Here is a 55,991-nt window from a genome sequence, read left to right as displayed (position 1 = left end):
ATGCATGTCGTGATCACCGGTGCCAATCGCGGTATCGGCCGCGCCCTTGCCACGCGCTACGACACCCGCGGTGACGCGGTTACCGGAACCGCACGCGATGGCAGTGCACAGGTCCGTCTGGACGTGTCGGACCCGGCCCAACAGGCAGCAATGGCCGAACAGCTGAAAGACCAGCCCGTTGATCTTCTGATCTGCAATGCCGGGGTCTATCTGGACAAGGGGCACACGATCAACGACTACCCCGCCGATATGTGGGCGCAAAGCTTTGCCACCAACGTGACCGGCGTTTTCCTGACCGTTCAGGCCTTGTTGCCCAATCTGCGCGCCGCAGGCGGCAAGGTCGCGATCATCTCGTCGCAGATGGCGTCCCATACGCGGGCACCGGGGGGCAGCTATATCTACCGTGCCTCCAAGGCGGCGGCGTTGAACCTGGGGCGGAATCTGGCGACGGATCTGAAAGCCGACGGGATCGCCGTGGGTATCTATCATCCGGGCTGGGTGCAAACCGACATGGGCGGCGCGGCCGCCGATATTGATGTCGATCAGGCCGTCTTGGGCCTGATGGAACGCTTTGAAGCCCTGTCAATCAGCTCTACCGGCTGTTTTGAAACCTATGACGGGCAGGCGCACGCTCACTGACCGGTCAGCGCCGCTTTGGGAATTTCATAGACCTCACCGGGTTCAATATAGACCACAAGCACGTCACCCAGCGTTTCATAAGTCATCTTCGAGGTCGAGCTGCTGGACTCCGGCGCACCATCCTTGAAATAGATGTTGCGCACCTTGCCACCCCCCAAAGCCACGGCCAGCGTCGTTGTGCCGTCATCATGGCGGCGCAGTTCTGCATTGCAGCTTTGCATCGGGTCACCGGCATTTGCGGCGCAGGGCACCTTGCCCAGTGCATTCTTTCCGTCCGTGCCGGCCACACTGGCAACCTGCGCCAATGCAGGCGACGACAACAAAGTAACGGCAAGGGCTAGGCGAAACATGGGGAACCTCTTGATTTGGTTGTTACTCGCAGGCTGACACCGCACCTGCGCAATGTAAAGCGGCCCTGTGCCACAGGCGGGTCCTGTTTGCGCTCTTGCTCTTGGGGTGCCCCTCGCTTATGAGGCTCGGGACCTCTAATCCAAGGCGCGGAGACTTTTGCCCCCATGCCCGTACTCGTTATGAAATTCGGCGGCACTTCGGTCGCCAACCTGGACCGCATCCGCCGTGCTGCCAAGCGCATCGGTGTCGAAGTTGCCAAGGGCTATGACGTGATCGTCATCGTCTCGGCCATGTCGGGCAAAACCAACGAGCTGGTGGGCTGGGTGAACGAGACCTCGCCGCTGTTTGATGCACGTGAATACGATGCTGTGGTATCTTCGGGCGAAAACGTCACCGCTGGCCTGATGGCGCTGACATTGCAGGAAATGGATGTTCCTGCGCGCAGCTGGCAGGGCTGGCAAGTGCCGCTGCTGACAACCAGCGCGCACAGCCAGGCGCGGATCGAAGACATCCCGACCACGAACATCAACCAGAAATTCGGCGAAGGCATGAAAGTGGCCGTTGTGGCCGGGTTTCAGGGGCTCAGCCCCGAAGGCCGCATCACTACGCTGGGCCGGGGTGGCTCTGACACCACTGCCGTGGCTTTTGCCGCCGCGTTTGGTGCGGAACGCTGCGACATCTATACCGACGTGGACGGCGTCTATACTACCGATCCGCGCATCTGCGAAAAGGCGCGCAAGCTGGACAGGATCTCGTTCGAGGAAATGCTCGAACTGGCGTCGCTGGGCGCCAAGGTGCTGCAGACCCGCTCGGTCGAGCTGGCGATGCGCTACAAGGTAAAACTGCGCGTTCTTTCAAGTTTCGAAGAACAATCCGACGAGGCCGGTACGCTGGTCGTTGACGAGGAGGATATCATGGAATCCAATGTTGTGGCCGGTGTGGCCTATTCCCGTGACGAGGCCAAGATGACCGTCGTTTCGGTGGCGGACCGTCCCGGTATCGCCTCGACCATCTTCACCGCGCTCAGCGATGAGGGCGTCAATGTCGACATGATCGTGCAGAACATCTCGGACGAGGGGCGCACGGACATGACCTTCTCGTGCCCCACCGATCAGGTGGTTCGTGCCGAAAAAGCGCTGCTGGCGATCAAGGACAAGGGCGAGCTCAACTATGCCGAACTGGTCGCCGATACCGGTGTCTGCAAGGTCTCGGTGGTGGGAATCGGTATGCGCTCGCAATCGGGTGTCGCGGCCAAAATGTTCAAGATACTCTCGGATGAGGGGATCAACATCAAGGTCATCACAACCTCCGAGATCAAAATTTCCGTTCTTATCGACAGGAAATACATGGAACTTGCCGTTCAGGCACTGCATGATGCCTTTGAACTGGACAAGGCGGCCTGAGCTGATCGGCCAAGGGTTTCGCCTGACACACTGAATTGGTTGGGCCATGGCGGACGGCACGGAAACAGAATCCCGCAAGCTGCTGGGGCGGTTGCGCGAGGCGATGGCCAGCGAAGCCGCTGGACAGGAGCGTCTTGATCAGATCACTCATCTGATCGCCGACAGCATGCGCAGCGAAGTGTGCTCAATCTATCTGTTCCGCGATGATGAGACCCTGGAACTCTGTGCGACCCAGGGGCTTGCGCCTGAATCGGTACACCAGACCCGGATGCGCATGGGCGAGGGGCTGGTGGGCAGGGTCGCCAAGACCGGCAAGGTGGTCAACACCCCGGATGCGCCGTCTGAAAAAGGGTTCCGGTATATGCCGGAAACCGGGGAAGAGCGGTTTTCGTCCTTTCTCGGCGTGCCGGTGCAGCGCCTTGGGGAAAAGCTGGGTGTTCTGGTTGTCCAGTCCCGCAAAGCGCGCGAATTTTCCGCCGACGAAATCTATGCGCTGGAAGTGGTGGCCATGGTCCTGGCCGAAATGACCGAACTGGGCGCCTTTGTCGGCGAAGGCGCGGCACTGTCGCCACGGCACCAGCAATCGGTCCTGCTGCGCGGCGGCCCGGCGCAGGAAGGCTCCGCCGAAGGCCATGTCTGGCTGCATGAACCCCGTGTGGTTGTCACCAATCCGATTGCCGAAGACCCGCACCGGGAACGCGAACGTCTGAACGAGGCGGTGGAAGAGCTGCGCGTCGGTGTCGACAAGATGCTCGAGATTTCCCGGGATGGTGACACCGAACAGCTCAAGGTGCTGGAAGCCTACCGGATGTTTGCCAATTCCAAAGGCTGGATGCGCCGGATGGAAGAGGACATTGCCCTGGGGCTCAGTGCCGAGGCCGCGGTCGAGAAAGAACAATCTCAGGCGCGCGCCCGGATGGGGCAGGTGTCCGATCCCTATCTGCGCGAACGGCTGGCGGATCTTGACGATCTCAGCAACCGTTTGTTGCGCATTCTGACCGGGCAGGGAAAAACCGACAGCGCCGATCTGCCGCCCGATCCGATTCTGGTCGCGCGCAATATCGGCCCCGGCGACCTGCTGGAATACGGGCGGGCGCTGAAGGGGATCATCCTCGAAGAAGGTTCAGTCGGCAGTCACGCCACCATTGTGGCCCGTGCGCTGGCAATCCCTCTGGTGGTCCATGTGGGCCGGATCACGACCGAAGCGCTGAACGGCGACCATGTGCTGGTGGACGGTGATCAGGGCGTTGTTCATCTGCGCCCCGAAGACAGCGTGGTCAGCGCCTTCCGCGACAAGATCGCGATGCAGGCCAAGGCACAGGAACGCTATGCCTCGATCCGCGAAACCCCCTGTGTCACACGCGACGGAACGCGCATCAATCTGGTGATGAACGCGGGCCTGATGGCCGATCTCCCGTCGCTGGGAACGTCGGGTGCCGAAGGTGTTGGCCTGTTCCGAACCGAGCTGCAATTCCTGATCCGCAATCAGATGCCCAAACGGTCCGAGCTGGTCACCCAGTATCAGCGGGTACTGGATGCGGCGGGCGACAAAAGGGTGGTATTCCGCACACTCGATATCGGGTCGGACAAGGTGCTGCCCTATATGAAACACGTGGCCGAACCCAACCCGGCCCTGGGTTGGCGCGCCATTCGAGTCGGTCTGGACAAACGCGGCGTGATGCGGATGCAGTTGCAGGCCCTTCTGCGCGCCGCCAATGGTCGCCCGCTGACCATCATGTTCCCCTTTGTCGCGCAGGCCGAGGAATATCGCGAAGCCCGCTGGGAGGTGAACAAAACTATCGAACGCGAAAAGCGACTGGGCCATGTTCTGCCCGAAACGCTTGAAGTCGGCGCGATGCTGGAAACTCCATCGCTGGCCTTTGCGCCGCAAAAGTTCTTTGACGAGGTCGATTTCATCTCGATCGGCGGGAATGACCTCAAGCAGTTCTTTTTTGCGGCTGACCGCGAAAATGAACTGGTCCGCCGCCGCTATGACACGTTGAACGTCAGTTTCCTGAGCCTGATGGAACGCATTGTCGAACGCTGCGGTCTTTCGGACACCCCGCTCAGTTTCTGTGGCGAGGATGCGGGCCGCCCGGTTGAAGCGCTGTGCCTTGCGGCCATGGGTATTCGCACCCTGTCGATGCGCCCGGCGTCGATTGGTCCGGTCAAAAGCCTGTTGCTGCGGTGTGACCTGATGGAGGTGCGCAAAATCATCGCGGACGCACGCCATCGTGGCGAACAATCTGTACGCCCGGCCGTGATGGAATGGCTGCGCAGTCAGGTATAGCCCGCAAAACCTCGCTTTTTGGGAAACTATGCTTGATTTTTTCGCGCGGGCTTTTTATCACGCAGGCAATGTTAGCGGTAACAGTATGCCGTAGAGCCGTTTCATGCCGTGCTGAACTGATATCGGCAAACTCGAGAAGGAGCCTGTGATGGTTTCACGCGTAATTCCGGTAGAGCCGTTCGATCTTGTGTTGTTCGGCGCGACCGGGGATCTGGCGCAACGTAAGATCCTGCCGGGCCTGTACCATCGGTTCGAGGTCGGCCAGATGCCTGATGGGGCGCGGATCATCGGCACGGCACGCTCGGATATCGACAGCGACGGGTTTCGCGATCAGGTTCGTGCATCGATGCAGGAATTCGCGCCAAAGTTCAAAAAGGGCACGCTGGACCGGTTCCTGTCCCATGTTGAATACGTGCCGGTGGATGCACTGGGCGATGCCGGATGGTCCGATCTGTCCAAGATGCTGCGCCCCGACGTGGTGCGGGCCTTTTACCTGTCAGTAGGCCCCAGCCTGTTTTCGGGCATTGCACAGCGCCTGCATGACGCAGGTCTGGCCACGCCGGACAGCCGCATCGTTGTCGAAAAGCCTTTCGGCCATGACCTGGCCTCGGCCAAAGCGCTGAACGAAGGCTTGCGGGCGTGTTTCAAGGAACACCAGATTTACCGGATCGACCATTATCTGGGCAAGGAAACCGTGCAGAACCTGATGGCGCTGCGCTTTGCGAATTCCCTGTTCGAGCCGCTTTGGAATTCGACCCATGTCGACCATGTGCAGATCACCGTGGCGGAAACCGTCGGGGTCGAAGGGCGCGGGGCCTATTACGATCAATCCGGCGCGATGCGGGACATGATCCAGAACCATCTGGTGCAATTGTTGTGCCTGACCGCGATGGAACCTCCGTCAAAGTTCTCTCCCAACGCGGTGCGCGACGAGAAGGTCAAGGTGATCGAGGCGCTGGAACCGGTCGAACCCAGGGATATCGCCCGTGGTCAGTATCGCACGGGCAAGGGCGGTGACGGATACCTTGATCACGTTGGCAAGCCGGCCAGCCGCACCGAAAGCTTTATTGCGCTCAAGGTCCATATCGGCAACTGGCGCTGGGCCGGGGTACCGTTCTACCTGCGCACAGGCAAACGCCTGCGCGCACGTGCCTCTGAAATCGCGGTGTTCTTCCGCGACCCGCCACACACGATCTTTCCCAATGTCGGCCCGTTGCATGGCAACGTGCTGGTGATCCGCCTGCAACCTGACGAAGGCATCACCCTGCGCACAACGATAAAGGAACCGGGGCAGGGCGGGTTCCGCCTGTCAGATGTCGCTCTGGACATGAGCTTTGCCGACGCGCTGGGTGATGACTCGCAATCCCCGGACGCATATGAACGCCTGATCATGGATGTCATCCGGGGCGATCAGACCCTGTTCATGCGCGGGGACGAGGCCGAGGCCGCCTGGGCCTGGGTCGATCCCATCATTCACGGCTGGGAACAGCGCGGGGACAAACCCGCCAAGTACGATCAGGGCAGTTCAGGCCCCGAAGAAGCACTGATGCTGATGCATCGCGATGGGCGTCGCTGGCGTCAGATCGGAGGGTAATCATGGTTCACTCTGTCATTTCCGACGTCACCAAACGGATCATCGACCGCAGCGCCGGTCTGCGCGCCCCCCATATCGACCGGATGGAACAGGCCAGATCCAAGGGCCCCGCCCGTGCGCACCTGTCCTGTAGCGGTCAGGCCCATGCCTATGCGGGTGCGGGTGAAGACCAGCAATCCATGGCCACCGGCACGGCGGGCAATCTGGGCATCGTCACCGCCTATAACGACATGCTGTCTGCCCATCAGCCCTTTGAACGGTACCCCGCCCTGATCCGCGATGCGATCCGCGCTGCCGGAGGCACCGCACAGGTCGCGGGTGGCGTGCCAGCCATGTGCGACGGTGTCACCCAGGGCGAAGCAGGGATGGAGTTGTCGCTGTTTTCACGCGACGTGATCGCATTGGCAACTGGCGTAGCACTCAGCCACAACACTTATGACGCGGCAGTCTTCCTCGGCGTCTGCGACAAGATTGTCCCCGGTCTGATCATCGGCGCGCAGGCGTTCGGGCATCTGCCTGCCGTGTTCCTGCCCGCAGGACCAATGACCAGCGGTCTGCCCAATGACGAAAAGGCCAAGGTCCGTCAGAAATTCGCTGCCGGAGAGGTCGGGCGCGACGAACTGATGGCCGCCGAAATGGCCGCCTATCACGGCCCCGGCACCTGCACTTTCTACGGCACCGCCAATACCAACCAGATGCTGATGGAGTTCATGGGCCTGCACCTGCCGGGCTCCAGCTTCGTCAATCCCAACACGCCCTTGCGCGACGCGCTGACACAAGAGGGCGCGCGCCGCGCCCTGTCGCTCAGCGCGCTGGGAAACAGCTATACCCCGGTTTATCAGGTGCTCGACGAACGGGCCTTTGTGAACGGTATCGTCGGCCTGATGGCGACCGGAGGCTCGACCAATCTGCTGATCCACCTGATCGCCATGGCGCGCGCCGGGGGTATCGTGCTGGATTGGCAGGATTTTTCCGATATCTCCGCCGTTGTTCCACTGGTCGCGCGGGTCTATCCCAACGGTCTGGCCGACGTGAACCACTTCCACGCCGCAGGCGGGCTTGGGTTCACCATCGGCACGTTGCTCGAAGAAGGTTTGCTGCACCCCGATACGCTGACCGTCGCCGGGCAGGGCCTGCACAATTACACGCGCGAGCCCAAGCTGATCAATGGTGAGCTGACCTGGCAAGACGGTGCAGGCCACAGCCTGAATGACAAGATCGTCCGCCCCGCCCGCGACCCGTTCCAGCCCACCGGCGGCCTGTCGCGCCTGACCGGCAATCTGGGCACCGGGGTCATGAAAGTATCAGCCGTCGCGCCAGAACATCAGGTGGTCGAGGCTCCTGTCCGCGTTTTCCACGACCAGGACGCGGTCAAGGCAGCCTTCAAGGCTGGCGAGTTCACCGGTGACGTCATCGTCGTCGTGCGCTTCCAGGGCCCCAAGGCCAACGGGATGCCGGAACTGCACTCGCTGACGCCCATGCTGTCGATCCTGCAGGGCCGGGGGCAGAAAGTGGCGCTGGTCACCGATGGCCGCATGTCTGGCGCGTCCGGCAAGGTACCCGCCGCCATCCATGTCGTCCCCGAAGCGCTCGACCGCGGCCCCATTGCATACCTTCAGGACGGTGACATCCTGCGCGTTGACGCGGTCAGGGGTGATCTGGAAATCCTCACCGCAGGCGTTCTGGACCGCGCGCCTGTCACCACCGACCTGTCCGCCAATCAACACGGTGCAGGGCGCGATCTTTTTGGTGCGTTCCGCCAGAATGTCGGCTCGGCCGACACCGGTGCCAGCATTTTCGGAGTTTAATCCCATGTCCAAATCCCAACGCACCCGTGAAATCTGCGCACTTGCCCCGATCGTTCCGGTTCTGGTTGTCGATGACGTCGCGCAGGCCCACCCGCTGGCCGAGGCATTGGTCGCCGGCGGTCTGCCAGCGCTCGAGGTCACCTTGCGCACGCCCGCCGCGCTCGACGCGATCCGCGCGATGGCCAAGGTGCCCGGCGGCGTGGTCGGCGCAGGTACGCTGGTCACACCCGAAGACGTCCGCGCCGCCAAAGAGGCGGGCGCGCAGTTCGGCGTCTCTCCGGGCGCAACCGACGCGCTCATCGCGGCGTGCGAGACCGAGGGTCTGCCGCTGTTGCCCGGCGCGGCCACGGCCAGCGAAGCGATGGCATTGCTGGAAAAAGGCTATGACATGCTGAAATTCTTCCCGGCCGAGGCCTCGGGCGGCGCGCCCGCACTCAAGGCAATCGGTGCGCCCCTGCCGCAGATCAGCTTTTGCCCGACAGGCGGGGTGTCGCCGTCCAACGCCCGTGACTACCTGTCCCTGTCCAATGTGGTCTGCGCCGGTGGCAGCTGGGTCGCGCCCAAGCAGATGGTCGAAAGCGGCGACTGGGCCGGGATCGAAACACTTGCGCGCGAGGCATCGAAGCTGGCGGATTGACGCCGCGAAGCCCCTCGGTAATGTGGGCGTCAACTCAGACAGGTTGACCCCATGACACAGACATCTGCCCTCTCCCAGGGGCGAACTTATTTGGCAATCCCGGGCCCTTCGGTGATGCCGGACGCGGTCCTGCAGGCGATGCATCGCCCGTCGCCCAATATCTACGATGGCGCGCTCATCGACATGATGCCCGACCTGACCCGTGATCTGCGCCGGGTTGCTCGCACAGGCCATGACGTCGCCATCTATATCGCCAACGGTCACGGCACGTGGGAGGCCGCGTTGTCCAACGTGATCGCCCCCGGCGAAACCGTTCTGGCTCCTGCCTCGGGCCGGTTCACCCATGGCTGGGCCGAGATGGCCGAAGGCATCGGAGCAAAGGTGCAGCTGATCGATTTCGGCACCTCATCCGCCTGGGATCTCGACCGAATTGCCGACGCATTGCGCGCGGATAAAAGCCATCAGATCAAGGCCGTTCTCGCGGTTCATGTGGACACATCAAGCTCGATCCGCAACGATATCCCGGCACTGCGCAAACTGCTCGACGATCTGGACCACCCGGCGCTGTTGATGGCCGATTGCATTGCCTCGCTGGGATGCGACCGGTTCGAGATGGATGAATGGGGCGTCGATGTCACGGTCACCGCCTGCCAGAAAGGCCTGATGACCCCCGCAGGCACAGGCTTTGTCTTTTTCAACGACAAAGCACAGGCCAAGCGGGCCGCCATGCCGCGTGTGTCGCGATACTGGGACTGGCAGCTACGCGCCAATCCCGACCTGTTCTACCAGTATTTCGACGGTACCGCGCCGACACATCACCTTTATGGTTTGCGCGCCGCGCTCGACCTGATCCATGCGGAAGGGATCGAACAGGTCTGGGCCCGCCATGAGCGTCTGGCGACCGCCATCTGGGCGGCCTGCGAAACATGGGCCGAAGGCGGCGCGCTGCATCTGAACGTTGCCGACCGCGACCACCGCAGCCATGCCGTTACAGCCCTGCGCCTGACCGGAGGGCGCGGCACGGCCCTACGCGCGTTCACCGAACATCAACTGGGCCTGACATTGGGCATTGGCCTTGGGATGGAGGATTACGACAGCTGTTTCCGCCTCGGGCATATGGGCCATGTCAACGGGCAAATGGTGATGGCGATGCTGGGCGGTATGGAAACGGCCATGGCCGCGCTTGATATCCCCCGTGGCAAAGGCGCGCTCGAGGCCGCCGCCGCCGTCCTGGCCGCCTGATACACGTCAGACGAACAGCGCTGATCCGCTCCTTCATCTGGCCAAAAATATCCTCGGGGGGAATCGCGCATTGCGCGATGGGGGGCAGACAGCCCCCCTTTGCCCCGATGGCAAGACAGACCAGTGCTAGGCAGTATGTGACCGCGCCTCCGCTAGCGCCTTGGGCAAGGCGGCCGCAAAAGCATCCAGATCTGCTGTTTCACCACAGCTTACCCGGATGCACCTGTTCTGGGGCGCTGCAAACGGCATCCGAACAAACAGACCCCGCGCAACCAAAGCCTCCAGTACCGCTCTGGCGAACTCGCCATCCCGCCCGCAATCAATCGTCACGAAATTGGTGGCCGAGGGCAGGGGCTCCAACCCGTTCTCGCGGGCAATCGTTCCTATCCGCTCACGCGCCTCTGCGATCTGTGCCTGAATGTGCTCCAGCCACGCACCATCCTGCAACGCGGCCAGCGCCCCGGCCTGCGCCGCGCGGTTCATGCCGAAATGGTTGCGCACCTTGTTGAAGGCTGCAATCAGGTCGGGCGCTCCAATGGCATAGCCAACCCGTGCGCCCGCCATGCCATAGACCTTGGAAAATGTCCGCATCCGGATCAAGCGGGGGTCGTCTGCGCTGACGGGTGCCGCTGTCCCATCTGGCGCGCATTCCACATAAGCCTCGTCCAGAATCAGCAGGCAACCGTCGGGCAGGTCATCCATCGCCGCCACGATATCCGCGCCGGAATGCCAGCTGCCCATCGGATTGTCCGGATTGGCCAGATAGACCAGTTTCGCACCCACCTCGGCCGCCTTCGCAAACAGGGCCGCCGGGTCTTCGTGATCCCCGGCATAAGGGACCTTGTGCAGAACGCCACCGAACCCGGCCACATGATAATTAAAGGTGGGATACGCCCCGTCCGAGGTCACAACCGCATTCCCGGGCTCTACAACCAGACGCACAAGATAACCCAGAAGCCCGTCAATCCCTTCGCCTACGACGATATTTTCGGGCGTTACCCCGTGATACTCGGCCAAAGCATGGCGCAGATCGTGATTCTCGGGATCGCCATACATCCAGATATCAGACGCGGCCTGCTCCATGGCCCGGATCGCGCGGGGCGAGGGGCCAAACACGCTCTCATTGGCCCCAAGACGGGCAATGAACGCCGCGCCGCGCTGACGCTCTTGCGTTTCGGGGCCCACAAAGGGCACGGTGGCGGGCAGGGATTGGGTAAGCGGGGTGTATCGAGGTCCTGTCATGCCTGCAGATAACCCCAAGCCCGAGCTTCGGGCAAGCGCGCACCTCATCCCGCGCGTCAGAACGTATTGAAACAAAAGTAAGGAGCGCAGATGCACATACTGTCTGCCATTGTTCTTCTGGGCCTTGCCTATCTTCTGTTCTGGCCCGTTCCCGTTATCCCCGTCGCCGTTGAGATACCGGAAGATGCCGGTTTCACAGGAGATTTCGCAGAAAACACCGCGCTGGACGCCGCGCAGCTGATCCGCCTGCCGGATGGGGAAACCGGCCCCGAAGATATCGCCATCCTGCCCGACGGCGCGGTCTATACGACCAGCCGGTCTGGCACGCTCTATCGGATTGACGGGGCTGAACCTGTTGTGGTCGACCAATTTGGCGGGCGTCCTCTGGGCCTCAGGGCCGGGCCGGATGGCGCGCTCTATATTGCCGACAGCTTTCGCGGGGTGATGCGCTGGACCGGACCGGGCACGCTTGAATCCGTGGTGGCCGATATCGACGGTGCACCCGTGGTCTATGCAAACCAACTGGACGTGGCACAGGACGGCACGATCTATTTTTCGAACTCCTCTGACCGGTTCGACCCCGAAACCATGGGCGGAACCAAGCCGACCTCGGTCCTGACCATCTGGGAACAGTCCGATACAGGCTATGTCGCCCGTCACACACCCGACGGCAGAACCGAAAAGATTGCCACTGGGTTCGTCTATACCAATGGCATTGCCCTCTCGCCCGATACAGATTTCCTGCTGATCGCCGAGACCGGCCGCGCACGGGTGCACAAGCTGTGGCTCAGCGGGCCGAAAGCCGGTCAGCAAGAGGTCTTGCTGGACAATCTGCCGGGCTATCCCGACAATCTCGAAGCACAGGGCGATGGCACCTACTGGATGGCCTTCGCCAGCCCGCGTGTCCCGTCCGAGGCGCTGATGCCGTACCCCTTCCTGCGCAAGGTGATCTGGCGGCTGGGTCCGGCTGTGCGCCCGGCGCCGATCCATCGGGGTATGCTGGTGCAGTTCGATGGTGAAGGCACGATCCTGCGCACGCTACAGGATCCGCAGGGCCGTATTGGCATCACGACAGGGGGCCGGATCGTGGGCGATCAGTTCTATGTCATGACGCTCGATTCTCCCTGGTTCGGGCGGATGCCTGTCAGCGATATGCCCTGACGTCGCAGTGGAAATCGGCGTCCCGTCCGGGCATGGTCGCCGCAACTGAATTTCGGGAGGTCCCCCATGTCACGCGTATCCGTCACCTATCAAGACCATGTTGCCCATGTCACCCTGACCCGGGGTGACAAGATGAACGCGCTGGATGACGCGATGGTCAAGGCATTGCTCTCTGCCGGGCAAGAGGTCGCCGCCTCGGATGCCCGCGCCGTGGTTTTGTCGGGCGAGGGGAAAAGCTTCTGCGCCGGGCTCGACATGGCAAGCTTTGCCAAGATGGCCCATATGGACCCCACCAAATGGCTGACGACCCGCAGCCACGAAGATGCCAACGAAATGCAGGAGCTTGCCCTGATCTGGCGTCGCGTACCGGTGCCGGTGATCTGCGCCATTCAGGGTGTCGCCTATGGTGGTGGCCTGCAAATTGCGCTGGGCGCGGATATCCGTATCGCGCACCCCGAGGCGAAACTGGCGGTGATGGAGATGAAGTGGGGTATCATCCCCGATATGGGCGGCATGGTTCTGCTGCCCCGGCTTGTGCGTTCGGACGTGCTGCGTCTGCTGACCTACACGGCCCGGCCCATCGGCGCGCAGCAGGCGATGGATTGGGGGCTGGTCACGCAGCTTTCAGATGATCCGCTGACCGAAGCTCTGGCCATTGCCGAGAATATCGCCGGTCAAAGCCCCTCGGCTATCCGTGCGGCCAAGCGGCTGATCGAAGTGGCCGAAACCCAGCCCCGCGCAGACGTTCTCAAGGCGGAATCCGCCGAGCAGGTGGAGCTGATCGGCAAGCCTCATCAGATGGAGGTCGTGATGGCGCAGATGCAGGGCCGCAAGCCCGAGTTCAAGTGATCAGCGCATGAAAGCCCGCCGTGCATCGCGGGCCATGTTGTAACGCATTTCCAGATCAGCGATCTCCGACATCGCGGCCCGGCGTTCCGCGGGGTCGGTCAGGGCCGGATACGCTTTGCGGGCCGCATCCAGTTTCTTTTTGATGTCGAACTCTTCGGGCAGAACCCCGGCTTGCGCCATGATCCGGTGCCCGGCGGCGATGGCTGGATCGCCCTGCGCCTCGCCGGACCGGTCGGGCAGGGGGAGACCTTCGCCGACAAGGCCCTGCAACTGCCCCTCGGCCTGTGCCTTTTTGATCTGGCGCTCCACCAGTTTTCCAAGTGAACCGAACATGGCGCAATAATACCCGGTAAGGGCGGGATGCGAAAGCGGCTACCGAACTCTGTTGCTGACCAGATAGGCCAGCCCGCCGACCAGCAGACCCCAAACCGCCGCGCCCAGGCCAAAGACGGTGACGCCCGATGCGGTGATCGCAAAGGTCAACATCGCGGCCTCACGCTCGGCCGGAACCTCAAGTGCTGCGAAAATCGAATTGGCCAGAACGCCGATCAGGGCGACACCGGTCAGTGTCCCCATCAACAGCGGATCGGCATGGGATGCAAAGCCGGTAATCGCCACGGCAAAGATACCGAATACACCATAGAACACACCACTCATGATGGCCGACCAGTACCGTTGCGCGGGGTCGGGGTGGCTGTCTTCATTGGAACACATCGCAGCCGTGATCGCCGCAAGGCAGGTGGCAGGTGCGCCAAATGGCGCAGATAACAGGCTCGCCCCACCCACGGATGAAAACAGCCTGCCCGGTGCCGGGGTATAGCCAAAGCTGCGCATCACCGCGATGCCGGGAATATTCTGGGTCGCCATCGTGACGATGAACAGCGGGATGGCGATCCCGATGGTCGAGGCCAGCGAAAAACTGGGCGTGGTCCAGACCGGTGCCGCCAGCCATCGCGCCGGGGTCACCGATGCGTCGCCTGCGTTCAGCACCACAACCAGCGCGGCGGCGACAACGGCCGCCGGAACAGCGAACAGCCGGTTGATCCGGCCCGCGATGAACCATGTCAGGATCACCGGCAGGGCTTGCGCGGGCAATTCGACTGCGGCCTGAAAGGGCAGAATGCAAAGCGGCAGCAGAACCCCCCCCAGCATGGCCTGTGCCAGAGTCGTCGGAATGGCGGCCGCCAGCCGCCCCAGTGGCCGCCAAAGCCCGGCCAGAACCGTCAGCGCCCCTGCACACAGGAAGGCGCCCGTCGCCTCGGCAAACCCCAGCGCCGGTGTCGCGGACACCGCCAGCAGCGCCGCCCCCGGCGTCGACCAGGCGACGCTGATCGGTTGCCGGTACCACAGGCTCAGCACAATGGCGGTCAGCCCCATTGCGATGGCCGCCATCATCAGACCCGAGGCCGCCTGCGCCGGAGACGCCCCCATCGCGGCCAGCCCCTGCAACACGATAGGAAAGGAACTGAAGAACCCGACAATGGCGACAACAAGCCCGGTCGAGACTGTCTGGAGCGGTGGGGCAAACTGGGTCATGACAGCCTCGGGCGGTTGGGGTTGGTGATTGCTAACAAGCGGCGGCAGGGACGGGCAAGGTCTGAACGCGCAAAAGAAAACCCCGCCGGATCAGCGGCGGGGTTCGGGGTATGAGTATTTTTGAAAAGATGAAGATCAGGCGATCTCGGCCAGACGGGCCAGCGCCTCGTTCAGCTTGGCTTCTTCTTCCTCGCGTGCGGCGAGGTTGGCTTTGGCTTCCTCGACCACCTCATCCGGGGCCGAGGCCACGAATTTGGGGTTGTTCAGACGCCCACGCAGGCCACCCAGTTCCTTGGCCAGCTTGCCCTTTGCTTTCTCCAGCCGCTCCTTTTCCGCGCCAATGTCGATGATATCCGCCAGCGGCAGGCCGAAGGAGGCTCCGGGAGCGGCAATCGAGATGGTGCCCTTGGGCAGCGCGTCCGCGCTGGTCAGGCTGTCGATGCGGGCCAGACGTTTGATCAGCGCCTCGTTGCGGTCCCACGCGGCTTGGCCGTTGGCGTCGATCTCGGTCACCAGCATCGGCACGTAAAGACCCGCAGGTACCCGCATCTGCGCACGGGCCGAGCGGGTGTTCTCGATCACCGAGATCACCCAGTTCATCTCACGATCCGCGTCGGCGTCGACCAGTTCCGTGCCGTAGGTCGGCCAGTCGGCATGAACGACCATTTTCGCGCGGTTGCCGGTCAGGCCCCACAGCTCTTCGGTGACGAAGGGCATGATCGGGTGCAGCAGAACCATGCACTGATCCAGAACCCAGCGCATGGTGGCGCGGGTCTCAGACCGTGCTTCGGCGTCGTCACCCTGCAGCAGGGGTTTCGACAGTTCCACGTACCAATCGCAGACCTTGCCCCAGACAAAGGCATAAAGCCCGCCCGCCGCGTCATTGAAACGATAGCTTTCCAGCGCCGCGTCGACCTCCGCCCGCACACGGGCGGTTTCGCCGATGATCCAGCGGTTTACGGCGGCCTTGGGCTGCAGGTCGGCCACGTCCAGTTGCGGGACGGCGTCGGTAAAGACCTCGTTCATCTCGGCAAAGCGGACGGCGTTCCACAGCTTGGTGCCGAAGTTGCGATAGCCGGTGATGCGTTCACGCGACAGTTTCAGCACGCCGCCAATCGCCGCCATCGAGGCATTGGTGAACCGCAGCGCGTCGGCACCGAACTCGTCGACGATTTCCAGCGGGTCGATGACGTTGCCGGTGGTCTTGGACATCTTCTTGCCCTTCTCGTCGCGGACGAGCTGGTGCAGGTAGACGGTGTGGAACGGGATTTCATTCACTACGGCCAGTTGCATCATCATCATCCGGGCGACCCAGAAGAACAGGATGTCGAAGCCGGTGATCAGAACGTCTGTCGGGAAATAGCGGTGCATTTCCTCGGTATCTTCGGGCCAGCCCAGCGTGCCGATGGGCCAGAGGCCGGATGAGAACCAGGTGTCGAGGACGTCGGGGTCGCGACCAAGTCGTAGAACTATTTTTTGCGGTGTTTCTTCGACTTCGTAAAGTTCGCGTGACTGCTTAACGACCGGGTACGCCATAGCAGGAGTACCGCTTGCTGCGGCCTTCTCGTTATAGTCTTTAGTAAACTTATCTGGGTCGAATGCGATTAGTTCTTCGACAACGTATCCAGGCCCGTAGTGATCTTGCGCGTCACGCTGAACAGCTTCCCAAGAGGTGCCGCAGAAGACTTTGTAACGACTGTTTTTGTAGTTCCCGTCTTCGTCTATGTCCGGCCCATACCAAACCGGGATCTGATGCCCCCACCACAGCTGGCGCGAGATGCACCAGGGCTCGATGTTTTCCAGCCAGTGGTAATAGGTTTTCTCGCCCGATTCAGGGATAATCTTGACCGTGCCATCCTTGACCGCATCCAGCGCAGGACCGACGACCTTTTCGGCATCCACAAACCACTGGTCGGTGAACATCGGCTCGATGACGACTTTCGAGCGGTCGCCAAAGGGTTGCATGATCGGTTTGCTCTCGACCAGTGGGACAAGTGCCGGGCTGAAGTCCTGCCCACCGTCTTCGTCCTCTGTAAGCCGGGCTTCAGCCCGGCTCGATCCCAGACGCGGATCGTCCGCTGGACACATAACAGCCAGACCTTCGCGGGTGATCTCTTCGACCACCTTGGCGCGCGCCTCGAACCGGTCGAGCCCGCGCAGGTGATCGGGGATCAGGTTGATCGCGTCGATCTCATTCTCGGTGAACGCTTTGCCGCGCGCATATTCCTGCGCCTTGCCCGCCTCTTCGGCGTAAGGCGCGCCATCAGCCCGCATCGCGCCTTTGGTGTCCATCAGGCGGTACATCGGAATGCCGCAGCGCCTGGCCACCATGTTATCGTTGAAGTCATGCGCGCCGGTGATCTTCACCGCGCCCGAGCCGAAATCGGGATCGGGATACTCATCGGTGATGATCGGGATCTGGCGGCGATGCTCTTTCGGGCCAACCGGAATTTCGCACAGTTTGCCGACGATCGGCGCGTAGCGCCCATCCGACGGATGGACGGCCACGGCACCGTCGCCCAGCATGGTTTCAGGGCGGGTCGTCGCGATCGAAATATAATCCCGCACCTCGCGAAGGATTACATTCCCATCTTCATCTTTTTCCAAATACTCATATGTCTCACCGCCCGCCAAAGGGTACTTGAAGTGCCACATGTGGCCTGGCGTTTCAATATTCTCGACCTCAAGGTCCGAAATCGCAGTCTCGAAATGCGGGTCCCAGTTGACCAGTCGCTTGCCGCGATAGATCAGGCCCTTCTCGTACATGTCGACGAAGACCTTGATAACGGCATCATGGAAATTCGGGCTGTTCTCGTGCCCGGTGCGTGGGTCACCTGGTGCGCCCGCCATGGTAAAGGCATTGCGCGACCAGTCGCAGCTGGCGCCCAGACGCTTGAGTTGTTCAATGATCGTGCCGCCGTATTCGCCCTTCCACTCCCAGACTTTCGCAAGGAATTTCTCGCGTCCCAATTCGCGCCGACCTTCGTTACCCTGCGCCGCCAGCATCTTTTCCACTTGCATCTGCGTGGCAATGCCCGCGTGGTCCTGACCGGGCTGCCATAGCGTGTCAAAACCACGCATCCGGTGCCAGCGGATCAGGATATCCTGCAACGTGTTGTTGAACGCGTGACCCACATGCAGCGCGCCCGTCACGTTGGGCGGCGGGATCATGATGGTAAAGCTTTCCTCGCGCGAACGGTTCGCGCCTGCCTTGAAGGCTCCGGCCTGTTCCCAGGCCTCATAGATACGGGCCTCGGCCTCGGCCGCGTTGAATGTCTTTTCCATCGCCATGGGATGCGTCCTGCGTCAACAAATTCGGGTCAGCGCCTGCAATAGCGAATGGAGACGGGAAGGGGAAGGCCCTGTGCGGCGACGATTGCCGAAGTCACCCCGTGCCGGTCGCCTCGTTTCCGTACAGGTGCGTGCTTTGTGCCGCGCCTTGTGTCATCGCCTTGGCCTGATCCTCCCGAATGCGGGCATGAAGCGCCAAGGCTGGCTGCGAAAACAACTCGGTCGGTGGTTCGATGAGGATGAAATTGCCCACCCGGTCTTCGCCCCGCGCCAGGACCGCGTAATCGCGGTCCGCCACTTTTTGCTGTGCGTTCGGGTTCAGATACCGGATCGCCAGCCCGATCCGCCGATCGTCCGACATATTGGGCCCCGAGCCATGGATTGTGAGGCCATGGTGCAGTGACATCTGACCCGGCTGCAATTCGATATGTGTCTTGTCGTCGTCTGCCACATCGACAGCCACCTCCTGCCCGCGCGACAGCAGGTTGTTGTCTGAAAACGTATCGTTATGGGGCAGGATCGGGTTTTTGTGGCTACCCCTGACAAAGTCCATGCAGCCGCTTGCAACCGTGGCAGGCGACAATGCGATCCACGCGGTCACCTGATCCGGTGTTTCGCCCATCCCCCAATAGGTCAGGTCCTGATGCATTCCCACCACCTGGGTCGTGCGTGGCTCTTTGATGAACAGTTCCGCAGACCACAGCAGCAAATCCGGCCCCAGTATTCCTTCGACGACGTCCAGAACCCTGGGATCCAGTGCGATACGGGCGACCAGCGGCATCACCACATGGGCGTTCAGGCGTTTGTACATGTTCAGCGGCAGCGGAAGGTCAGCCACGCGCCAGGTCTTCTCGATCTGCTCCAGCTCGGCCCGGAACTGTGCGGTCTTATCCGGCGAAAAGACAGTGATGGGAAAGACAAACCCGTCTTGCCAATACGCGTCGACCGATGGGGCGTCCAGACGGCCCTGTGTCAGGGAAATGGGTTCGGGCATGGGGAACCTCCGGCAGGCTGTATCTTCAAACAGCCTACGAATCCCTCTGCGGCCCCCGCAATCCTGTTTACGACATCGGTGTCGCCACGCGCTTTCAAGCAAGGCGCTGGACATAAGCGGGCGCAGGACTAGTGTCGCCATCAAGGCAGCGATAGGAGCATCCCATGGAAAAATTCGGCAAAAGCCAGCCCGTCAAACGGACCGAGGATCAGCGGTTCCTGACCGGGCAAGGGCGCTATATGGACGATGCCGTGCCCGACAATGCGCTGTTTGCCGCTTTTTTCCGCAGCCCTGTAGCCCATGGCGATATTACAGCGCTGGATCTTGAGGCCGCGCGGGATGCTGACGGGGTGCGGCTGGTCATGACACTGGACGATCTTGCCGCCTCGGGCATCGACACGGTGATGAATGCAGCAACCTTGACCAACCGCGACGGGACCGGCTCTGCCGCGCCGGATCGGCATATGCTGGCCAAGGACCGTGTGCGCTTTGTGGGCGAACCCGTGGCCGTTGTCATCGCGGATACGCTGGTACAGGCGCAGGACGCGGTCGAACTGATCTGGATGGACATCCGGGAACGCCCCGCCAAGCTGGACGTGAACGCGGGGGGTGAGGCCCTGCACCCGCAAGCGCCCGACAATCGCGCGTTTGATTGGGGTCTGGGGGATGAGGCCGCGACCAAGGCCGCCTTTCAGGCCGCCGCCCATACCGTGTCGCTGAACGTGCACGACAACCGCGTCATCATCAGCTCGCTCGAGCCGCGGGGCTGTCAGGCCGACTGGTCCGGCGGGCGTCTGCACTTTTCCTATGGCGGGCAGGGTGTCTGGGCGATGAAGGCACAACTGGCGCAAAAGCTGAAACTCGATGCGGATGCGATCCGTGTCACCACCCCGGATGTGGGGGGCGGGTTCGGCATGAAGGTGATGCCATATCCCGAATATTTCTGCGTGGCCGTGGCTGCGATGAAACTGTGCCAGCCTGTGCACTGGATGTCCGACCGGTCCGAGGCAATGCTGTCCGATCACCACGGCCGCGATCTGACCTCGCTGGCCGAGCTGGCCTTTGATGCAGACCACCGGATCACCGCCTACCGCGTCCACAGCAAAGTCAACCTGGGTGCCTATAACAGCCATTTCGCGCAGGCGATCCAGACAAGCCTGTTCAGCAAGGTGCTGATGGGGGTCTATGACGTTCAGACCACCTATCTCCGGGTCGAGGGGTTCTATACCACGACAACACAGGTTGACGCCTATCGCGGCGCCGGACGCCCCGAGGCGATCTATGTGCTGGAACGCGTGATGGACCGCGCCGCACGCGAACTGGGCGTTGACCCGTGGGAGTTGCGGCGCAAAAACTTCATCAGGCCCGGCGATTTCCCCTACACCTCTGCCACGGGTGAAACCTATGATGTCGGCGATTTCGACATGGTCCTGCGCCGTGCGGCCAGCCAGACCAGCGGGTTCGAGGCCCGCAAGGCCGCCGATGCCGAACGCGGTCTGATCCGGGGGCAGGGTCTTTGTTACTATATCGAAAGTATTTTGGGCGACCCTTCCGAGAACTCGAAGGTCGAGTTTTGCGAGGATGGCACTGTGAACCTTTATGTCGGCACACAATCGAACGGGCAGGGGCACGAGACGGTTTATGCCCAGTTCCTGTCCGATCAGACCGGCGTTCCGATGGACAGGATCACCGTCATTCAGGGGGATACCGACCGGCTTGGCCATGGCGGCGGAACGGGCGGCTCGCGCTCGGTGACGGTGCAAAGTACCGCGACCCTCGCCACCATTGACAAAATGATCGCCGCATTCACGCCTTATCTGGCCGATAAGATGGGGGTCGAGGACAGTGATGTGCGATTTGACCATGAAACATTCCGCGCGCCGGGCTCGAACCTGACGCCGACCCTGACCGAAGCCGCGGCCATGGCCCGCGCTGACGGGCGATTGGACTTGCTGACGCATGAGTCCCGCGCGCAACTGGATGCCCGCAGCTATCCTAACGGCGCGCATGTTGCCGAGGTCGTGATCGATTCCTTCACCGGCGAAACCCGAGTGGACCGCTACACCGTGGTTGATGATTTCGGAAATCTTATCAACCCGATGCTGGCCGAAGGGCAGGTGCATGGCGGGGTGGTTCAGGGCATTGGTCAGGCGCTGTCGGAACATGTGGTGCATGATGATCACGGACAGCTGCTCACGGCATCGTTTATGGATTACGCCTTGCCCCGCGCGGTGGACGTACCCATGATAAAGTTTACCTCGGCGCCGGTGCCGTCAACTTCCAACCCGATGGGGATGAAAGGATGCGGCGAGGCCGGCACGGTGGGCGCTCTGGCCGCTGTGGCGAACGCGGTTCAGGATGCGCTCTGGGATCACGGGGTGCGGCAGGCGGATATGCCTTTCACACCTCATAAAGTTTGGGAATTGCTGACGCATGAAACTGTCGCGGCTGAGTAGGAAGGTTCTGGGATGGCTCGGGCGGCCCTTACGGTCCGAGCACTCCGCCGAAACGCGGCACCGCGAGCCGATGAGCCACGTCATTATCCTTGATGGCACCATGTCCACCCTCGAACCGGGGTTCGAGACCCACGCCGGTCAGACCTATCGCCTGTGCTGCGAAATGGGCAGCAAAGTGTCGGTGTTCTACGAGTCGGGCGTGCAGTGGGAAAGCTGGAAATCCACCATGGACGTGATGATGGGCCGGGGCATCAACCGCCAAATCCGCCGCGCCTATGGCTATCTGGCGTCCCGCTACAAACCCGGTGACCGCATTTATTTCATCGGTTATTCCCGTGGCGCCTATGGCGTGCGCAGCCTGGCCGGGGTGATCGATATGATCGGCCTGCTCAAGGCCGAACACGCGACCGAGCGGAACATCCTGCAAGCCTACCGCCATTATGAATGCAATGTCAGCGGCACCGCCGCCCGCGATTTCCGCCGCAAGTTCTGCCATGACAACGTCAAGATCGAGATGGTCGGTGTCTGGGACACGGTCAAGGCGCTGGGCCTGCGTCTGCCGCTGCTGTGGCGCTGGGCCGAGGATCGCCATGCCTTTCACAACCACCAGCTGGGCCCGGCAACGCTCCATGGTTATCACGCGCTGGCCCTCGACGAAACGCGCGAGGTGTTCGAGCCGGTTCTGTGGCGATGCAAGCCCGAGTTCAACGGCCATGTGGAACAGGTCTGGTTCCGTGGCACCCACGGCGATATCGGCGGGCAACTGAACGGCTATGAAGAGGCCCGGCCGCTCAGCAATATCTCGTTGATCTGGATGCTGGACAAGGCCGAGATGCACGGGCTGCCGATGCCCGAAGGCTGGCGCACCCGTTTCCCGACGGATGCCCATGCGCAATCGGTTGGAACCTGGCGCGGCTGGGGCAAGATCTTTCTGCTGCGCAAACACCGCAAGGTCGGGCGGGACCAGTCGGAACGCCTGCATGTCTCGGTCGCACCGGATGAATTGCCGGGCTGGGTGGCGATGCCGAACCTGCCGACACATCCCGCGCAGTGAAAGGCTACCATGTGCCAGTGGCACCAAGATCACCTGCACTTCAATGTCAGGTTCGAGCCCATATTGGCGAATGCCGCAGAACGTTCGAACGGGCGCAAGACGCGGTTATCGGTCATTGCCGACACTGTTCCTGGCACTGGGTGACCGCGGGTCCTGGTATCAGACCATGGCGTCGCCAATTTCCATTTCGCGCCGCGCGATGAAATCCTGCAGTTCCTCGTCGATGGCTGGATCCAGTGGTGGCGGTTCGTAGTCACCCAGCATGGATTTCGCTTTTGCGACGGCCCGATCGTTCAGATCCAGACGCCCTTCGGCCTCCCATTGTTCAAAACTGTCGTGATGCATCAGTTCCGGAATGATGAAGGCTTGTTCGAAGTTTTCCAGTGTGTGTTTCGTACCAAGGTAGTGACCGCCGGGCTCGACCTCCTGCATGGCATCGAGCGCCCCGTCCAGTTCGGAGAAATCCACGCCGCGCAGGAATTTGTGCGTCAGTTCTGCCTGCTCGGCATCGACGACGAATTTCGCAAGGCTCTGGCACAATGCCCCTTCAAGGTAGCCAGTGGTCGACAGGATGAAATTGGCCCCGGACAAGGCCGCACCATAAAGGTTTCGTGCCGCCTCATACCCTGCCTGCGCGTCGAGAATCTTGGAGCTCGAGCACGCACCACTGCAGCGCCATGGCAGCCGGTAATGACGCGCCATCTGGCCAACCAGAAGGTTGATGTGGTCAATCTCGGGCGTCCCGGCCATGGGGGCGCCGGATCTCATGGAAACCGCGCCGATCCATTCGCCAAACACACCTGGCGCCCCGGGGCGAATGATTTGCGAAAAGGCGATCCCGGCAAGGGCCTCTGCGCAGATTTGAACCAGCGATCCAACGGTGCTTGCAGGCGTGCTGGCGCCGCTCAGGACGAAGGGGGTGAACAACACCGCCTGGTTTGCCGCGGCATAGGTCTTGATCGCGTCCAGCATGGTTTCATCCCAGACCAGGGGCGAGTTGCAGTTGGCAATCGACGTCATCACCGTGTTGCCCTGCACGACCTCCTTGCCGAACACGATCTCGGCCATGCGCACGGTGTCTTCGGCCCGTTCCCGTGCCGTAACCATCCCCATGAAGGGTTTGTCGGAATGTCTGATCAGGCTGTAGACCATGTGCAGGTGGCGTTTCGGCACCGGGATGTCCAGCGGCTCGCACACCACGCCGCCGGACATCTGCATGCCCGGAGACATATGGGCGAGCTTCACGAAATCATGGAAGTCGTTGATCGTCGGCGCGCGCCGAATCCCGTCCAGATCCAGCACGTTGGGCGCGCCATAGGCCGGTGTCAGGATCTGCTTGCGCCGCCCAAGCGTAACTGAACGCTCCGGATTGCGGGCAAGCATCGTGTAGGTTTCCGGTGCGGTTGACAAAAGCTGCATGATAAGCGGTTCTTCGATCCGCACGCGATGGCCGTGAACATCAGCCCCGGCGTCCTTCCAGAGGGCCACGGATTCATCGTCCCGGAATTCGATGCCCTTTTCCCGGAGCAGCTTCATCGCCTCGCCGTGAATGCGCTGAACCTGCTCTTCTGACATCAGATCGACATAGGGAATGCCGCGATCAGTCTCGGGCAGGAACCGCAGCTCATTGGATGTGCGGGTCGCGCGACGCGCGCCACGGCCCCGGCGTTTGCCTTGTATCGGACCGGTCATCTGAACACCTCAGGCAGTGAAAGTTTACTCATCCGGCCCCCTTCGACACGGATGACCTGTCCGGTGACAAACCGCGATTGCGAACTCGCCAGCCAGACCGCCACGTCGCCGATATCCGAAGGATCGCCGATGCGGCCAACCGGATGCAGGTCGGCCAGTTGCCGGGTGACAAGTTCCTGATCGGGGAGGCCGTCGATGTAGACCTTGTTGATATCCGTATTGATCCAGCCCGGCGCGATTGCGTTTGCCCTGATCCCTTTCGGACCCAGGTCAATCGCCATGGAAACCGTCAGCCCATGCACCCCTGCCTTGGATGCCATATAGGCCGAATGGTTGGGGTTACCGCTGATCCCTTCGATCGAGCCGATATTGACAATGGCAGGCTCGTTTTCCGGTCGCATATGAGGCACGACCTGCTTGGCCATCAGAAACGGCCCCCGCAGGTTCACCGCCATGACGCGATCCCATTCCTCGACACTTTGTTCGGTCAGCGGCGTGCCGGTCAGGATCCCCGCATTGTTCACCAGGACCGCAGGGGCTCCGATGTCCTCGACCGTTTTCTGGACGAACTGTTCGACCGAACGTTCGTCCGATACATCCAGTTCCAGCCAGTGAAACCGTGGGTCCGACCCCGGCTGGAGGTCACCGATCACGACGCGCGCCCCGGCCTCCGACAGGCACTCCGCGATGGCAAAGCCAATCCCCTGCCCGCCTCCGGTGACGATGGCCACCTTATCTTTCAAAGCCCCGGTCATGCTGCTGTGAAACCTCCGTCAACAGGGAGCGCCGTGCCGGTGACATGCCGGCTGAGGTCGGACGCCAGAAAGGCGATGGCATTTGCGATTTCAACGGGTTTTGGCAGCCAGCCCTGCGGGATCGAGGCGCGGTTCGCCTCGCGCACTGCCTCTGCCCCCGTATCGCCGTGCCCCGAGACGAGCATCGGCGTGTCTACCGCGCCGGGATTGACCGAGTTGACCCGGATCTTGTCACCAGCATGATCCAGCGCCATGGCGCGGGTGAGGTTCACGACCGCACCCTTGCTGGCGCAATAGGCTGCAAGCCCGGCGCAGCCGACAAGGCCGACGGTGGAGCCAAGATTGATGATGCTGCCCCCACCTGCGCGCCGCATCGCGGGAATCGCGGCGCGGGACATGAAAAACGTGCCCGAGACGTTCACTGACATCATCAGATCCCAATCCGCGTCCGACGTTTCCTCGGCCGAGCCCCGACAAATGGCGCCGGCGACATTGGCCAGAATGTTCACGCTGCCGAACCTGTCTTCGGTTTCAGCGACGGCGCGCACTGCAAAGGCCGGGTCCGCCACCTCGCCCATCACGCAGGCCGCCGAACCACCTTCGGACGTGATTTCGGCGCAGATCGCCCGGGCAGCGTCCTCCCGCCGCCCGGTCACCATCACCTTTGCACCAGCACGCGCCAGAACACGCGCTGTTTCCGCGCCAATCCCGGATGTCCCCCCGGTCACGAGGGCGGCTTTTCCGCTAAGATCCAACATCTAAAGCTCCAGTCCGGCGTCGTATCGCCGTTTTGCAAAATTCAATCGGACCCCCCAGCCAAGAAATGGCTCCGGTGGCGTGCCGGACGGCCTCCCCGCTTTCAGCATGATCTCGACCAAGGGTCCGCTTTGCCCGGCGACATGCTCGGCCAACAGCTTGCCAAACGCGGTGCCCCGCGCGATGCCCACGCCATTAAGACAGAAAGCACCAAAGACGTCTTTTCTCAGCCTACCAAACACCGGCTCTCCATTGCGGGACAGGCAGAGAGGTCCGCCCCAGGTGTAGTCGAACCCCAGATCCGACAGCATCGGAAACCGGTTGCGCAGCGATTGTTCATGACGTTTGCGCGCCCATTGCCGGTCCGTCTCAGTCGGGTTCAGGCCGGGGCTGTAGCTGTAGATGTTGCGGATCAGGATCCGGTTACCCCTGATCCGGCGCACCGACGTACCAAAGGGATCGGCGGGGATGATCCCCCACTCAGGCTCTCCGCGCAAGAGATCGGCCTCATCGCTGGTCAGGGGGCGGGTCAGGCTGCCCCAGGTGACGATCGGAAGCAGATGTTTGCGGTATTGGCTGAATTGCCCTGCAAAGCCGTTGTTGGCCAGAACCAGCGTTTTTGCGGTGATTTCAGCCTCCGGGGTGATCAGACGATGCAGCTCACCACTGGCAAGCTCTGTCACCGGAGAGTCCTCGAACACCGAGACATTGGCCGGCATCGACCGCGCAAGGCCAAGGACAAGCGCCGCCGGTTGCAGCAGCATCGTCCCGGGTGTGTGCAGGCCGGTTTTGTAAAACGTGGTGCCGGTCACACGCTGCATTTCGTCTGCGTCAAGCCAGCGATACCCGGCCTTCAGGAGGTCGAGATTGCCGGAATAGGCTTTCAGTTTGGCGGCCCCGCGGTCTGTTGCGGCGGCATGGATCTTGCCCGCCTCATCCCAGTCACAGTCGATGTCATGCGCCTGAATGCAATCGCGCAGATAGTCCTGTCCGGCCCGGTTGATCGCGGTCTGGTCACGCTCGGCCTGCAGGTTGCCCGCGAAATCCCTGGCGCGGATATTGTGCGCCTGATCGATGGCAAAGCCTGAACTGCGCCCGGCCGCGTTGTTGCCGATACGGCCCGCTTCCAGCAGGACGACATGGGCATCGGGGTGTAGTTCGGCCAGCCTGCGGGCACAGGCCAGCCCGGTGAAACCTGCGCCGATCACTGCATAGTCAGCCCTGATTTCACCTGTTGCGCGAACGGCCGGTGGCAGGGGCGGCAGGATTTCCAGCCACCCGTTGTTGTTGTCCGCGTCTGGAAGAATGCCGATCTTCATGGACCCGTCTCAGCTCAGATCCATCCAGACGGTCTTCAGCTCGCAATACTGATCATGCGCCGCCAGCGATTTGTCCCGCCCGCTGAAACCTGACAGCTTGTAGCCGCCAAACGGCGTTCCATGGTCGCCTTCGCCGTAGCAATTGACCGAGACGGTGCCCGCACGCACTCGCCGCGCCGCAGTGTGGGCGGTCTTGTTGGAACTGGTAAAGACCGAGGCCGCCAATCCGTATTCCGTGTCATTTGCAATTGCGATGGCCTCTTCGGGCGAAGCGTAACTCATCACCGCGAGCACGGGGCCGAACACCTCTTCCCTGGCCAGCGCCATATCGGGCGTGACCCCGTCGAAGATTGTCGGTTGGACATAGAAGCCGCCGGTTTCGGCCAGCACCCGTTCACCCCCGTAAACCAGCCGCGCACCGTCCTGCCTTGCCTGTTCAATATGGCCCAGAACCTTGTCCAAGTGGCTTTCTTCGATCAGGGGGCCGATGCGACAGGCGGTGGTCATCGGGTCGGCGACAACCCAGTCCTGTGCGCGTTCGACGATCAGCTCAAGCAACGCGTCCTTCTGGCTCTCATGCACCAGAACGCGGCTGTTGGAGGAGCAGTTCTCGCCCATATTCCAGAAGATCGAGTTCACCGCATGATCCGCCACAACGTCGAGATCCTCGACATCCGGCATGACGATCATCGGGTTCTTGCCGCCACATTCCAGGAGGACCCGCTTCAGATTGGAATCCGCCGCATAATGCAGGAACAGGCGCCCGGTTTCGGTCGAGCCGGTAAACCCGATGCAATCGACACCCATATGTTCGCCGAGGGCCTTGCCCACGACCTCGCCAAAGCCGGGCACAACGTTGATGACACCGTCAGGAACGCCTGCCTCGGTCGCCAGTTCTGCCAGACGGATCGTCGACATCGAGGTTTGCTCGGCAGGTTTCAGCACCATGGTGTTGCCTTCCGCCAGGGCGGGCCCGAGCTTCCAGGCTGCCATCATGATCGGGAAATTCCACGGCAACACGGCGGCGACGACGCCGATCGGCTCTCGCACCACCATGGACAGAAAGGCAGGATCAGACCGGGTGACCTGATCATTGATCTTGTCCACCGCCTCGGCGTGCCATCGGATGGTGGCGACGGTTTCAGGCAGATCGACCCCAAGCGCGTCACTGATCGGTTTGCCCGCCTCCAGCGCCTCCAACTCGGCCAGTTCTTCGGCATTGGCCTCGATGACCGTGGCAAACCGTTGCAGGATGGCCTTGCGCTCGGCAGGTGACATCTGTGGCCAAGGGCCGTCGTCAAAAGCTGCCCGCGCAGCCGCGACCGCCCTATCCACATCGGCCGCCGTGCACTCCGCAATTTGCGCCAGGGGCTGGCCCGTCGCCGGGTTGATCGTGTCAAAGGTCTTGCCGCTTTCAGAGGCCACAGAGCGTCCACCAATCACGGCCATCGTCGGGTATTTGCGTGTTTGTTCAACCATCTCAGAGGTCCTCAGCAATTCCGTTGAGACTGGATCAGCCAGTCGCGTTCTTCCTGCCAGTCACGCCAGACCAGCCGGTCCGCCCTGGTCCGGTTCACCGGCAGCTTGCTCAGCGCCAGCTTGATGTCGTGACGCGCGGCACTAGGCACCGGAGGCAAGGGTTTGCGCGCACCGCCCATGTCGCGCCCCGACAAGCGGGCAGCGGCCTTGACGCCGGTCAGGTAATCCACCTCATGCGGATTGCCCCAAAGCCACAAACAGATGGCTTTCATCACGTGCCACAGGCTCATCGCCTCGTTCAGCTTGCCCGTTGCGATCAGGTCATAAAGCCGCGCACATTCATGCGGCATGAAATTCGCAGCACCCCAGATCATGCCCTTGCACCCCGCCATCAGGCTGTAGGGAGCATAGGGATCAGCACCATTGAGGACATTGCCGCCGATCCCGATCAGTTTCTGCAACCCAAGCAGGTCGCCGGAGCTGTCTTTGACATAGTCCAGGTTTTCGACGGCAAGCAGCTTGCGATACAAATCTTCAGTCAGAGGGGCGGCCTGATCGGGCACGTTGTACATGACAATCGGAATGCTGACCGACCTGGCAATCGCGGTGTAGTGATACATCACGCCCCGCTCATTGGGCGCTTCCAGAAACGGCGGCAGGATCATCAGGGCCGTGGCACCGGCATCTTCGGCAAACCGGGCATTGTCGATGCATTCCGCGGTGCTGAGTGCTGTTGTCTGGGCAATCGTTGGCACGCGGCCATCGACATGCCTGCAGCCCTCTGCGATCAGGTCGCGTTTTTCCTGCGCTGAAAGATAGGCATATTCGCCGGTACCCGATCCCAGCACCAGCCCGTGCAGCCCCGCGTCGATCATATCGTCGATATGCGTGCGATACCGCCCCATGTCGATGGTTTTGCCATGTTCATCCATGGGCGTGCACATGGCTACGAAAATACCGGTCAGTGTCTGCATCAAGTCATGCTTTCCGTTGATTTGACGTCGTCTGAGCATTCACCCTACGAGAGGAAATCAATTTCCCTAAACGAAATCCTGTTCACTCAGGAAAACCTATGGTTATCATGAACATGCCTCCAAACTTGTCCGCAGGGTGTAGGAGGTGAATGCTTCACGATCAGGCAGGGCGCTGTAAATGCAGAGTTTTTTAAGGAAACTACCACCCATGTCAGCCCTGCGCCCGTTCGAGGCTGCGGCACGGCATGAGAACTTTTCTGCCGCGGCAGAAGAACTGTTCGTAACTCAGGCCGCGGTCTCAAAACAGATTCGCCTGCTCGAAGATCACCTTGGCGTGTCGCTGTTCACAAGACGCGGCAAGAACCTGGAACTCACGGCCGCTGGCCGGGATCTTCACCATGCCGTGGCCCAAGGTCTGAACCAGATCGCCGGAGGCAGCGACCGCCTGCGCCGCGAAAGCCGCAGCAACCGCGTGACGATTGCGATGCGTCTACCGTTCGCCAATCAGTTCATGGTGCCGCGGCTCGGCAGGTTGCTGAGCGATTTCCCCGAGGTGGATTTCAACTTCCAGACAACCGAAGGCAATCCGACCAGCCTGCTGGAATATGTTGATTTTGCTGTCGTGCTCGGCCACGAACCGCAACCCAATATTCTGGCTGACCTGCTGATCGTCGAGGAAATCGCCCCGGTATGCAGCCCCGAATTCCTCGCCCGTCATCCCGAACTGAAGACAGCCCAGGACATTCCCAACCTCGACCTGTTGCATCTCGATGCCGGTCACTGGCGCGATCTGCCCTGGTCGCAAACCGACTGGCCGGTTGTGCTGAACCAGTTCGGCGTATCGGTCGAAAGGGAATTGAGAGGGCCGAGTTTCAACAATTTCGAAATGCTGATCAGCGCCGCCACATCAGGCCTCGGGCTTGCGATCGGCTGGGAGCATCTTGTCCAACATCTGATCGCCCAGGGCGACCTAATCTACCCGATTAAGGACAAATTCAAGATCGGGCGGCAGCACCACCTTCTCAGCCGCGAAGCCCAGGCTCAAAGGCCAATGTTTCAGGCATTAAGGTCTTGGCTTCTGGAGGAAACGAGGTCTTTCAGGACATGATGCGAAAATCACTGGTTCTGCAGAAAATGCGGCCAGACCTCGACTGCCGCCAACCATGGTTTGCTTGATCGATTTCGAGGGAGGTTTCATATCAAACCAAAAGTCCCTTTTCATCCAGAAATGGTGGAATCTCGTGTCGAGAAGCGCAAGTAGCGGCCATTGGTGCAAGCGCAGCGAATTCGATCTTTGTCCGCAAAGTTGACGCTCCGAACTAAAACACCCTAGCAGCATTCAGCGAGGGTGTTTTCTTTGTAAGAGCTCGTTAAGTCTTGCGTCGGTCTTGACTATGTAACGCTTCCGGCAAGAGGCGTGGCGAAACGCCTGCGCCCTTTTCACGTTCTATAGACATGATTTAGGTTCTGGTGTTCGCAATTACCGCCGCCGGTCGCGGCGCGAGCTCATGGGTTGGAAGGCCACGCCCACATGCGCCTCGCAATAGGGTTTGCCCGCCTCGACCGGCAGGCCGCAGAACCAGAAATCCTCGGTCGCGGGGTCGCCCACGGGCCACTTGCAGGTTTTCTCGGTCAGTTCCATCAGCGTCAGCTTCTTGGCTTTCTTCTCGATCTCGTTGACCTTGGCCAGCGCCTCGGGGCTGATCTCGTTGGCCGAGGGCTGCGGCGGCAGCGGCTGACCGGCCGGGATGATCTGGCGGCGGGCCGGAACGGCGGGTTTCGCCTCGGCAGCAGCAGCCGGGCGCGCCGGTTCTGTCTTTGGCATGGGTCTGGGCTTGGCTTCGGCCTTGGGCGCGGGCGCCGGTTTCTCTTTCGGTTCGGACTTGGCCGGGGCTGCGCCTGCTGTCCGGTTGGACAGGCCCAGGCGGTGGACCTTGCCAATCACCGCGTTACGGGTCACGCCGCCCAGTTCCTTGGCGATCTGGCTGGCCGACTGGCCTTCGCCCCACATCTTCTTCAGCAGTTCTACGCGCTCGTCTGTCCAGGACATCGTCAGCCTTTCAAAAGCGGAAAGCGGCCCCGGATTCGGGCCGCCTTGGGAATTCGTCTCAGCCCCCTATTCTAAACACTGCAGCCCGAGTTACAAGCTGTCTTCGAATCAGGTTGAGGGCAAAGCATGCAGAATCCCGCAGAACAGACCGCACGCAGCTTTGGGGCGGTCAACTGGATGGGGCTTTACACGCTGGCGCAGCGCGAAATCCGGCGCTTTCTTTCGGTCTGGACCCAGACCGTTCTGGCGCCTCTGGTCACGGCTGGCCTGTTCCTGCTGATCTTCACAATCGCCATTGGGCCCAGCCGCCCTGACGTCATGGGCGTGCCGTTTGTGGTCTTTCTGGCACCGGGAATCCTGATGATGACTGTGATCCAGAACGCCTTTGCCAATACCTCCTCTTCGATGGTGATTGCCAAGGTGCAGGGCAATATCGTCGACACGCTGATGCCGCCGCTGTCCCCGCTCGAGATCCTGCTGGGGTATCTCGCCGGTGGCATCGCCCGTGGCCTGATGATCGCGCTGGTGATTTCAGTTGCGTTGCTGGTCCTGTTGTCCATCGCGCCCCAGCATCCGTTGATTGCACTGATCTTTGTTGTTCTGGGGGGCGCATTCATGGGCGCGCTGGGCCTGTTTGCCGGGATCTTTGCAAACAAGTTCGATCAGATGGCCGCGATCACCAACTTCATCGTCACACCTCTGGCTTTCCTGTCGGGCACCTTCTATTCGGTCGAGGCGCTGCCTCCTGTCCTGAACCGTCTGACCCATCTGAACCCGGTCTTCTACCTGATCGATGGGCTGCGTTACGGCATGATCGGCGTGTCCGACAGCTCACCGTGGTTGGGCATGGCAGTTTGTGGTTTTGCCACGCTGGCCATCGGGCTGATCACCTGGCAAATGCTGCGCACCGGTTATCGGCTTAAGGCTTAACCGGTCTCTGCCAGCCTGTCGGGCGGCAGGGCAGGTTTGGGTTCGCCCAGCCGCGGATGCAAGCGGGCCGAGACAGCCCATGCCCCGAACAAGGCAATCCCGCCTGCCGCGAACACACCGGCCACCGGTGCCACCAGCAGGACCAGAGCTGCAACACCGGGCGTCAGAATGCCCGAGACATCGCGGTAACTGGAATAAATCGCCGACATCTCGGTTCGCTCAGACGGTTTAACGGCCATGAGGAAGGGCAATCCGGCGCAGATATCCAGAACGATCAGCCAGACAGACCCCAGAACCAGCGCAGCGACCGAGGCAACCGGCCATCCCGCGACCAGACCGGCTGCGAAAAAGCAGGCCCCCGCGGCGGCAAACCCGATGCGAACAGCCGACCTGAGCGACCGCGTCTGGACCCAGCGCAGGATCAACGGGGCGGCCAGCAGCATGGCGTTAGTGCATGACAGAAGGATGCCGCCCAGTTGTTCTCCCAGCCCGTTTTGGATGGCGAAAATGGGCAGGTAGACCACATATATCCACCAGCCGCAGGACCGGATCATTGCAAACAGATATCCGGCAACCAGTCGGGGTTGGACAAAGAACCGGGGAAGAAAGGCCAACGGGTTGTTGGCAGGACCACGGGCCTTGGTGATCAGCTTGCCATTGCCCAGACGCATGCGCCAGAACTGCGCCAGCATGACCAGCGCCGCTCCGGCACTGATGACAAACGGGGCAGGGCGCCAAAGCTCCATCAGCAGAACACCGGCCATTGGACCGCCCGTCCATCCCAAAGCGCTGTAGAACATGCGGCTGGTCTCGCACCGGCCAAGTTCGATCTTGCTGATGTAATCCAGCACATAGGTGTTGAAGCAGATGAAAGTGACAACCGTGGCCATGGTATTCAGGGCCAATGCGCCGACCACGGCCTCGGGGCTGCCCACGATCGCCAGCGATGCACCACAGATGAACATGACGCAACCGGTGGAATAGGCCCATCTGCGCGGTACAAAACGGATCAGGAACGGCACCATCAACCCGACCAGCAGGGACAGGATGCCAATCAGGAAATACAGGAATGACACGGACGAGGCATCGCCCAGCGCCCGGTACATCGCCAGCGGAAAGACCGAAATCAGAATACCGCGCACCACGGCTTCGATTCCGGCCAGAATCCCGAAATCGCGAACCGATGGGGCAGGCGCGTGGCGTACCCATTCAGGTATTCGGCGTTCATGCATAACAAACTCGCAAATCAACTCAGCCCAGAATGCGCCGGCCGAGCTGCCGTTCATGGGGATTTGCGACACAAAGGTCGCCCCTGAACCGCAGGGGCGGATTTTTCAGTCAGGTCCGGCGGTTTACCGCCTCGCGCCAGACCAGGATCAGCCCTCCGGTCAGAATCGTGACCGCACCAATCAGGCTGATCCGGTCGGGGATCACATCAAACACCGCAAAATCGTACAGCGCAGCGAAAATCAGTGTGGCATAGCTGATCGGGGCCACGAATGACGCGTCCGCACGTGCCATGCCGTTGATGAAACAAACCTGCGCGCAGGCCATCAGCAGGCCGATCCCCACCAGCGCAACCCATTGCTGTGGCGTCGGCATGTGAAACACAAAGCTGACCGCGACCGTGGCGATCACCAGCCCCATCGTGTTGTTGATCAGCAGAATCTGGATCGGTGCCTCGCGCCCCGACAGTTTCTTGATAAAGATCAGCTCCATCCCGATAAACGCAGCCGCAGCCAGCGCCAGAAGGGCGGCGGGTTGAAAACTTGCAGGTGTCGGGCGCAGCAGGATCACCGCACCCACAAGGGCCACGGCCGCCGCCAGCCAGCGCCACGGGCCGACGCGTTCCCCCAATAGCGGAATGGCCAGGACCATGCCAAAGACCGGGTTCAGAAAGGAGATCGCCGTCGCATCCGCCATCGGAATGAACGCAACAGACGCGAACATCAACGTCACTCCGGCCCAGCCAAAGCTGGTTCGCCCGACATGCAGCCCCCAATGGGGCCGCCCCAGCCGGGGACGAAACACTGCGACTGCCGACAGGATGGCTAGCAGAGCAAACAGAAACCGTCCGTGACTGATCTGCATCGCGTGCAAGGGTGGCCCGAGTGTGTCCGTCCCCAAGGCCTTGGCCAACAGCGTCGTCGCCGCGATAAAGGCGGTCGCGACAAAGATCAGCCCTGCGGCCAAAGCAGGATTTTGCGCCTTCGGGGTGAACATGGGCGAAAGCGGTGCGCCAAAACGGGGGGCTTGGCAAGACGCAATTCAGCGCTCAGCGCAAAACCGGTGGGGCCGCCAGCGCCGCCTTGGCTTGTTTGAGGCTGTCCAGAAACCGCTCTGCCCGCACAATCCGCGCTTCGACCTCGTCAATCCGGTCCTGCAAGAACGCCTCGCCATCAAAGCTGTCGGGATCGGCGGCTTCCAACTGCCCCAGCAACATGACCAGTTCTGCAATGCTGATGCCTGCCGCCTGTGCATCGGCAACTTGCTCCAGCGTGATCAGCGCGTCTTCGGGATAGTCGCGATAGCTGTTCGTGTTGTCCGGCCCCGGGCCTGACCGGATCAACCCTTGGCGTTCATAAAACCTCAGCGTGTCGCGGCTCAGCCCGCTGCGCCGCGCAAGTTCCCCGATCCGCATGTTTCAAAACCGTTGACTCAACTCCATGGTTTTGATCCTATGTCAGACAGTCATTCTCTGCAAGGACAAGCATCATGGGTCCCAAATGCCAAAGTTGCGGCATGCCGCTGTCAAAAGATCCCCAGGGCGGCGGGTCCGAAGCTGACGGCGGGCGCAGCACGCGTTACTGCTCGCTGTGTTACGAAAACGGTGCGTTCCGCCACCCCGACGCTTCGCTGGAAGAGTTTCAGTCTCATTGCGTCGATGCCCTCGTCGCCAAAGGCATGCCCCGCATCCTTGCCTGGGCTTTCACCCGCGGTATGGGCAAGCTCGACCGCTGGCGCTCGGCGGGATGATCCGGCGGCAATTTTGACCCTGCGGCAATAATAGGGTTTTCAGGCTGTCTTTTCACGTCTATAGAGCGGCCATGATCAAACGCGCACATATCCAGTTGCTCCGACGCCGACGCCTCTCTGCGTAATCGGCCTGTTTGATCCCATGTGCCTGCCAAATTGGCACAAATCTCACCAAATCTGTTGACGAACCGGGCCTTCGTGTATCACTCACGAGGCTCAAACGACCCGAAAAGGATGATCCCATGATCCCGTCCGTTCTGCCGACCTATAACCGCGCGCCCCTGTCATTTGTAAAGGGCGAAGGCGCCTGGCTGACCGAGGCGGATGGCCGACGTTTTCTGGACCTCGGCGCAGGGATCGCGGTGAACGCGCTGGGCCACGCCCATCCGGCGCTGGTGGCCGCCCTGACGGAACAGGCCCATGCGCTGTGGCATGTCTCGAACCTCTACAACATCCCGCAACAGCAGGCACTGGCAGACAAGCTGGTCGAACACACCTTTGCGGATACGGTATTCTTTACGAATTCCGGTACCGAAGCCTGTGAACTGGCCGTGAAAATGGCCCGCAAGTATTTCTATGACAAAGACCAGCCCGAACGGGTTGAGATCATCACCTTCGATGGCTCCTTCCATGGCCGGTCGTCGGCGGGCATCGCTGCGGCCGGGTCCGAGAAGATGACCAAAGGCTTTGGCCCGCTTTTGCCGGGCTTTGTCCACGTCACCTTTGGCGATCTCGACGGTGTCACCGACGTCATCACGGAAAATACCGCAGCCATCCTGATCGAACCGATTCAGGGCGAGGGTGGCATCCGCCCCGTACCCGATGCCGAACTCAAGGCCCTGCGCGCCATTTGCGACGAACACGGTCTGCTGCTGATCCTGGACGAGGTGCAATGCGGAGTCGGTCGGACCGGCAGGCTCTTCGCCCATGAATGGGCCGGGATCACCCCGGATATCATGATGGTCGCCAAAGGCATCGGCGGTGGTTTCCCCCTCGGCGCTGTGCTGGCAACCGAAGATGCGGCGTCCGGTATGACCGCAGGCACGCATGGCTCCACCTATGGCGGCAACCCGCTGGGCTGCGCCGTGGGCTGTGCGGTGATCGATCAGGTCGCCACACCCGCCTTTCTCGAAGGTGTCAACCGCAAGGCTGGCCTGTTGCGCCAGAAACTCGAAGGCCTGGTCGCCGATCACCCCGAGGTCTTCGAAGAGGTGCGCGGATCGGGCCTGATGCTCGGCCTGAAATGCAAGGCGCCAAATATAGATGTGGTCAATGCGGGCTATGACAATCTGGTCATCACCGTCCCCGCCGCCGACAACGTCATCCGCCTGCTGCCCCCCCTGACCCTGACCGAGGATGACATCGCCCAGGCCATGATCCGCCTCGAAAAGGCCGCCAATCAGATCGAAACCCAGCTCGCAACTGCCTGAGCTTCATCTTTTCCCAAATACTCCGGGGGTGTGGGGGCTGGCCCCCACTGCCCGACCAGCCAAAAGCGAAGCGATATGAACCATTTTCTCGATATCCACAAAACTGATGCCACCGCGCTGCGGTCCATGATCGATCAGGCGGGCGCGATGAAACAGGCGCGTCTGGGCCGTCCCAAGGCCGCCCCTGACGACGAACAGCCGCTGAAAGACCGTATGGTCGCGCTGATCTTCGAAAAGCCCTCGACCCGGACGCGCGTGTCCTTTGACGTGGGCGTGCGCCAGATGGGTGGCCAGACCATGGTGCTGTCGGGCAAGGACATGCAGCTGGGTCACGGCGAAACCATTGCCGATACCGCCCGTGTGCTGTCGCGCTATGTCGACATGATCATGATCCGCACCTTTGATGAGACCATCCTGACCGAGATGGCCGAATATTCCGACGTGCCTGTCATCAACGGCCTGACCGACCGCACCCATCCCTGCCAGATCATGGCCGATGTTTTGACGTTCGAGGAACACCGCGGCCCCATTGCGGGCAAGAAAGTGGTCTGGACCGGCGATGGCAACAATGTCTGCGCCTCCTTCCTGCACGCCGCCGGTCAGTTCGGCTTCGATCTGACCTTCTCCGGCCCGGCCCAGCTTGACCCCGAAGAAGAATTCATGGGGTTTGCCCGCCAGAAGGGGTCCCGAGTCGTCATCGAACGGGACCCGCACAAAGCGGTCGAGGGCGCTGATCTGGTGGTGGCCGACACCTGGGTTTCGATGCATGACAGCCAATCCGCCAAGGAACGCCGCCACAACATGCTGCGCCCCTATCAGGTCAACGCGGAACTCATGTCACATGCCAAACCCGACGCGCTGTTCATGCACTGTCTGCCCGCGCATCGTGAGGAAGAAGCAACCTCCGAGGTCATGGATGGCCCGAACTCGGTCATCTTCGATGAGGCCGAAAACCGCCTGCACGCACAAAAGGCCGTAATGCGCTGGTGTCTTGGCGTTTAGGATCACCTTGCAGTTTCGAGAGGGCCATCAGGCTCTCTCATGACCTTCGGAGCATTCAATGCCTCACGTCACACTGGAATTTTCCAAATCTCTGGACGACACTCATGATTTCCAGATGATTTGCGAGCGGCTGCATACTGTTCTCGCAAAACATGATGAAATCGACGCCTCAGCGCTCAAGATCCGCGCCGCACCGATTGCCTATTCCTACATCGGAACGCAACCACAGACCTTCGTGCATGCCACGCTGCTGTTGATGCGTGGCCGGGATGAGGCCACACGGGCCGAGCTTAACGCCATCATTCTGGATGTTCTGGCCCAGACCTTGCCCGAGGTCGGCAGCATCACCGTGCAGGATGTCGAGATGACCCGCGCCACCTATGCAAAGCGCCTGGCAGGTTGATGGCGCGGGTACTCTCCGGGTCCGTCAGCCGTGTATCGGCGCGTTGTTGATCGCGCTGAGGTCTTCCATGATATCAAAGACATGATCCGAGGTCACTGCGACCCCGATGGCCTCAAGGCGTTTCAGGTGCATCGCCTTGTAGGTCTCCAGACTGGCGCGATCGCGAAACAGATAGGTCGATCCGAAATGGTTTGTGCCTTCTTCGACAGTCCAGATCTTCCAGACGACACCGGGTTCCTGGGCGATGCTTTCAGCCAGTTCCTTTGTTCCGGCCAGAAACTCTGCGGTTACGGGTCCGTCATAGGCCAGATGCAGATCCCAGATTTTCATCGTACTCATGGTCAAATGCTCCACGTTCAGGGGGGGGAGGGGGTGTGATCAGCGGTTCTTGCCAAGCTGCACAAAGCTCAGAATGGCAAGCAGCGCAAAGAAGATGGGGTCGGACCAGCCAAAGCCGGTGAACACCCCGGTCAGACAGGCATAAAGCGTGATGACAACGCCCAATATGTTGGTCCCCATCAGACCTTTCAGGATGTTCTGTGCCGTCTCGGTACCGGTTTCAGTGTTTCGAAACAGGAAGCTGATAAGGCCGATGCCACCCAGAAAGATCGCATTATGCTGCGACAGAAACACGGCATACCGATCGTTCAGTTGCAGTCCATAATTGGGCCAAAGGATGGTTGGCGCAAATAAAAGCGCCAATGCGAAAAACATGTAGATCACACCATGCGCGGTCAGGAAGGTTTTGTTGGTCATGTCTCGCCTTTCTGTGGTTGGGGCAGCTTTTTGCGAAGCTGGTTGAGCGTTCTGATCGTCTCGCGTCTGGTTTCGGTGCTCAGGCGTCCGAATATCTGCTCCAGCGCCTGATTGTGGACGGGCATGAACGCGGCCACTTTCTGTTTTCCGGCTTCTGTCAGGCGTAAAACGCGGGCGCGCTTGTCGGTTTCATCAACGGTCTTCTCCACCAGACCGGCCTGAATCAGGTTTTTGACGACAACATCCAGATTGCCGGATGTGGACAGCGTCAGGCGCAACAGGTCATTGATCGACAGCGCACCTTTGGTGTTCAGGGTCTCCAGCGCATCCCACTGAGGTGCCGTCAGACCCCCGGCGCGAAACACCGGTCCCATGGCACGCATAAACAACTGCTGGCTGCGCAACAGGGCCAATACCAGGGCCTGGTTTTCTCGGTTTTGAGTCTCGTGTGTCATGGCAGTCATTTATCCCTAGTTAGGGGTAGTATCAAGATGCACCACCACGCGCGAATGCCGCAAATATGCACGTCCCCCGTGCAGGGCTGCACTGACGCCGGGCCCGGGCCCGCATATATTTTGACCTAGCGAATGCGGACCTGCTTTGGATGAACAAAAAAGCCGAGGATACGAATGTGAGCTGGAACCCGTCCCACACCACCGACGCAGCTGAAAACGGCGCGCTGGAAACGCTCATCATTCCCCGCGCCCGCGATCTGGGCGGGTTCGAGGTGCGCCGCGCGCTGCCCTCGGTCAAACGCCAACTGGTTGGCCCGTTCATCTTCTTTGATCAGGTCGGCCCGGCAGAATTCGTCACCGAAGGCGGCATTGACGTGCGACCGCACCCGCATATCGGGCTGGGAACCGTCACTTGCCTTTATCAGGGCGAATTCGAACATCGCGACAGCCTCGGCACCCACCAGATGATTTACCCCGGCGAGGTCAACTGGATGGTTGCAGGTCGGGGCGTGACCCATTCCGAGCGCACCAGCGAAGAAACGCGCGGCAAAGGCCACAAGCTGTTCGGCATTCAGACCTGGCTTGCCCTGCCCGAAGCGCAGGAGGATATGGCCCCCGAGTTCGAACACCACAAGCAAGGCGCGCTGCCCCATATCCAAGACAAGGGCGTCAGCGCACGGCTGATCCTCGGCAACGCTTATGGCGAAACCAGCCCCGTGACGATGCTGTCCGAGACCTTCTATCTGGATGTTCAGCTCGCCCCCGGCGCGTCCTTCCCGCTGCCCGACGACCATGAGGATCGCGGTGTCTATGTCACGCAAGGATCGATCGAGGTTGCAGGCGACATGTTCGACGAAGGCCGCATGATGGTGTTCCGCCCCGGTGACAGGCTATCGGCCCGGGCAGGCCCGCAGGGCGCGCGGCTGATGCTGCTGGGCGGCGCGACCCTGAATAAGGATCGCTATATCTGGTGGAACTTCGTCTCATCCTCGAAAGAAAAGATCGAGACGGCGATTCATGAGTGGAAAAGCGCCGATTGGGTCAATGGCGCCTTCCACCTTCCGACAGGGGATGACCGCGAGTTTATCGCCATTTCAGAACAGTTTGAGCGTACTAAGCCCCGGCTGGCCCGCCCGCGTACGGCGTCGGGGCCGGGTGGGCTTGTGTAACCGTCCGTTTGCGGTGATCCTTTCTGGTATACCAGAGGGGGTATCATGAAACTTGTCATCGCAGGCGCGGGCAGCATCGGCTGCTACTGCGGCGGTTTACTGGCCCGCTCAGGGCACGCGGTGACCTTGCTGGGGCGTGCCCGTGTACTGGACCCCATCCGCGAACATGGGCTGACGGTCACGGATTACGATGACCTCAATGCCCATGTTGCGGCGGAAGCCCTGACACTCAGCACCGATCCTGCCTGCCTGGATCAGGCCGAACTGGTGATCGTCACCGTCAAATCCGGGGCAACGGCGGATATGGCCGGTCATATCGCGGACGCCGCCTGTCGGGACGCGCCCGTCCTGTCCTGGCAAAACGGGATCGAGAATGCGGCAACCCTGCGCAAGGCGCTGCCCGGTCGGGATGTGCGCGCGGGTATGGTCCCCTTTAACGTGGTCCCGAACGGCCCCGCCACCTATCACCGGGCCACATCAGGCGAAATTGTCATCCAGAACGGCCCTGGCGATCTGGCCACCGCCCTCAGCAGCCCGGACCTGCCCGTTATCGCAACTGACCGGATCGAGGCGGTGCAATGGGGCAAGCTGGTGATCAATCTGAACAATGCGCTGAACGCGTTGTCGGGCCTGCCGCTTGTGGATCAGCTGCTCAGCCGTGACTGGCGCAACCTCATGGCCGACCAGATGGCCGAGGCGCTGTTGGTTCTCAAGGCAGCCGGGCATCCGGTGGCCTCGACAACGCCGCTTCCGGCGTGGATGACGCCGCATATCCTGCGGCTGCCGACACCCTTGTTCAGCCGGATCGCAGCGCGGATGCTCACCATCGATCCCGCCGCCCGAACCTCGATGGCCTATGACCTGATGGCCGAGCGGCAAACGGAAATTGACAGCCTTCAGGGCCATATCATTCGGCTGGGGCATGAAACCGGGGTGCCCACCCCCCTTTGCACAAAAGTGTCAGACCTGATCAAGCACGCGCCAGATCATCCGTTGTCCCCGGAACAGATCAGGCTCTGATCGCGGTCGTCAGACGAATCTGGTCAATGTCCAGAAAATCACGGCCGACATGGCGGCTGCGGCAGGCACGGTCACGACCCAGGCCGCAACGATCGTCATGAAATGCGACCGCCGCACCAGCTTGCGCCGCCGGTATTCTTCCGGGGCCAGCTTCTGCGCTGTCGCGTTTCGCCCATTGTTCTGTTTCCGCCTGCGATCCGACTGCCACTCACGATAGAACCCGACGCCGAAAATTGCGCCAACGGCGATATGCGTGGAACTGACCGGCAGGCCCAGCCAGCTGGCGACAATGACCGTGATCGCCGCTGACAGCGCCACGCAAAACGCCCGCATCGGGTTCAGCTTGGTGATCTGGCTGCCGACCATCCGGATCAGCTTGGGCCCGAACAGGAACAGGCCGAACGATATCCCGAACGCGCCGATGATCATCACCCATAGCGGGATGGAAACCTTTTGGGCGAAATCCCCGAACTCCGCCGCGTGGACAATCGCCGCCAGGGGGCCGACCGCGTTGGCCACATCATTGGCGCCATGTGCAAAACTCAAAAACGCGGCCGATATCACCAGTGGCAGGCCAAACAGGGTTTTCAGCGACCGGGTCCGGTTCTCCAGCCCCTCGGACTTGCGACGCACCCAGGGAACCGTCAGCGCCCAGACCAGCACACCGCTGCCCAGACCGATCAGCAGCGCCATCTGCAGATCAATCTTCACGATCCGCTTCAGACCCTTGACCGACAGGTAGGTAGCGAACGCTGCCGCCATCACCGCCACAAGGATCGGCACCCAACGCCGCGCGGCGGCGATCTTGTCGTCCTGATACTGGATCTTGGTCTTGATCAGCGCCAGGAATGCCGCCGCAATGACGCCCCCAAGAACCGGAGAGATCACCCAGCTGGCCGCAATCGCGCCCATCGTGCCCCAGCTCACCGCGCTCAGACCGGCAGCGGCAATCCCCGCGCCCATGACCCCGCCCACAACCGAATGCGTTGTCGACACCGGCGCGCCGATCCAGGTCGCCAGATTGACCCACATGGCGGACGAGATCAGCGCCGCCATCATGGCCCAGATGAACACGTTACTGTTCTGCACCGAGGCCGGGTCGATGATCCCCTTCGAGATGGTCGAGACCACATCGCCCCCCGCAAGCAACGCGCCCGCGCTTTCGGCAACGGCGGCAATCACGATGGCACCGCCCATGGTCAGCGCGTTCGCACCCACCGCGGGGCCCATGTTGTTGGCGACGTCATTGGCGCCGATATTGATCGCCATATAGGCCCCGAACGCGGCCGCAGCCACGACGATATAGGTGCCGTCGGCCCGACCGAACAGCACCGCTGCCATCAATCCGGCAAGCACCATGAACGCCAGTGCAATTCCCGGCGCCAGCAGCGGGCGGGCGACGTGAAGATTGGCGATTTCTACGCGCGAGATGCGTTGCAGGTCGCTGTCAAGCGACTGCCAGCGCGGTTTTGAATTTGTGTCAGACATGGGCTTGGTCAAAGATTGGCAGATCGCCCGCAGCTAACGGTTTCCCGGTTCAGGGGCAAGCGCGCTGCCATCAAATTGTTGCGAAACGGCTACATCTGTCGCAGCAGCGCCTGCAACTCGGGCTCCTGAACCCGTTTGGCGGCTTCTGCCGGTGAAAACCACTGACGTTTGCGCTTATCCACTTCGGGAAAATCATCCGCCAGCTCGTGCACGGAAACCCGGTAGACACGGGTCAGGACCGACTGTGCCGACCCGCCCTTGAAGATCTTGTCATAAGTGAATTGGCCGACGGGCTCCTTGTCGACCGCTTCTGCGCGCACGCCAGCCTCTTCCCACGCCTCCAGCAGGGCTGTCTCCAACCCATCCAGACCATTGACAGGCCAGCCTTTTGGGATGATCCAGCGCCCGGTTTCGCGGCTGGTGATCAGCAGAACCTCGTCCTGATCCTCATGCCTGCGTGTACACAGGGCCGCAAACTGCACCCGCTGGGGGCGCAGAAACAAGGGGCGTCCGACCTCTTCCCAGATATTTCGCAGCCATGCACTCATAAGATGTTCTTCAAATCCTGTTTCTGTCTTCGAAACCTGTGTGACGTAACAACAATAATGCCAGACTTCAATGAAATGTCCGCTTATTTCTGATTATGACCGGATTTTCGGTCAATTTACTGTGATTTGTTAGATTTCGCGCAACAGCCCCGAAAGCCCGAGCCGCTTGCCGGAAGCGACGCAGTAATGGGTCTAATCCCGCCTGCGTTTGGCCCTCAGCGTCGGGTCGGCCTGTGTCGGGTCTTCGGGCCAGGGGTGTTTGGGGTATTGCGCCCGCATATCCTTTCGCACATCCGCATAAGACCCGGCCCAGAACCCCGGCAGATCGCGGGTAATCTGGATCGGGCGCTGCGCGGGGGACAGCAGGGTGATCTTCAGGGGCTGTCCGCCAACCACCGGATGCCGGGTCACGCCGAACAGCTCCTGCAACCGAACCGAGATTTCGGGGACCGCCGCGCCATAGTCGATCGGCACCTTGCGCCCCAGCGGTGTTTCAAACGATCCCGGCGCGCGGCGGTCCAGCTCCTGGGTCTGGGTCCAGTCCAACCGCGCGCGCAAGGCGGGCAGCAGGTCAAACCGTTTCCAGTCCTCTGCGCTTTTGACACCGGACAGCATCGGCAACAGCCAGTCGTCCAGCTCGGCCATAAGACCTTCGACCGAAAAGTCGGGCAGGTCCACCCCGTCGGCACGCACCAGTTCCACCCGCGCGGCCAGCCGTGCGGCGGCCCCGTCCAGCCGCAACCCCAGATCGCGCACCCCGTCCAGCATCGCGCGCGCCAAGGCGTCGTCCGGGACATCCTTCCAGATGCGGTCGTCCAGGGTGATCGCCCCGAACCGCTCCTGCTGCCGGGACACGACCCGCCGCTCGCGTTTTGACCAGGCGCAAACCTCGACCCAATCGATCTGATCGGCGAACAGTTCGCGGATCTCGCGTTCCGAAATCTGGGTGGCCATCCGCACCTTTGCCTCGCGCGGGTTGCCATCTGTGTCAGTGACAACCAGAAACGGCGCGGCGGCCAGCGAATCGCCGCTGTCCAGCACGACACCCTTACCCCCCGACAACACATAACGCGGCGCATCGCCCTTGCGCCGCTGTCCGATACGGTCGGGATAGGCGAGGGCGGCCATGGCAGCAGCGCTCAGATCATCCGTCTTGCTTCCGGCCTGTTTCCTCAACCGCTTGGCCTCGGCGTTGATCCGATCCACGGCCCCCAAGTTCACCTGCCAGACCCGGTTGCGCTGAAAGGTGCGCACATCCCGCAGTGCCTCTTGCCGCAAGGCGATATCCACCGGCGCGCCGCGCAGGGGGTCGCGCTCGGCCATCAAGGCGGCCAAAGGCGCGGCACTCGGTCCGGCCCGCACCAGCATATGCCCCAGTCGGGGATGCAACGGCAGCGCCGCCAGCGCCCGCCCGTGTTCGGTGATCCGCCCCTTGCCGTCCAGCGCGCCCAGCATCGCCAGAAGGGCGCGCGCCTCGGCCATCGCGCCTTCGGGTGGCGGGGTCAGAAAGGCCAGATCAGCGGCATCCGCGCCCCACAGCGCCAGCTCCAGCGCCAGCCCGGTCAAATCGGCGGCTTCGATCTCGGCAGGCGGGTACGCGGCCAGCGCGCCATCCTCCCCCTTTGACCACAGCCGGTAACACAGCCCCTCGGCCACACGGCCCGCACGACCTGCGCGTTGCGTGGCCTCGGCCCGTGTTACCCGCTCGGTCACCAGCCGGGACATGCCCGAGCCCGGATCGAACCGCGCCCGCCGCGCTTGCCCCATATCTACCACCACCCGGATATCGGGGATCGTCAGCGAGGTTTCGGCAATCGACGTCGCCAGCACCACCTTGCGCCCGGTCTCAACCGGGGCAATCGCCGCGCGCTGGGCCGCAAAGGGCATGGCCCCGAACAGCGGGCGCACCGTGCAACTGGCGGGCAGGCGTCCGGTCAAGGCTGCCTCAGCCCGCCGGATTTCACCCTCACCAGGCAGAAACACCAAGATCCCGCCGCCGGTGGAGCGGGTCTCGCGCTCGGCCTCAACGACCAGATCGACCAATGCATTCAGCCGCCGCGCCTGTGGCCCCAACGGCCGATCCAGCCAGCGCATCTCGACGGGATAACTCCGCCCTTCCGACGTAACCAGCGGCGCGGCCATCAGGTGCCCCACCGGGTCCGCGTCCAATGTGGCCGACATGGCCAGCAGAATCAGATCGTCCCGCAACGCGCCCGTGACCTCAAGGCACAGCGCCAATCCCAGATCCGCGTTGAGTGAGCGTTCGTGGAATTCATCAAAGATCACCGCGCCGATGCCCGGCAGGTCAGGGTCCGATTGCAGCATCCGGGTCAGAATGCCCTCGGTCACCACCTCGATCCTTGTGTCTTTTGACACTTTCGCGTCGCCCCGCACGCGATAGCCAACACTCTGGCCGGTGCGCTCTCCCAGTGTCTCTGCCATCCGCTCTGCCGCGGCCCGTGCAGCCAGTCGCCGGGGCTCCAGCATCACGATCCTGCCGCCGCACAGACCCGCCTCCAGCATCGCCAGCGGAACCCGCGTGGTCTTGCCCGCACCAGGCGGCGCTTGCAGCACGGCCCGCCCCTGCGCGCGCAGGGCGTCCAGCAGGCCGGGTATGGCATCGTCTATGGGCAGGCGTAGGGTCATCCGGCCCTTATCCGCGATCCCGCAGGTGGCGTCCAGTTTCCGCGCTCACATCGGCAAATCGCCCCGCACGAAATGACGCAGGCTGCGCGATCTTCGCACTTCCTGCCGCCTCCGGTCTGGACAAACACCCCCCAAGCACGGCAACTGTTCCTGCCTCTAGGATCGGGACAAGAATGCAGACAGACAGCCTGAGCGACAGAATTCTGAAGGGCGAGCGTCGGGCGCTGGCGCGTGCGATCACCCTTGTTGAAAGCAACCGCGCCGATCACCGGGCGCAGGCCAGCGACCTTCTGGCACAGCTTGCCGGTTCGGGCCGTCAGGCGCTGCGTATTGGTCTGTCCGGCACGCCCGGCGTGGGCAAGTCCACCTTCATCGAAAGCTTTGGCATGATGCTGACCGGGCAGGGGCTGCGCGTTGCGGTTCTGGCGGTCGACCCCAGCTCGGCCCGCTCGGGCGGCTCGATCCTGGGCGACAAGACCCGGATGGAACGCCTGAGCCGCGAACAGAACGCCTTCATCCGACCCTCTCCCAGCCAGAGCCACCTTGGCGGCGTTGCCCGCCGCACCCGCGAGGCCATCGCCCTGTGCGAGGCCGCGGGCTATGACGTGGTGCTGATCGAAACCGTGGGCGTGGGGCAGTCGGAAACGGTGGTGTCCGAACTGTCTGACCTGTTTCTGCTGCTGCTGGCCCCGGCGGGCGGGGACGAGTTGCAGGGCGTCAAGCGCGGCATCATGGAAATGGCTGATATCATTCTGGTCAACAAGGCCGATGGCGACCTGAAAGCGACCGCCACCCGCACCTGCGCGGATTATGCCGGCGCACTGCGGCTGCTGCGCAAACGCCCGCAGGACCCCGAAGGCTTCCCCAAGGCGATGACAGTATCCGCCGTCGAAGAACACGGGCTGGAACAGGCCTGGGACGAAATGCAAACCCTGACCCAATGGCGCCGCGACACCGGTATCTGGGAGGCCAACCGCGCTGCCCAGGCCCGCTACTGGTTCGATCAGGAGGTCCGCCACGCCCTTCTCGCCCGCCTCGACACACCGCAGGCCCGCGCCGAGATGGAGCGCCTGAACGACGAAGTCTCACAAGGGCGACTCAGCCCGGCGGTCGCTGCCGGTCAGCTTCTGGACACGCTCGGCTAATGGGCCGCCATAGACGTTTCACCTTTTGCCAAATACTCTTGCCAACGGCATGGCCCGTCCGGGCCATTCCTGTGTGGCAGGCAAAATGAAAGATTTCGCGCGGCCCGTCTTGACCCTCCGTGCGATTCCCACTACACGCATCCAACCAGTTTTCGGGCGCGACTTCGGGTTGCGCCCCTTGTGATTTGGCCGCGGGTATCCAGCCCGGCCTCCAGAAACAAAGGAAGAAACCATGTCGCGCCGTTGCGAACTGACCGGAAAAGGCCCGATGACTGGCAACAATGTCAGCCACGCCAAAAACAGAACTCGTCGTCGTTTTCTGCCGAACCTGAATGACGTTACCCTGCAGTCCGAAACTCTGGGCCGTGGCGTCAAGCTGCGCATCTCGGCGGCTGCGCTGCGTTCGGTTGACCACCGCGGTGGTCTGGACGCGTTCCTGGCCAAAGCCAAGGATGATGAGCTGTCGGCAAACGCTCTGAAAGTGAAGAAAGAAATCGCCAAGGCGCAAGCTTCGGCCTAAGGTCTTTCAACCAACAGAATTTCAGGCCCTGCACCCTCTCGGTGCGGGGCCTTTTCTGTTGGGCCAGCCCCTTTCGGCCCTCATTGTTCTCAATCTGGAACTAATTTTTTGCCATTGGTGAACTTCTTCACATACAGGATTGCGAATCTGACCTAACGTCACTGTCATTCATCAGGCGGGGGCCACATTATGACGTTAAAAAGTTTTTATCTTTTCCTGTTTCTGGCCGCGGTATTCCGCAAGGCGATTGCAGCCTGCACACGGATGCAGCGCTGGGTGAACCGGTCTCATACCAGCTTCACTACAGATAGGGTGAAAAGACCCGGACTGGATTATTGAAAAACAGCTTCAAGCGCGACCCTTTGGCGCTTGAAGCTTTTCCCGCTGCTGACCTATAGCTGGGTCAGGATGAGACCTGTTGTTACCAGATTTCTGCCTTATGCGCTGTCCCTGCTGCTGGTTCTGACCGGGCAGGGGCTGGCCATGTCGCGCGGCATGGACAATGCCGTGGGCCAGATGGTGCTGTGTACGGGCACCGGCCCGGTCGTCGTCTATATGGACGAAAACGGGCAACCGACCGCCCCGCCGCATTATTGCCCGGACTACGCGATATCCCTGCTGGGGGCCGTTGCAGTTGCCGAACCGGCACTGCCAGCCGCACCGGAACAGGCGCAGCCGTCACCGCTGCGGCATCTGGGCAACCAGATCGCCCTGCCGGTTCCCGCAACCCCGGCCCGCGCGCCTCCTGTCAGCGTTTGAAACCCACCCTTTTCAAACCTTTACACAGGAGAGGCACGATGTCCCTCAAAACCACTCTGCTTGCAACTCTGGCCGCCGTGTCGCTGGCCATCCCCGCCTTTGCCGAAGGCCCCATCACGGTTGACGACGCCTATGCCCGGTCCTCGGGCAAGGCCGCCATCGCCGGAGCCGCGTTCATGATGATCCACAATCAGGGCGACGCCGATGACCGGCTGATCGGTGTAACCTCGGACGCGGCAGCGCGCGTGGAATTGCACACCCACAAGGTCGATGAAAACGGCGTGGCCAAGATGGTGCATGTCGAAGAAGGCTTTGCCATTCCGGCCGGTGAAACCCACATGCTGAAACGTGGCGGCGACCATGTGATGTTCATGGGGCTGACGGCCCCGTTCGAACAGGACGCCATGGTGCCGGTCACGCTGATCTTTGAAAAGGCAGGCGAGGTCGAGATCGAGATCCCCGTCGATCTGGAGCGTCAGGACAAAGGCGGCCACGGATCACATTCGAACTAGGGCAACGCCTGTCTTCGGGCCGCGCTGCAGCCCTCATCCATGCGTCAGGCCGGGCTTTGCCCGGCCTGTTTTCCATGCGGCTGCGGACAGTGCTATTTGTTGATGGTTTTCATACCGACACGGTCACCGGCCTGGCGGAATCGGGACGCCAGCCAGAACATGACCGCGGCAATGGCCAGTGCCGAAAAGGCGATGCCCCATCCAAGTGCAACAAGCGCGACCGCCGGCCAGATCATCAAAACAAGCCCGACCACAAGCGCGACAAAACCCGAGGCGCGCATGGAGCCGCGTTGAGGGTCTCTCTCGTGCATTTGCCCAGATGCCGCCAGCGAACCGATCCCGATAATCAGCGCCCATGCGCCCATGAGGAAAAAGGCCAGTTTGACCGTGCCTTCCGGCCAGATCAGCAGGACAAGCCCGATCAGAAGCGCGCTGATTGCAGCTCCTCCCAGCACCCCGCGACGACCAACACCCAAAAGCGTCAGCCCACCGTCGAGGATCAGCAAAACACCGACCAGCCGCAGCAGCAGCGCGATGCTGCCAGACGGCCAGAACAGCGCTGCAATACCGACAAGCCCGGCCAATACTCCGCGCAGCAGAAACGTCCACCACAGGCTGGACAGCTGTTCCCCCAGCATGTCACGCCCGGCCATGCTGCCGTCATCCAGGATTTCACCGGTGCGGGGGTCTTGATCAGTCATGGCGCATCCTCCAGTCGCTATCGCAGATAGTGTACACAAATTAAGCCAGCGTTGTCTGTAGCTTAAGAATATCCCGCAAGAAGCTGACTGACCCATCGCGGAACCGTTTCGGATGCCCTGCCGACAATGCGCTCGTCAAAGCCCGACGGCCCGGGCGTCGGCTCCAGATTGATCTCGACCGTCCGCGCGCCCACCGCCTGCGCCTCGTGGACAAAGGCCGCCGCCGGATAGACCTGACCCGAGGTGCCGATGGCGGCAAAGATCGATGCGCTGGCAAGGTGGTCGTAGATGTCGTCCATGTAATAAGGCATCTCGCCGAACCAGACCACATCGGGCCGGGCGGTGGGCTGGCCGCAGGCGGGGCAGGGCTCGGCGACGGCCATTTCGGGCGGGGCGGGCCAGCGATGATCACATCCGGAACACAGGGCTCCCGCCAATGTGCCATGCATGTGGATGACACCCGTCGCACCGCCCGCTTCATGCAGGCTGTCGACGTTCTGGGTCACGATCACGACCTCTGCGGGCCAGCCCTGCTGCAACCGCGCCAGCGCCATGTGGGCCGCATTGGGCTGCACAGCGGCGGCCTGAACGCGGCGTGCATTGTAAAACCCCTGCACCAAGGCGGGATCGCGCGCAAAACCTTCGGGCGTGGCCACATCCTCGATCCGGTGCTGCGCCCACAGCCCGCCTTCGTCGCGGAAGGTGCTCAGCCCGCTTTCAGCCGAAATCCCGGCCCCGGTCAGAATGACGATCTTTCCCATATCCCCTCCGCGCGTTACACCTTGGCCATGACACACCGTATCCTCTTTGTCTGCCTGGGCAATATCTGCCGCTCTCCCGCGGCCGAGGGCGTCTTTCGCGCCCGCGCACCGCATCATGCAACCGACAGTGCCGGAACCATTGGCTGGCACACGGGCAATCCGCCCTATGGCCCGATGCAGAAGGCCGCAATCCGCAGAGGCATCGACCTCGGCGACCTGCGCGCGCGCCAGTTCACCGTCGCGGATTTCGACCGGTTCGACCTGATCATCGGCATGGATAACCAAAACATCGCTGATATCGAAGACCTGCGCCCACCGGGCAACGGCACACCGGTTCGCCTGTTAACGGATTTCGCCCCTCAGACCGGTGCCGATCACGTACCCGATCCGTATTACACGCGGGATTTCGACGGCGCGCTGGACCTGATCGAGGCCGCAGTTGACGGGCTTGCCGCCCATCTGGACACCTAGCCGCCGGTCACCCGCAACTGGCCACTCAGCCAGGGCAGCTTGGCAAGTGCCGGGTCCACGATCTGGTTCTGCATCAGACGCCGGGTCATGCCCGCAACCTCCTGCGGGACCTGATCGGACCACTCGGTGCGCGCCAGCAGCGATATGTTGCGCGAGAACTCCCCGAACGGGGCAGGGTGCGCCTCCAGCCCCTCATGGAACCGCGCCGCGCGCATGAAGCCCAGCGGCGTTGTGATGGCCCAGCCCAGACCCCGCGCCACCATGGCCATCAGCGCCATGTGCGAGCCGATCTCGAACCGTTCCTCGAACACCTGCGAGCGGCGCGCCAGATGCGCCTCGATCTGGCGGCTTATCAGCTGTTCGCGGGCATAGCGCAGAAACGGCAGCCGCTCCTGCACGGCCTCGACGCCCCCCGATCCCTGTGGGGCCACCAGAATGAACGGATCGTGGACCAGCGGGTATTCGACCACCCCCTCCAGCACTTCGCCGCTATGGGCGGTGACCGCCATATGCAGGCGCTGCTCGGCCAGCGCCTCGAACAGATCAAGGCTCGACAGGGTGATCAGCTTGAATTTCGACCGGGTCAGGCTGTCGGCCAGCAAGGTGGCCAGCCGCGGCGTCAGATCATTGTCGAAATCGTCGATCAGCCCGATCGACAGCGTGGTCAGATGCCCCAGATCCATGACCGACAGCTCGCTCTGGGCCATGTGCAGCTCGGACAGAACCGCCTCGGCCCGCGCAAGGAAACTGCGCCCCGCCTGCGTCAGCCGCATCGGCCGCCGCCCGTGATCGACCAATTCGGTCCCCAGCGCGTTTTCCAGATTGCGCAATTGCTGCGAAACGGATGGCTGGCTGAGCCCCGTGATCTCGGCAGCCTGCGCCACCGATCCCGTCCGCGCCAATGCCTCGAACACTTCAAGGCCCCGCAGGGTCAGCCCTTTCATTACCATGCAATACACCTTTCGCTGCGCCTTTCTGGGGCGCAGCGTGGATCAGGTCAAGCATTCTGAACGGGTTAGCTGCAGATCGCCTGCGCCATCTGGCCAAAGTTCTGGTACCGATCCCACAGCGCATCATCGCGCGCGGTTTTCGACATCTTCAGCACCTGCGCCTGATGGGGGTCCTTGAACCATTTCGCCACGGTTTTCTGATCGCTGCGCGTCAACGCCTGATCCGCCACGCGCTGAATGCAGCTGCACCGGTCCCGCGTCGCGGCCGAGCGATCCGACGCCATGCACGCCTGCCTGATCTGCGCCGCATCCGCGACCTGAGCCACCGCCGTCAGCGATGCCGCACAAAATGCGATAATGAGGAACTGTTTCATACTCGAGCCTCGTTTTTGCCTGCCCGGACGGGTCTGGCGCCTCTGGCGCCCCTCTCGGTCTGCGGCGGAGTATGAATCAAACGGGCGCGCGGATCAATCACACGTTGCGAAAAAGTGATTGCACGATCCGGAAACGATACAGTCCCACCACCCCGGTAGGCCGGGCTTCAGCCCGGCATTGGTCAGGACAGGAACGGCAGCCAGTCTTCGATGGCTTTGATCAGCTTGTCGAGAACATAGATTCTGCCTGCCCAGGGTATACCTTGCTTAATTGCAGTTTCGATGGCCTTATCCACTGCAAAATCAGCCTTACGCCCAAGCCACTTGGTGAGTGCTAGAAAACCATTTTTGAGTTTGCCCAGAATTGCTTCAATCCACTCACGAGCAGGGCGTTCCTCTTCCAAAGCCGTCGAGAGGTCTTCGGTCGCTTCCCAGATCAAGGTAATCGCGCCGGACAACCGTTCGTCTTCGATGCTCTCAGGAGGGTTGTTCCCTCCGATACCGTGGCGTGCTGAGGTTCTAACCGTCAGGCTGCCTTTGATGTCCGATAAGGCCTTCTCGACTTCCCACCGCGCCCGGATTTGTTCGATTTCGTCTGAAACCGCTTTAGGTCCGGCATTCCAAATCGTCTCATCGATCAACGCGACCCTTCGTTGCAACTCCCAATCTAGTGGCCTGCCTTCCACAAATCCTTGGTGCCACGCACGCCAGAACGCGAAACTTTGCCTAAGAAAGTAGTCTCTGAAGTTGGCGCGTTGATCCAAAGGAACTTTGAAGGTGACTGTGTCACTCCAAAGCGGGTGATCGAACACATTCTCGTCTGGAATACTCAGGTCAGAAAGGCTTGTGTTCAAAACCACGGTGTATGCGGAATCATAGGCGTGTCGCGTTGAAAAGTCTCTTGAAGTTTGGGCAAGTAGGAACTGCTCCCGATCAGCGCCTGATGCGAAAGAAGTCGAAACGTTTTCAATAACTTCAATCGCTCTCACTTTGTCACGATTAAGAGAGGCTATCGCTGTCAGAAAAGCAGAAGACTCTTCCAATAAGCGGCTTCGTATCGCTAGATGTGACAATGTCCGATTTAACGCTTCTTTTGTCGCTGAACACGGAAGCCTCGAATGGACGATCGCTTGTAGTAAGAGACGCCCGAGAGGAAATATATAGCTCTCGCTTGCGTCAGCATTGCCTTCGAAGTTTGGAGGAACAAAGTTTCGGATAGCCGCTCGAAGCGCAACTTCGACGCACTTGTCGGCTGATTGACGCTCGAATTCCAACTTTAGCTGCTCTTTAATGCCAACTTCACTCATCGTATTCCCATGGTGAAAATTCGGTGCTCCAAGACACTAAACGTGCCACCTTGACCAACCCACGATTCCTCTACATATCCCCACTCCATGACAGACCTCGCTCATATCCGCAATTTCTCCATCGTCGCGCATATCGACCATGGCAAATCCACCCTTGCTGACCGGCTCATCCAGGAGACCGGGACAGTGCAGGATCGTGACATGAAGGAACAGCTGCTCGACAGCATGGATATCGAGCGCGAGCGTGGCATTACCATCAAGGCCAACACCGTTCGCATCGACTATACCGCCGATAATGGCGAGACATATGTGCTGAACCTGATCGACACCCCCGGCCACGTGGATTTCGCCTATGAGGTCAGCCGGTCGATGCGCGCGGTCGAGGGCTCTCTGCTGGTTGTGGATTCGACCCAGGGGGTCGAGGCGCAGACGCTGGCCAACGCCTATCAGGCCATCGACGCCGATCATGAGATCGTGCCGGTCCTCAACAAGATCGACCTGCCCGCGTCCGACTGTGACCGCGTGGCCGAACAGATCGAGGACGTGATCGGTATCGACGCAAGCGACGCCATTCAGGTCAGCGCCAAGACCGGGCAGGGCATCCACGAAACGCTGGAAGCGATCGTGCACAAACTGCCCGCGCCGCAGGGTACTCTGGACGCGCCGCTCAAGGCGATGCTGGTGGATTCGTGGTACGACGCCTATCTGGGCGTCATCGTTCTGGTCCGCATCATGGACGGCACGCTGAAAAAGGGGATGCGGGTCAAGTTCATGTCGAACGGCACCCTGCACCATGTCGACCGCGTCGGTGTCTTCCGCCCGGAAATGCAGATGATCGACTCGCTTGGCCCCGGCGAGATCGGATTCCTGACCGCCTCGATCAAGCAGGTCCGCGACACCCGTGTCGGCGACACCATCACCAATGACCGGGGTGGCGCCGAAGTCGCCCTGCCGGGCTTCAAACCCGCGCAGCCGGTGGTGTTCTGTGGCCTCTTCCCGGTGGATTCCGCCGAATTCGAAGACCTGCGCGACGCGATCGAGAAGCTGGCGCTGAACGACGCCTCATTCTCGTATGAGATGGAAACCTCGGCCGCGCTTGGCTTTGGCTTCCGCTGCGGCTTCCTTGGCCTGCTGCACCTCGAGGTCATCCGCGACCGGATCGAGCGTGAATACGATATCGACCTCATCACCACCGCGCCCAGCGTGATCTATCACGTCTACATGAAAGACGGCGAGATGATCGAGCTGCACAACCCCGCCGACATGCCCGACCTGTCCAAGGTCGACCACCTTGAGGAACCGCGTATCAAGGCGACCATTCTGGTGCCCGACGAATATCTCGGCGACGTGCTGAAACTCTGCCAGGACCGCCGCGGCATCCAGATGGACCTGACCTATGCGGGCCAGCGTGCCATGGTCGTCTATGACCTGCCCCTGAACGAGGTCGTCTTTGACTTCTACGACCGCCTGAAATCGGTGACCAAGGGCTATGCCAGCTTTGACTACCAGATGACCGGCTACCGTCAGGACGCGCTGGTCAAGATGTCGATCCTTGTGAATGACGAACCGGTCGATGCACTGTCGACCATGGTTCACCGCGACCGGGCCGAGATGCGGGGCCGCGCGATGTGCGAAAAGCTCAAGGACCTGATCCCGCGCCACATGTTCAAAATCCCGATCCAAGCCGCCATCGGAGGCAAGGTCATCGCCCGCGAGACCCTGTCCGCCCTGCGCAAGGACGTGACCGCCAAATGCTACGGAGGCGACGCCACCCGGAAACGCAAACTGCTGGACAAGCAGAAGGCGGGGAAAAAGAAGATGCGCCAGTTCGGGAAAGTGGATATCCCGCAGGAGGCGTTTATTTCAGCGCTGAAGATGGATAGCTAGAGTCCGTTGCGATGACCTTACTTAAAATCGCAGCAGTATTAGTTCCGTTTGTCAGTTTGTTTACAGTGCACATTCTTGGTTTTACGGCCAATTCAGATTTTGCACTTCTCGGATTGCTAACGACAGGTATGTTGGGCTCTGTTGCACAAATCGGATTTTGAGCGCAGTTCCCCTTTCCCCGGACGGACTTATCCTACGGGCTCTGTGAC

The 55,991-nt window shown here is 61.4% G+C and carries 52 protein-coding genes; 25 read left to right on the top strand and 27 right to left on the bottom strand.

Annotation, left to right across the window (positions count from 1 at the left end; all coding sequences use genetic code 11):
* Entirely contained in the window at positions 1-639 is a 639-nt protein-coding gene (locus AC2FPW_RS01770; protein WP_496812381.1) for an SDR family NAD(P)-dependent oxidoreductase, read from the top strand.
* Here AC2FPW_RS01770 and AC2FPW_RS01765 read toward each other — a convergent pair.
* Complete coding sequence (locus AC2FPW_RS01765; protein ID WP_480488468.1) at positions 633-989, bottom strand: hypothetical protein; 357 nt, start codon at positions 987-989, stop codon at positions 633-635. The genes AC2FPW_RS01770 and AC2FPW_RS01765 overlap by 7 nt on opposite strands.
* A 165-nt stretch (positions 990-1,154) precedes the next feature.
* Here AC2FPW_RS01765 and AC2FPW_RS01760 point away from each other — a divergent pair, with 165 nt between their 5' ends.
* The 6 genes from AC2FPW_RS01760 to AC2FPW_RS01735 all read left to right on the top strand — a co-directional run bounded on the left by AC2FPW_RS01760 (position 1,155) and on the right by AC2FPW_RS01735 (position 9,964).
* Positions 1,155-2,393, top strand: a complete 1,239-nt coding sequence (locus AC2FPW_RS01760; protein ID WP_480488466.1) for an aspartate kinase — start codon at positions 1,155-1,157, stop codon at positions 2,391-2,393.
* Positions 2,394-2,439: 46 nt separating this feature from the next.
* Positions 2,440-4,683: a phosphoenolpyruvate--protein phosphotransferase gene (gene ptsP / locus AC2FPW_RS01755; RefSeq protein ID WP_480507789.1), complete on the top strand. Its 2,244-nt coding sequence runs from the start codon at positions 2,440-2,442 to the stop codon at positions 4,681-4,683.
* 148 nt (positions 4,684-4,831) lie between these two features.
* Positions 4,832-6,277: a glucose-6-phosphate dehydrogenase gene (gene zwf, locus AC2FPW_RS01750; protein ID WP_496812380.1), complete on the top strand. Its 1,446-nt coding sequence runs from the start codon at positions 4,832-4,834 to the stop codon at positions 6,275-6,277.
* Positions 6,278-6,279: 2 nt separating this feature from the next.
* Positions 6,280-8,085: a phosphogluconate dehydratase gene (gene edd, locus AC2FPW_RS01745; protein WP_496812379.1), complete on the top strand. Its 1,806-nt coding sequence runs from the start codon at positions 6,280-6,282 to the stop codon at positions 8,083-8,085.
* 4 nt (positions 8,086-8,089) lie between these two features.
* A complete protein-coding gene (locus tag AC2FPW_RS01740; protein WP_496812378.1) occupies positions 8,090-8,722 on the top strand; it encodes a bifunctional 4-hydroxy-2-oxoglutarate aldolase/2-dehydro-3-deoxy-phosphogluconate aldolase in 633 nt (210 codons plus the stop codon).
* A gap of 51 nt (positions 8,723-8,773) precedes the next feature.
* Positions 8,774-9,964, top strand: coding sequence for a pyridoxal-phosphate-dependent aminotransferase family protein (locus AC2FPW_RS01735; RefSeq protein ID WP_496812377.1), 1,191 nt, complete (start codon positions 8,774-8,776; stop codon positions 9,962-9,964).
* A gap of 126 nt (positions 9,965-10,090) precedes the next feature.
* Here the strand turns inward: AC2FPW_RS01735 and AC2FPW_RS01730 are convergent, their stop codons facing one another.
* Positions 10,091-11,206 (bottom strand): pyridoxal phosphate-dependent aminotransferase, encoded by a 1,116-nt coding sequence (locus AC2FPW_RS01730; protein ID WP_496812376.1) that lies wholly within the window; start codon positions 11,204-11,206, stop codon positions 10,091-10,093.
* A 90-nt stretch (positions 11,207-11,296) separates the two neighbouring features.
* Between AC2FPW_RS01730 and AC2FPW_RS01725 the strand changes: the two genes are divergently transcribed.
* Together AC2FPW_RS01725 and AC2FPW_RS01720 are read left to right on the top strand one after the other, a co-directional pair.
* Positions 11,297-12,367: an SMP-30/gluconolactonase/LRE family protein gene (locus AC2FPW_RS01725; protein ID WP_496812375.1), complete on the top strand. Its 1,071-nt coding sequence runs from the start codon at positions 11,297-11,299 to the stop codon at positions 12,365-12,367.
* Positions 12,368-12,433: 66 nt separating this feature from the next.
* The gene (locus AC2FPW_RS01720) at positions 12,434-13,216 is read left to right on the top strand and encodes a crotonase/enoyl-CoA hydratase family protein (protein WP_496753020.1); all 783 of its coding nucleotides are present in this window, start codon (positions 12,434-12,436) and stop codon (positions 13,214-13,216) included.
* Here the strand turns inward: AC2FPW_RS01720 and AC2FPW_RS01715 are convergent, their stop codons facing one another.
* The 4 genes from AC2FPW_RS01715 to AC2FPW_RS01700 all read right to left on the bottom strand — a co-directional run bounded on the left by AC2FPW_RS01715 (position 13,217) and on the right by AC2FPW_RS01700 (position 19,037).
* On the bottom strand, positions 13,217-13,549 hold the full coding sequence (locus AC2FPW_RS01715) for a DnaJ family domain-containing protein (protein ID WP_267363466.1): 333 nt from the start codon (positions 13,547-13,549) through the stop codon (positions 13,217-13,219).
* Between the two features lie 39 nt (positions 13,550-13,588).
* Positions 13,589-14,752: a benzoate/H(+) symporter BenE family transporter gene (locus tag AC2FPW_RS01710; protein WP_496812374.1), complete on the bottom strand. Its 1,164-nt coding sequence runs from the start codon at positions 14,750-14,752 to the stop codon at positions 13,589-13,591.
* 135 nt (positions 14,753-14,887) lie between these two features.
* Positions 14,888-18,043: a valine--tRNA ligase gene (locus tag AC2FPW_RS01705; RefSeq protein ID WP_496812373.1), complete on the bottom strand. Its 3,156-nt coding sequence runs from the start codon at positions 18,041-18,043 to the stop codon at positions 14,888-14,890.
* 94 nt (positions 18,044-18,137) lie between these two features.
* Entirely contained in the window at positions 18,138-19,037 is a 900-nt protein-coding gene (locus AC2FPW_RS01700; RefSeq protein ID WP_496812372.1) for a phytanoyl-CoA dioxygenase family protein, read from the bottom strand.
* Positions 19,038-19,201: 164 nt separating this feature from the next.
* On the opposite strand from AC2FPW_RS01700, the gene AC2FPW_RS01695 reads away from it, so the two are divergent.
* Together AC2FPW_RS01695 and AC2FPW_RS01690 are read left to right on the top strand one after the other, a co-directional pair.
* A complete protein-coding gene (locus AC2FPW_RS01695; protein ID WP_496753016.1) occupies positions 19,202-21,493 on the top strand; it encodes a xanthine dehydrogenase family protein molybdopterin-binding subunit in 2,292 nt (763 codons plus the stop codon).
* Positions 21,471-22,547, top strand: a complete 1,077-nt coding sequence (locus AC2FPW_RS01690; protein WP_496812371.1) for a T6SS phospholipase effector Tle1-like catalytic domain-containing protein — start codon at positions 21,471-21,473, stop codon at positions 22,545-22,547. The genes AC2FPW_RS01695 and AC2FPW_RS01690 overlap by 23 nt, the downstream gene beginning before the upstream one ends.
* 159 nt (positions 22,548-22,706) lie before the next feature.
* On the opposite strand, the gene AC2FPW_RS01685 is transcribed toward AC2FPW_RS01690, so the two are convergent.
* From AC2FPW_RS01685 to AC2FPW_RS01660, 6 genes are read right to left on the bottom strand one after another with little or no spacing between them, the layout of a single operon-like run.
* On the bottom strand, positions 22,707-24,239 hold the full coding sequence (locus AC2FPW_RS01685) for a trimethylamine methyltransferase family protein (protein WP_496812370.1): 1,533 nt from the start codon (positions 24,237-24,239) through the stop codon (positions 22,707-22,709).
* Positions 24,236-24,994 (bottom strand): SDR family NAD(P)-dependent oxidoreductase, encoded by a 759-nt coding sequence (locus AC2FPW_RS01680; RefSeq protein WP_496812369.1) that lies wholly within the window; start codon positions 24,992-24,994, stop codon positions 24,236-24,238. The genes AC2FPW_RS01685 and AC2FPW_RS01680 overlap by 4 nt, the downstream gene beginning before the upstream one ends.
* Positions 24,991-25,752 carry an SDR family NAD(P)-dependent oxidoreductase gene (locus AC2FPW_RS01675; protein ID WP_496812368.1) on the bottom strand — a complete coding sequence of 254 codons (762 nt, stop codon included), beginning with the start codon at positions 25,750-25,752 and terminating at the stop codon, positions 24,991-24,993. Before AC2FPW_RS01675 ends, AC2FPW_RS01680 begins: the two co-directional genes overlap by 4 nt.
* The gene (locus AC2FPW_RS01670) at positions 25,753-27,069 is read right to left on the bottom strand and encodes an NAD(P)/FAD-dependent oxidoreductase (RefSeq protein ID WP_496812367.1); all 1,317 of its coding nucleotides are present in this window, start codon (positions 27,067-27,069) and stop codon (positions 25,753-25,755) included. It abuts the gene before it with no gap.
* Between the two features lie 9 nt (positions 27,070-27,078).
* Positions 27,079-28,548 (bottom strand): aldehyde dehydrogenase, encoded by a 1,470-nt coding sequence (locus tag AC2FPW_RS01665; protein WP_496812366.1) that lies wholly within the window; start codon positions 28,546-28,548, stop codon positions 27,079-27,081.
* 11 nt (positions 28,549-28,559) lie between these two features.
* Complete coding sequence (locus tag AC2FPW_RS01660; protein WP_496812365.1) at positions 28,560-29,522, bottom strand: dihydrodipicolinate synthase family protein; 963 nt, start codon at positions 29,520-29,522, stop codon at positions 28,560-28,562.
* 208 nt (positions 29,523-29,730) lie between these two features.
* Between AC2FPW_RS01660 and AC2FPW_RS01655 the strand changes: the two genes are divergently transcribed.
* Positions 29,731-30,630 (top strand): LysR substrate-binding domain-containing protein, encoded by a 900-nt coding sequence (locus tag AC2FPW_RS01655; RefSeq protein ID WP_496812364.1) that lies wholly within the window; start codon positions 29,731-29,733, stop codon positions 30,628-30,630.
* A gap of 372 nt (positions 30,631-31,002) precedes the next feature.
* Here the strand turns inward: AC2FPW_RS01655 and AC2FPW_RS01650 are convergent, their stop codons facing one another.
* Positions 31,003-31,572: a GcrA family cell cycle regulator gene (locus tag AC2FPW_RS01650; RefSeq protein WP_267363457.1), complete on the bottom strand. Its 570-nt coding sequence runs from the start codon at positions 31,570-31,572 to the stop codon at positions 31,003-31,005.
* A 126-nt stretch (positions 31,573-31,698) separates the two neighbouring features.
* Between AC2FPW_RS01650 and AC2FPW_RS01645 the strand changes: the two genes are divergently transcribed.
* Positions 31,699-32,502: an ABC transporter permease gene (locus AC2FPW_RS01645; protein WP_209598149.1), complete on the top strand. Its 804-nt coding sequence runs from the start codon at positions 31,699-31,701 to the stop codon at positions 32,500-32,502.
* Here AC2FPW_RS01645 and AC2FPW_RS01640 read toward each other — a convergent pair.
* From AC2FPW_RS01640 to AC2FPW_RS01630, 3 genes are all read right to left on the bottom strand, one after another.
* Positions 32,499-33,734 (bottom strand): MFS transporter, encoded by a 1,236-nt coding sequence (locus tag AC2FPW_RS01640; RefSeq protein WP_496812400.1) that lies wholly within the window; start codon positions 33,732-33,734, stop codon positions 32,499-32,501. The genes AC2FPW_RS01645 and AC2FPW_RS01640 overlap by 4 nt on opposite strands.
* A gap of 106 nt (positions 33,735-33,840) precedes the next feature.
* Positions 33,841-34,725 (bottom strand): DMT family transporter, encoded by an 885-nt coding sequence (locus AC2FPW_RS01635; RefSeq protein ID WP_496812363.1) that lies wholly within the window; start codon positions 34,723-34,725, stop codon positions 33,841-33,843.
* Between the two features lie 52 nt (positions 34,726-34,777).
* A complete protein-coding gene (locus tag AC2FPW_RS01630) occupies positions 34,778-35,143 on the bottom strand; it encodes a MerR family transcriptional regulator (protein WP_209505680.1) in 366 nt (121 codons plus the stop codon).
* 74 nt (positions 35,144-35,217) lie between these two features.
* Between AC2FPW_RS01630 and AC2FPW_RS01625 the strand changes: the two genes are divergently transcribed.
* From AC2FPW_RS01625 to AC2FPW_RS01610, 4 genes are all read left to right on the top strand, one after another.
* Positions 35,218-35,478, top strand: coding sequence for a zinc ribbon domain-containing protein (locus AC2FPW_RS01625; protein WP_209598147.1), 261 nt, complete (start codon positions 35,218-35,220; stop codon positions 35,476-35,478).
* A 242-nt stretch (positions 35,479-35,720) separates the two neighbouring features.
* Positions 35,721-36,908: an aspartate aminotransferase family protein gene (locus AC2FPW_RS01620; protein WP_480484534.1), complete on the top strand. Its 1,188-nt coding sequence runs from the start codon at positions 35,721-35,723 to the stop codon at positions 36,906-36,908.
* Between the two features lie 75 nt (positions 36,909-36,983).
* Complete coding sequence (gene argF, locus AC2FPW_RS01615; protein ID WP_480473650.1) at positions 36,984-37,910, top strand: ornithine carbamoyltransferase; 927 nt, start codon at positions 36,984-36,986, stop codon at positions 37,908-37,910.
* Positions 37,911-37,968: 58 nt separating this feature from the next.
* On the top strand, positions 37,969-38,313 hold the full coding sequence (locus AC2FPW_RS01610; protein WP_496812362.1) for a 5-carboxymethyl-2-hydroxymuconate Delta-isomerase: 345 nt from the start codon (positions 37,969-37,971) through the stop codon (positions 38,311-38,313).
* A 24-nt stretch (positions 38,314-38,337) separates the two neighbouring features.
* Here the strand turns inward: AC2FPW_RS01610 and AC2FPW_RS01605 are convergent, their stop codons facing one another.
* Genes AC2FPW_RS01605 through AC2FPW_RS01595 form a run of 3 tightly spaced genes read right to left on the bottom strand, consistent with a single transcriptional unit; the run spans position 38,338 to position 39,524 of the window.
* Positions 38,338-38,652, bottom strand: coding sequence for a monooxygenase (locus AC2FPW_RS01605; protein ID WP_480473648.1), 315 nt, complete (start codon positions 38,650-38,652; stop codon positions 38,338-38,340).
* Positions 38,653-38,691: 39 nt separating this feature from the next.
* Positions 38,692-39,069, bottom strand: coding sequence for a hypothetical protein (locus AC2FPW_RS01600; RefSeq protein WP_480484531.1), 378 nt, complete (start codon positions 39,067-39,069; stop codon positions 38,692-38,694).
* Positions 39,066-39,524: a MarR family winged helix-turn-helix transcriptional regulator gene (locus AC2FPW_RS01595; protein ID WP_480473645.1), complete on the bottom strand. Its 459-nt coding sequence runs from the start codon at positions 39,522-39,524 to the stop codon at positions 39,066-39,068. Before AC2FPW_RS01595 ends, AC2FPW_RS01600 begins: the two co-directional genes overlap by 4 nt.
* A 176-nt stretch (positions 39,525-39,700) precedes the next feature.
* On the opposite strand from AC2FPW_RS01595, the gene AC2FPW_RS01590 reads away from it, so the two are divergent.
* The gene (locus tag AC2FPW_RS01590; protein WP_496812399.1) at positions 39,701-40,693 is read left to right on the top strand and encodes a pirin family protein; all 993 of its coding nucleotides are present in this window, start codon (positions 39,701-39,703) and stop codon (positions 40,691-40,693) included.
* Between the two features lie 45 nt (positions 40,694-40,738).
* Positions 40,739-41,713 carry a 2-dehydropantoate 2-reductase gene (locus AC2FPW_RS01585; protein ID WP_496812361.1) on the top strand — a complete coding sequence of 325 codons (975 nt, stop codon included), beginning with the start codon at positions 40,739-40,741 and terminating at the stop codon, positions 41,711-41,713.
* A gap of 9 nt (positions 41,714-41,722) precedes the next feature.
* Here the strand turns inward: AC2FPW_RS01585 and AC2FPW_RS01580 are convergent, their stop codons facing one another.
* From AC2FPW_RS01580 to hrpB, 3 genes are all read right to left on the bottom strand, one after another.
* Positions 41,723-43,201, bottom strand: a complete 1,479-nt coding sequence (locus AC2FPW_RS01580) for an inorganic phosphate transporter (protein ID WP_496753006.1) — start codon at positions 43,199-43,201, stop codon at positions 41,723-41,725.
* Positions 43,202-43,290: 89 nt separating this feature from the next.
* Entirely contained in the window at positions 43,291-43,749 is a 459-nt protein-coding gene (locus AC2FPW_RS01575; protein ID WP_480488431.1) for an NUDIX hydrolase, read from the bottom strand.
* 192 nt (positions 43,750-43,941) lie between these two features.
* Positions 43,942-46,395 (bottom strand): ATP-dependent helicase HrpB, encoded by a 2,454-nt coding sequence (gene hrpB, locus AC2FPW_RS01570; RefSeq protein ID WP_496812360.1) that lies wholly within the window; start codon positions 46,393-46,395, stop codon positions 43,942-43,944.
* A 173-nt stretch (positions 46,396-46,568) separates the two neighbouring features.
* Between hrpB and meaB the strand changes: the two genes are divergently transcribed.
* The 4 genes from meaB to AC2FPW_RS01550 all read left to right on the top strand — a co-directional run bounded on the left by meaB (position 46,569) and on the right by AC2FPW_RS01550 (position 49,331).
* Positions 46,569-47,540, top strand: a complete 972-nt coding sequence (meaB, locus tag AC2FPW_RS01565) for a methylmalonyl Co-A mutase-associated GTPase MeaB (protein WP_209598140.1) — start codon at positions 46,569-46,571, stop codon at positions 47,538-47,540.
* A gap of 232 nt (positions 47,541-47,772) precedes the next feature.
* Positions 47,773-48,060, top strand: coding sequence for a 50S ribosomal protein L28 (gene rpmB, locus AC2FPW_RS01560; RefSeq protein WP_008756960.1), 288 nt, complete (start codon positions 47,773-47,775; stop codon positions 48,058-48,060).
* A 408-nt stretch (positions 48,061-48,468) separates the two neighbouring features.
* Positions 48,469-48,819 carry a hypothetical protein gene (locus AC2FPW_RS01555; RefSeq protein ID WP_496806811.1) on the top strand — a complete coding sequence of 117 codons (351 nt, stop codon included), beginning with the start codon at positions 48,469-48,471 and terminating at the stop codon, positions 48,817-48,819.
* Positions 48,820-48,857: 38 nt separating this feature from the next.
* On the top strand, positions 48,858-49,331 hold the full coding sequence (locus AC2FPW_RS01550; protein WP_496812359.1) for a copper chaperone PCu(A)C: 474 nt from the start codon (positions 48,858-48,860) through the stop codon (positions 49,329-49,331).
* 92 nt (positions 49,332-49,423) lie between these two features.
* On the opposite strand, the gene AC2FPW_RS01545 is transcribed toward AC2FPW_RS01550, so the two are convergent.
* Positions 49,424-50,032 (bottom strand): HdeD family acid-resistance protein, encoded by a 609-nt coding sequence (locus tag AC2FPW_RS01545; RefSeq protein WP_496812358.1) that lies wholly within the window; start codon positions 50,030-50,032, stop codon positions 49,424-49,426.
* 62 nt (positions 50,033-50,094) lie between these two features.
* Positions 50,095-50,793 (bottom strand): NAD-dependent deacylase, encoded by a 699-nt coding sequence (locus tag AC2FPW_RS01540; protein WP_496812357.1) that lies wholly within the window; start codon positions 50,791-50,793, stop codon positions 50,095-50,097.
* Positions 50,794-50,820: 27 nt separating this feature from the next.
* Between AC2FPW_RS01540 and AC2FPW_RS01535 the strand changes: the two genes are divergently transcribed.
* Positions 50,821-51,264, top strand: coding sequence for a low molecular weight protein-tyrosine-phosphatase (locus AC2FPW_RS01535; protein ID WP_496812356.1), 444 nt, complete (start codon positions 50,821-50,823; stop codon positions 51,262-51,264).
* Here AC2FPW_RS01535 and AC2FPW_RS01530 read toward each other — a convergent pair.
* The 3 genes from AC2FPW_RS01530 to AC2FPW_RS01520 form a co-directional block, all read right to left on the bottom strand.
* A complete protein-coding gene (locus AC2FPW_RS01530) occupies positions 51,261-52,214 on the bottom strand; it encodes a LysR family transcriptional regulator (protein ID WP_496812355.1) in 954 nt (317 codons plus the stop codon). The genes AC2FPW_RS01535 and AC2FPW_RS01530 overlap by 4 nt on opposite strands.
* A gap of 65 nt (positions 52,215-52,279) precedes the next feature.
* A complete protein-coding gene (locus AC2FPW_RS01525; RefSeq protein WP_209598134.1) occupies positions 52,280-52,588 on the bottom strand; it encodes a hypothetical protein in 309 nt (102 codons plus the stop codon).
* A 182-nt stretch (positions 52,589-52,770) separates the two neighbouring features.
* The gene (locus tag AC2FPW_RS01520; RefSeq protein WP_496812354.1) at positions 52,771-53,895 is read right to left on the bottom strand and encodes a hypothetical protein; all 1,125 of its coding nucleotides are present in this window, start codon (positions 53,893-53,895) and stop codon (positions 52,771-52,773) included.
* A gap of 87 nt (positions 53,896-53,982) precedes the next feature.
* Between AC2FPW_RS01520 and lepA the strand changes: the two genes are divergently transcribed.
* Positions 53,983-55,782, top strand: a complete 1,800-nt coding sequence (gene lepA, locus AC2FPW_RS01515; protein WP_496812353.1) for a translation elongation factor 4 — start codon at positions 53,983-53,985, stop codon at positions 55,780-55,782.
* Positions 55,783-55,991: the final 209 nt, after the last annotated feature.

This window comes from Ruegeria sp. SATB027 (assembly GCF_059613825.1).
The sequence above is the reverse complement of the archived record's forward strand: the minus strand, read 5'-3'. Positions and strand labels throughout refer to the sequence as shown.

Bases quoted from the DNA above. Each gene is read 5' to 3' on its own strand.
- AC2FPW_RS01765 (WP_480488468.1), bottom strand. From the start codon at position 989: ATGTTTCGCCTAGCCCTTGCCGTTACTTTGTTGTCGTCGCCTGCATTG.
- AC2FPW_RS01710 (WP_496812374.1), bottom strand. From the start codon at position 14,752: ATGACCCAGTTTGCCCCACCGCTCCAGACAGTCTCGACCGGGCTTGTT.
- AC2FPW_RS01630 (WP_209505680.1), bottom strand. From the start codon at position 35,143: ATGCGGATCGGGGAACTTGCGCGGCGCAGCGGGCTGAGCCGCGACACG.
- AC2FPW_RS01575 (WP_480488431.1), bottom strand. From the start codon at position 43,749: ATGAGTGCATGGCTGCGAAATATCTGGGAAGAGGTCGGACGCCCCTTG.
- AC2FPW_RS01660 (WP_496812365.1), bottom strand. From the start codon at position 29,522: ATGCAGACACTGACCGGTATTTTCGTAGCCATGTGCACGCCCATGGAT.
- AC2FPW_RS01770 (WP_496812381.1), top strand. From the start codon at position 1: ATGCATGTCGTGATCACCGGTGCCAATCGCGGTATCGGCCGCGCCCTT.
- AC2FPW_RS01600 (WP_480484531.1), bottom strand. From the start codon at position 39,069: ATGACCAACAAAACCTTCCTGACCGCGCATGGTGTGATCTACATGTTT.
- AC2FPW_RS01585 (WP_496812361.1), top strand. From the start codon at position 40,739: ATGAAACTTGTCATCGCAGGCGCGGGCAGCATCGGCTGCTACTGCGGC.
- argF (WP_480473650.1), top strand. From the start codon at position 36,984: ATGAACCATTTTCTCGATATCCACAAAACTGATGCCACCGCGCTGCGG.
- AC2FPW_RS01730 (WP_496812376.1), bottom strand. From the start codon at position 11,206: ATGACAGGACCTCGATACACCCCGCTTACCCAATCCCTGCCCGCCACC.
- edd (WP_496812379.1), top strand. From the start codon at position 6,280: ATGGTTCACTCTGTCATTTCCGACGTCACCAAACGGATCATCGACCGC.
- AC2FPW_RS01695 (WP_496753016.1), top strand. From the start codon at position 19,202: ATGGAAAAATTCGGCAAAAGCCAGCCCGTCAAACGGACCGAGGATCAG.
- AC2FPW_RS01675 (WP_496812368.1), bottom strand. From the start codon at position 25,752: ATGTTGGATCTTAGCGGAAAAGCCGCCCTCGTGACCGGGGGGACATCC.
- AC2FPW_RS01545 (WP_496812358.1), bottom strand. From the start codon at position 50,032: ATGACTGATCAAGACCCCCGCACCGGTGAAATCCTGGATGACGGCAGC.
- AC2FPW_RS01520 (WP_496812354.1), bottom strand. From the start codon at position 53,895: ATGAGTGAAGTTGGCATTAAAGAGCAGCTAAAGTTGGAATTCGAGCGT.
- AC2FPW_RS01670 (WP_496812367.1), bottom strand. From the start codon at position 27,069: ATGAAGATCGGCATTCTTCCAGACGCGGACAACAACAACGGGTGGCTG.
- meaB (WP_209598140.1), top strand. From the start codon at position 46,569: ATGCAGACAGACAGCCTGAGCGACAGAATTCTGAAGGGCGAGCGTCGG.
- AC2FPW_RS01620 (WP_480484534.1), top strand. From the start codon at position 35,721: ATGATCCCGTCCGTTCTGCCGACCTATAACCGCGCGCCCCTGTCATTT.
- AC2FPW_RS01665 (WP_496812366.1), bottom strand. From the start codon at position 28,548: ATGGTTGAACAAACACGCAAATACCCGACGATGGCCGTGATTGGTGGA.
- AC2FPW_RS01595 (WP_480473645.1), bottom strand. From the start codon at position 39,524: ATGACACACGAGACTCAAAACCGAGAAAACCAGGCCCTGGTATTGGCC.
- AC2FPW_RS01625 (WP_209598147.1), top strand. From the start codon at position 35,218: ATGGGTCCCAAATGCCAAAGTTGCGGCATGCCGCTGTCAAAAGATCCC.
- lepA (WP_496812353.1), top strand. From the start codon at position 53,983: ATGACAGACCTCGCTCATATCCGCAATTTCTCCATCGTCGCGCATATC.
- AC2FPW_RS01525 (WP_209598134.1), bottom strand. From the start codon at position 52,588: ATGAAACAGTTCCTCATTATCGCATTTTGTGCGGCATCGCTGACGGCG.
- AC2FPW_RS01640 (WP_496812400.1), bottom strand. From the start codon at position 33,734: ATGCATGAACGCCGAATACCTGAATGGGTACGCCACGCGCCTGCCCCA.
- AC2FPW_RS01635 (WP_496812363.1), bottom strand. From the start codon at position 34,725: ATGTTCACCCCGAAGGCGCAAAATCCTGCTTTGGCCGCAGGGCTGATC.
- AC2FPW_RS01735 (WP_496812377.1), top strand. From the start codon at position 8,774: ATGACACAGACATCTGCCCTCTCCCAGGGGCGAACTTATTTGGCAATC.
- ptsP (WP_480507789.1), top strand. From the start codon at position 2,440: ATGGCGGACGGCACGGAAACAGAATCCCGCAAGCTGCTGGGGCGGTTG.
- AC2FPW_RS01540 (WP_496812357.1), bottom strand. From the start codon at position 50,793: ATGGGAAAGATCGTCATTCTGACCGGGGCCGGGATTTCGGCTGAAAGC.
- AC2FPW_RS01580 (WP_496753006.1), bottom strand. From the start codon at position 43,201: ATGTCTGACACAAATTCAAAACCGCGCTGGCAGTCGCTTGACAGCGAC.
- AC2FPW_RS01740 (WP_496812378.1), top strand. From the start codon at position 8,090: ATGTCCAAATCCCAACGCACCCGTGAAATCTGCGCACTTGCCCCGATC.
- AC2FPW_RS01650 (WP_267363457.1), bottom strand. From the start codon at position 31,572: ATGTCCTGGACAGACGAGCGCGTAGAACTGCTGAAGAAGATGTGGGGC.
- AC2FPW_RS01685 (WP_496812370.1), bottom strand. From the start codon at position 24,239: ATGACCGGTCCGATACAAGGCAAACGCCGGGGCCGTGGCGCGCGTCGC.
- AC2FPW_RS01760 (WP_480488466.1), top strand. From the start codon at position 1,155: ATGCCCGTACTCGTTATGAAATTCGGCGGCACTTCGGTCGCCAACCTG.
- AC2FPW_RS01610 (WP_496812362.1), top strand. From the start codon at position 37,969: ATGCCTCACGTCACACTGGAATTTTCCAAATCTCTGGACGACACTCAT.
- hrpB (WP_496812360.1), bottom strand. From the start codon at position 46,395: ATGACCCTACGCCTGCCCATAGACGATGCCATACCCGGCCTGCTGGAC.
- AC2FPW_RS01725 (WP_496812375.1), top strand. From the start codon at position 11,297: ATGCACATACTGTCTGCCATTGTTCTTCTGGGCCTTGCCTATCTTCTG.
- AC2FPW_RS01655 (WP_496812364.1), top strand. From the start codon at position 29,731: ATGTCAGCCCTGCGCCCGTTCGAGGCTGCGGCACGGCATGAGAACTTT.
- AC2FPW_RS01645 (WP_209598149.1), top strand. From the start codon at position 31,699: ATGCAGAATCCCGCAGAACAGACCGCACGCAGCTTTGGGGCGGTCAAC.
- AC2FPW_RS01555 (WP_496806811.1), top strand. From the start codon at position 48,469: ATGAGACCTGTTGTTACCAGATTTCTGCCTTATGCGCTGTCCCTGCTG.
- rpmB (WP_008756960.1), top strand. From the start codon at position 47,773: ATGTCGCGCCGTTGCGAACTGACCGGAAAAGGCCCGATGACTGGCAAC.
- AC2FPW_RS01715 (WP_267363466.1), bottom strand. From the start codon at position 13,549: ATGTTCGGTTCACTTGGAAAACTGGTGGAGCGCCAGATCAAAAAGGCA.
- AC2FPW_RS01705 (WP_496812373.1), bottom strand. From the start codon at position 18,043: ATGGCGATGGAAAAGACATTCAACGCGGCCGAGGCCGAGGCCCGTATC.
- AC2FPW_RS01700 (WP_496812372.1), bottom strand. From the start codon at position 19,037: ATGCCCGAACCCATTTCCCTGACACAGGGCCGTCTGGACGCCCCATCG.
- AC2FPW_RS01605 (WP_480473648.1), bottom strand. From the start codon at position 38,652: ATGAGTACGATGAAAATCTGGGATCTGCATCTGGCCTATGACGGACCC.
- AC2FPW_RS01550 (WP_496812359.1), top strand. From the start codon at position 48,858: ATGTCCCTCAAAACCACTCTGCTTGCAACTCTGGCCGCCGTGTCGCTG.
- AC2FPW_RS01720 (WP_496753020.1), top strand. From the start codon at position 12,434: ATGTCACGCGTATCCGTCACCTATCAAGACCATGTTGCCCATGTCACC.
- AC2FPW_RS01530 (WP_496812355.1), bottom strand. From the start codon at position 52,214: ATGGTAATGAAAGGGCTGACCCTGCGGGGCCTTGAAGTGTTCGAGGCA.
- AC2FPW_RS01535 (WP_496812356.1), top strand. From the start codon at position 50,821: ATGACACACCGTATCCTCTTTGTCTGCCTGGGCAATATCTGCCGCTCT.
- AC2FPW_RS01690 (WP_496812371.1), top strand. From the start codon at position 21,471: ATGAAACTGTCGCGGCTGAGTAGGAAGGTTCTGGGATGGCTCGGGCGG.
- AC2FPW_RS01680 (WP_496812369.1), bottom strand. From the start codon at position 24,994: ATGACCGGGGCTTTGAAAGATAAGGTGGCCATCGTCACCGGAGGCGGG.
- zwf (WP_496812380.1), top strand. From the start codon at position 4,832: ATGGTTTCACGCGTAATTCCGGTAGAGCCGTTCGATCTTGTGTTGTTC.